The sequence below is a fragment of the Lacimicrobium alkaliphilum genome (assembly GCF_001466725.1).
GTDB classification, from domain to species: Bacteria; Pseudomonadota; Gammaproteobacteria; order Enterobacterales; family Alteromonadaceae; genus Lacimicrobium; species Lacimicrobium alkaliphilum_B.
Genome location: NZ_CP013650.1, coordinates 4,262,707 through 4,317,867 on the forward strand (window position 1 = coordinate 4,262,707; position 55,161 = coordinate 4,317,867).

Sequence of the window (55,161 nt, forward strand, 5' to 3'; positions counted from 1 at the left end):
GGCCAACTGATTGGATTTACCTTCAACAAAATTATCAAAGGTATAAGTCAGGTTAATATTGCTCTTGTGCTCAACCTTAACCGGCTGTTGAGTCACTGCACCAGCGTGACCGTTAAAAGGAAAATTCTGGCGGGTCTGTGGTGTTGTATCACGGTCCTTTTCTGCCGGAGATCCACCTACATTAGCCCGTCCCGCCATACCTACATCGAAATGCAGTGTTGGTATCTCTTCCGGCAAACAAAGTTCACCAAACAGTTCCGTAATTCTTTCTATATATTTATCTCTGACCCAATCCAACACAAACCGGTTGGGAGCAAAAAGCGTCAGGGTAGAATCCTGCTGTTGCGCCTGAAGCGGGCGGATCCACATGCTAAACTGCTGTGTTGGCAACTCCTGTTGTAACCGCTCGAGACACTCATCCCACAAAGCCATTAATAAAAAACCCCTCCAGAACACCGGGCGGTATTCTGCGATGCAAAAGTGTGTTTATTCCAGAATTTCTAATTTCGCTTGACGTGCAGCGCTGTGAATTATTGCCGATCTTTATCCACAACTTCAATCTTGATCTTTTATAGATTTATGCTCCGACATCAAAGCAAACCTAGTTCTTTGTTTTTATAGGCTTTTTATTTTAATTATTATTATGAATGGGCTCAGCCTACAGGCTTAGAAAGTGGATAAAAAGTGAGTTTAATTTGAACAACTTATACAGGGCGGCAGCGAATTCTGTGGATAAAACTTATCTCAGACATAGTTTTACTAACATCCCGTCTAAGCTGCGTACAGAGTACCTTCTGTTTATTCACCGCAAAGCTAAACAAAACATTGACAGATGCTGTCTGCATCTCTAGAATTCAGCGTCCTTTTTTGAGCACCATACAGGTGTTCGGGATGTTAACTAAGTTACAAACAGCGGCGGACTAGGTTATGAAAAGAACATTTCAACCAAGTAATTTAAAGCGTAAACGTTCACACGGTTTTCGTGCCCGCATGGCGACAAAAAATGGCCGTAAGGTTCTTGCCAGTCGTCGTGCTAAAGGCCGTGCACGTCTATCAGCCTGATTGCATTTATCGAAGTGGGTGAAAATCAATTTTCTCGGGAGTTAAGGCTACTTACTCCCACCCATTTCGAGAATGTTTTCCAGCAAGCCATACCGGCTGTCTCCCCCCAAATTACCTTACTAGCAAGAGCAAATCAGCTTTCACACCCCAGACTGGGTATCACTATATCCAAAAAACGGGTTAGAAAAGCCCATGATCGCAATCGTCTTAAGCGGGTCATCAGAGAAAGTTTCCGTCTGCATCAGCACAGGTTGCCAAAAGCTGATATTGTAGTAGTCGGCAAGACAGGACTGGCACAATTATCCAATCAACAACTTTTCACTCTGCTGGAACGCTTATGGAAAAAACTCAGTCTGCGCTGCAATCCATAAGTATTTGGATAATTCGTCAGTATCAAAAATGGATTTCCCCTATACTGGGGCCCAGATGCCGGTTCGATCCCTCATGCTCGCACTATGCGGTGGAAGCAATTAAAGTCCATGGCGTGATAATTGGTTGTTGGTTAAGCATCAAACGCATATTAAAATGCCACCCTTTACATCCGGGCGGGTCTGATCCCGTTCCGTCCCGAAGCAAAGAGAATAAGTAATCTGTTATGGAATCCCAACGTAGTTTTCTCCTCATCGGCCTGGCCCTGGTAAGCTTTTTACTCTGGCAACAATGGCAACTGGACTATGCTCCACAACCCGTTGAACCTGCCGGCCAAGGCACTCAGCAAAGTCCGTCGTCCACTGGTTCTGCCCAAAGCGCAGATGTACCCAGTGCAGACCCATCCGGCCCTTCACCACAAACAACCGCGAAAGGCCAGCTAGTTTCAGTTAAAACCGATACGCTGGACATCCGCATTGACACCCGGGGCGGTGATGTTATCTCGGCGAAACTGCCTCAGTTTCCGATTGAACAGGACGGAGACGAGAGTTTTATTTTGCTCAGTTCTGAGCCTGGCATCTACCATATCGCTCAAAGTGGCCTGATTGGTAAGGATGGCCCGGATGGTGCCGCATCAGGCCGCCCCATGTATCAGGCTGAAAGCACTGACTATGAGATGAACGGCGATACGCTGTCCGTGCCCTTAGTGTGGCAATCCGGGAAAGGCCTTAAGGTGACGAAAACCTTTCACTTTACCCGTGGCGAGCATCATATCCGGGTCGAATATAAAGTGGAGAATCAGGGTTCAGATACCGCGCAGCTACAGCAATACGCACAGCTAAAACAAACCACTATGGGTGAAGAAGGCAGCATGTTTATGCCGACTTACCGAGGCGCGGCCTACTCTACAGAAGAAGACAGGTATACCAAATACAGCTTCGATGACATTGCCGATAAAAATCTTCGTACCTCTACACCCGGAGGTTGGGTGGGGATGCTGCAACATTATTTTGTTGCGGCCTGGATCCCGCCGCAGGATCAGCAAAATACCTTGTACAGCCGTCTGTTACCCGGTGGTTATGCCAGCATTGGCTTTACCGGCACGCCGGTAAGTGTTGCACCAGGCGAAACAGCAGTGCTGTCGAGCACCCTGTATACCGGCGCCAAGGATCAGGAGTCACTGGCTGAGCTTGCCAATGGCCTGGATTTGACCGTGGATTACGGCTTCTTATGGTGGTTGTCACAACCGCTGTTTTCACTGCTTAAGTTTATCCATGGCCTGGTGGGTAACTGGGGCCTGGCAATCATCATCATCACCGTGATTGTTAAGGGTCTGATGTACCCTCTGACCAAGGCTCAGTATGAGTCCATGGCCAAACTGCGGGCATTACAACCGAAGATGAAAGCGCTGAAAGACAGATACGGCGACGACCGTCAGAAAATGTCCCAGGCGATGATGGAAATGTACAAAAAGGAAAAAGTAAACCCTATGGGTGGCTGCTTCCCGTTGTTGTTGCAAATGCCTATATTCCTGGCACTGTACTGGGTGTTGCTGGAAAGTGTTGAATTACGCCATGCGGACTTTTTCCTCTGGATTACTGATTTGTCGGTTAAAGATCCCTACTTTGTGCTGCCCATACTCACCGGCGCCAGCATGTATCTGATTCAGAAACTACAGCCGATGACTATTCAGGACCCCATGCAGCAGAAGATCATGCAATTTATGCCGGTGATGATGAGTATCTTCTTCCTCTGGTTCCCGGCCGGGCTGGTACTTTACTGGCTGATCAGTAACGTCATCACCCTGATACAGGCCAAACTAATTTACGCCTCCATGGAAAAACGGGGCCTGAAAACTAAATAATCAGAATGATTCAGTAAAAAGGCCCGTTAATGCGGGCCTTTTTTTTAGCTGTTGGTTAAAATTCCTGAATCCTGTCAGAACCTCACTACAAGGAACCATCATGCCCTCTTTCGATATTGTTTCAGAAATCGATCAGGTTGAAGTCAGAAATGCCGTCGACAACGCCAACCGTGAGCTGGACACCCGCTTCGATTTTCGTGGGGTAGAGGCCAGTTTCGAACTCAAAGACGGCCATGTCACCATGACCGCAGAATCAGACTTCCAGCTTCAGCAAATGCTGGATATTTTGCGCACAAAATGTGCCAAACGCGGTGTGGATAATGCTTCACTGGAAGAGAAAGATATTGAACATATAGGAAAAACCTATAAACAAGTGTTGGTGTTTCAACAGGGTATCGACCAGCCAATGGCGAAGAAAATCATTAAGCTGCTCAAAGAAAGCAAGGTAAAAGTCCAATCCGCGATTCAGGGTGAGCAGATACGGGTCAGCGGCAAGAAACGGGATGATCTGCAACAAGCCATTGCTCTGGTTAAAGAAGCCAATCTCGGTCAGCCCTTCCAGTTTAATAACTTTCGGGATTGATGGTTTTTATGGTGCAGCAACAAACCATTGTCGCTCAGGCTACCGCACCCGGCCGCGGTGGTGTGGGAATCGTCAGAGTATCCGGCAGTCGGGCGGCAGAGGTAGCAGAAAAGCTGCTGGGAACCCTGCCACCGGTACGCAAAGCCGAATATCTGCCTTTTTATGATCTTAAGGGAAATATCATCGATCAGGGTATCGCGTTGTTTTTCCGCGGACCAAATTCTTTTACCGGAGAAAATGTACTGGAGTTGCAGGGCCATGGTGGGCAAGTGGTCATGGATATGCTGATCAGCGCCATTGTAAATATTGATGACATTCGTCTTGCCCGGCCAGGCGAGTTCAGCGAACGGGCTTTTCTGAATGACAAACTGGATCTGGCACAGGCAGAAGCCATTGCCGATCTGATCGACGCCAGTTCAGAGCAGGCCGCCCGCTCTGCCCTTCGCTCATTACAGGGCGAATTCTCCAGTCAGATACATACACTGGTAGAACAGGTTATCCATCTGCGCATCTATGTGGAAGCCGCCATAGATTTCCCCGATGAGGAAGTCGACTTTCTCAGCGATGGTAAAGTACAGGGCGATCTGGAAGCCATCATAAACCAGTTGCAACAGGTACAGGATCAGGCCCGCCAGGGCAGTATTCTGCGCGAAGGCATGCAGGTGGTGATTGCCGGTCGCCCCAATGCCGGCAAATCCAGTCTGCTCAATGCGTTAGCCGGAAGAGACGCAGCCATTGTCACCGATATTGCTGGTACCACCCGCGATGTACTCAAAGAACATATTCATATCGACGGCATGCCGTTGCACATCATCGACACCGCTGGCCTGCGCGACAGCCCAGACAAAGTGGAACAAATAGGTATTCAGCGTGCATGGGATGAAATCAACCGTGCCGATATGGTGTTATTTATGCTCGACTCTCAGCAGAGTCTGGAGACAGACCCCCACAAGATCTGGCCGGAATTTGTTGATCGTCTGCCCGAACGCATCAGAATGACAGTGATCCGCAATAAAATTGATCTCTCCGGGGAAACAGCGGGGGTAGAAAAACTCGCCGATCATACCGTCATTCGCCTCTCTGCCAGCCACAAAACCGGCATCGAATTGCTCGCCGCGCATCTTAAAGATGCCATGGGCTTTAATGCTGCACCAGAGGGCCGGTTTATTGCCCGCAGGCGTCATCTGGATGCTCTTGAACAAGCCTTAGCTCATCTGCAGCAGGGTCACTCACAGTTACTCGACAATCAGGCCGGAGAGCTGCTGGCTGAAGAATTACGATTGTGTCAGCAACACTTAAATGAGATCACCGGTGAATTCAGCTCCGATGATTTATTGGGCAGAATTTTCTCCAGTTTTTGTATCGGTAAGTAAGACCGTTGCAGATTTATTTATCATTCCGCGACTGCAATTCCTGTTTAAGCAGGTCTACCACTGGCTGAAAGGTCTGCCGGTTGCTCTCCCCCAGCTTAAGCAGTTCCTCATGGGCGGCAAGAATCATTCTAGCCCTTTGCTGTTCATCGGCACTTTGGCCTGACACTTCAACAAAGGCATCGGGCGCATCCAGAGGTTTATCCAACAAGGTAAATACCTGATCCAGACACATACTCTGTAATAACGTGGTCATGTCTTTATCTGTGGAAATCAGGGTGGGTTTACGCTGATGATGCTCGAGCATATTACGGGCGATCATCGCGAGCAGACCCAGATTAGTGCTATCCAGATACTTTGCCTGACTGAGATCGACCACCACATCATCGCACACACAGTCCCTGGCATCGAACAGGGTGTTAATCAGCGCTTCAAGACCACCGCTCTGGCCATGTCTGACCTCACCAACAAACCTGAAAAAGCATACTCCCTGCAGGTTGGCATAAAGTATCTGGTCATCCTGCATAGTTCACCTCAACATTTAGCGACTGACTGACAACAATGTCAGATCATCGGGTAACTTACCTTGTTCCCGGACACCTATACGCCTTGCCAGCTCAGACAAATCTCCGGGCAAGGGATCGAGCAGTGCCCTCAAGTTCAGCAACTGCTCATCCAGTGACTGGCCATGAATGCTCTCCAATACACCATCGGAGAATACATACAAAGAAAAGTGTTCCGGTAATACACAAAGCTTTTCCTGATACTGAGTAAAATCAAACAGCCCCGCCGGTGTCCCTTTGCACTCCATGACCTCCAGTTTATTGTCCTGCAACAACAGAGGCCAAGGATAAATACCGGCGTTAGTATAGCGCAGCAGATCTTTATGGCTGTCCAGGACAGCATAGAACAACGCCACATGTTTACCCATATCTTCTTTAATCAGGGTCTGATTCAGTTCATCCAGCAGCGCCGCGGGATCAATAATAATGGTGCTCTCGTCCCGGCTGTACTGTTCAAGGGCGGCAGAGATAAAACGTTTGAGATAAACGGTTACGAAAGCCGATGACACCCCATGGCCAGATACATCCGCCATGTAAAAACCCACATACCTCTGGTCAATGGCAAAGTAATCGACAAAATCGCCACTCATAAAATCCGAAGGCAATAGCAGATGACTGAAGGTAAAACCTGATACCTGCAGATTATCCTTAGGCAGCAGTTTAAACTGAATGCGCCTGCCCGCCCGCTCACCTTCTTCCAGCTCACTCAGTGAGATCTGAAGTCTGGTATTGGCATTTTCTAACTCTCGGGTGCGCAGCCTGACTTTTTGTTCCAGTTGCTGATTCAGCTCTACTACCTGCTGAATAAAGCCATAGCTGCGCAGTGACGCGATCACAGCGGTTACCAGCTTTTGTGATGTCAGCTCGGTTTTCTCTTTGTAGTCATTAATATCGTAATCCTGTATGACCCGTTGTTCGGGTGCATGGCCTGCCTGCCCTGTTCTCAGAATCACTCTGACCGCGTTGTTGTTCAGTTCTCTGCGGATATAGTGAACCAGTTGCAGACCCGCGTCGTCTGACTCCATCACCACATCAAGCAGAATAAGACAGATATCGGCTTCCTGTTCCAGCAATACTCTGGCCTGTTCACCACTGTTTGCACTGAACAACCTGACTGGCCTGTTTTCGAATACCAGGTCCCTGAGCACCAGTCTGGTCATCACATGCACTTCCTCATCGTCATCTACAATGAGTATTTTCCAGGGCGAAGCCTGATCCTGCTCCCGAGTGTGTTCAGGCTCGCTATCTTCCTCAAAAAACAGTATGTCATCCCGTTCATCACTTTGTGTCATCAGCCCCTGGTATCCTCTTCAAAATCTATCGGGATTGAATTTTTACTATAGCGCCCAAATTCTGATGCTGACAGTATAGAGTCTTAACAGCAGGTTAAATCATCCGGACTACACCACCTGAGTTTAATCCACTGGTATAATAGCGAACGATTAATATAAAGGCAGACACGTGAATTCATTTGAAATTATTGTCGGTTCCATGCTCGGTGCCACTGAGTATGTCGCCGATGCGCTGGCGGAAGAGCTAACCAACTATGATCTTAACAGCAGAATTCACCTGACACCGGATCTGAGTGAGCTGGATCCTCAGGCTACCTGGCTTATCTGCACATCAACCCACGGAGCAGGAGATTTTCCTGATAATATTCACGCCTTTACAAGGCAATTACCACAGGCCAGCCTGAACCAAATCCGTTACCTGTTAGTTGGCCTGGGAGACAGCAGTTACGATACGTTCTGCGAGGCCGGCAAAACCATGCACCGATTGATGCAGGCTGCCGGCGCAAGCAGCATTGTTGAACCCTGTTATATCGACGTGCTGGAACACCCCATTCCCGAAGATGAAGCCGTTGCCTGGCTGAATAGCCATCTGCAGAGCCCCAAATTTATTCAATCACTGAACCTGACAGGAGCCGGAGCTTGAATCAGGCAGAACTGGACGCCCTCATATCCCCCATAAGTAATGAATCCAGGGTGCTTTATATGCTCGGACTACGGCCTGGTGCGGATAAAACCACTGGTGTCAGCGCGCCCCTGAACTACCGGAATCTGCTGGCCCTGCTAAACAGTAAAGCCACAACGTTCGCCCTTGGCAGACAAATAAATCAGTTACTCAAAGAGCTGGCTGATGCTGGTCTGATAATCTGTCAGCAGGAGTCCATATCCGATCGTAGTCTGAACGGAGAATCCTTGCTGCTGCCCTTGTTGGTACCCTCTTCACAGGGTTATCAGCAGTTACATCTGCAGTGGCAGGCCATGACCGCCGACTGGATGCCTGATGAGGCTTTGTTCAGTGAGCTGGCAACTCTGGTAGGATTACTCGACAAGAATTATCAACAGCAGGATGTCGGCGAGTTTGTGGCCTACTGGCTGAGTCGACCGGAAATTAATCTAACCTTATTTCAGTGGACCCAAAAGTTTGTTTTGCACCTGAAAAACCGACGTCAGGCTTATGGCCAGAAACAACAGGTAGGGCATCAGGTGGTCACCAGCACCGCCGGTATAACTGCCGACGATAATGCCAGGAAACTGGTGGAGAAATATCATGCAAAGCCTAAACGATAAAATCCGGCAATTGGCCAAAACCCTGGGCAAAGAAGCACCTGAAGGGCCGGTAAAGGACTATTCAACGCTGCGCCAGGAATACGAAAAACAGGCCAATAAAGAAATTCAGCAGATGCAGCTGGAAGCGAAAAAACAGCGCATTGAACAGATCCATGGGCGCTCTGACCTTAACCCTGCCTGGACTTTTGCCAACCTGATAGAAGACACAGCCGATGTTAAAGAAGCTGTGAGTATTGCCAAATCCTTTATTGCAGCCCATGGCGATCCTAGCTGGCGCCGCAGTGGTTCTCATATGATGCTGTTTTATGGCGATTACGGCCGGGGCAAATCTCATATCGCCGGTGCCATCGCCCATGAACTGATCGATAAGTACGAAATTTCAGTGCTTTATCGCCAGCTTTCCAGCTTATTGGAGATGCGTTATTTCTCCTATGACTTCAATGCAAAAGACGATGCTGGCCAGAGATTCCGTGAGATCACTCAGGAATTGATGACGGTGGATTTGCTGATCCTGGATGAAGTTTGTGTCAACGAGTCACAGTTGAAAAAGAGTGCACAGGGCTGGCTGGGTACCCTGTTACGTCAGCGCTACAGTCAGAATAAAAACTGTATTCTGATCACCAACCATGATCTCACCAGCCTCGGGCAGGCCGTAGGTCCATACTGCTTTGAATCTATCAAGGAATATGACACCTATAAGGTTCGTTTCAGCGGCCCAAGCCGGCGCAGAAACGTGGAAGATGATATACCGGCCACAACCAAAACCAGCGGCTATATCCCTAATCAGGTACGCTGATTCGTCTGAATCAGTGCTGTCCTGATCACTGTGCAGACATTTTTTTCTTCTTTCTTATCTGATACCCATCTCTGTTCGCATCATTCCCACCGAACAGGCGTCAGATCTTATCCACCGCAGATCCTGAGGATCTGCCCTCAGATCAGGGAGCACAGACGGATCATACACAGAGGTTACCCACACAAAATCACGGATAATTTTATTTTTGTGGATAAAACAAGGCTTATACTGTGGTAAACCTATGTTTACCACCTTAATAACTTTCACCCCGAAATCACCTGTGGATAAGAACCCGACTTGATCCCAGCTTATACCTCTTAGATCAGATCTTACACACAAGGTTAAAATCCATGTAAGTTATTGTTTTTAATTTAAATAAATCACTTATCCAAAGGATCTGGTGTGCTTAACAGTAATAATAATAATCTAATAGATCCATATAGATCTTAGATCTACTACAGAAGATCATTTCCTTGGCTGTTCGAATTTTAATCGTTTCGTTTCATCCATAAAGTCTATAGAATATGCGCCCCGATTCAGGCAGCTTGCAGAGGTAATGATGTTTTATACCGAAAAATTTGATGTCATCGTCATTGGTGGTGGTCACGCTGGCACTGAAGCTGCCCTCGCCAGTGCCAGAATGGGTGTAAAAACATTATTGCTGACCCACAATATCGATACTCTCGGGCAAATGTCCTGCAACCCGGCCATAGGTGGTATTGGTAAAGGTCATCTGGTAAAAGAAATTGATGCCCTGGGTGGTGCCATGGCGCTGGCAGCAGATCGTGCAGGGATCCAGTTCAGAACCCTTAATTCCAGCAAAGGCCCCGCGGTAAGAGCGACCCGCGCTCAGGCAGATCGTAGCCTGTATAAAAACGCTATCCGACATCACCTCGAACAACAGCCGAATCTGACCTTATTCCAGCAATCCTGTGATGATCTTATTATCGAACAGGATCGGGTAACCGGCGTTGTCACCCAGATGGGACTGAAGTTTCACGCAAAAACTGTGGTAATGACCGTTGGCACTTTCCTTGGCGGGGTTATTCATATCGGTCTGAATAATTATCAGGGTGGCAGAGCGGGCGATCCACCTGCAAATGCGCTGGCACAGAAATTACGGGCGATGCCTTTCAGAATATCCAGACTGAAAACAGGTACCCCAGCCAGACTGGATGCGCGCAGCCTGGATTTCAGCAAAATGCAGGAGCAACCCGGTGATACGCCGTTGCCGGTATTTTCTTATCTGGGCAGGGCCTCTGATCATCCGCGCCAGATCCCTTGCTACATCACGCATACCAATGAGAAAACTCACCAGGTGATCCGCGATAATCTGCATAAATCGCCCATGTATGCCGGTGTGATTGAGGGCATCGGGCCAAGATATTGCCCTTCCATCGAAGACAAGATCGTGCGCTTTGCGGATAAAAGCTCGCACCAGATTTTCGTCGAACCTGAAGGACTTAACAGCATTGAGATGTATCCCAATGGTATATCAACCAGCCTGCCTTTTGATGTGCAGTATGAACTTGTGCGGTCCATTCAGGGCTTTGAAAACGCGCATATTATTCGCCCTGGTTATGCCATAGAGTATGATTTTTTCGATCCCAGAGATCTTAAGCAATCACTGGAGACCAAATTCGTACAGGGGCTGTTTTTTGCCGGCCAGATCAATGGCACCACAGGTTATGAAGAGGCCGGTGCTCAGGGGCTGATCGCGGGTATGAATGCGGCTTTGCAGGTGCAGGATAAAGAGAGCTGGACGCCAAGACGGGATCAGGCCTATATGGGTGTGCTGATTGACGATCTGGCCACTATGGGCACCCAGGAGCCCTACCGCATGTTCACCAGCCGTGCCGAATACCGGCTGTTGCTGCGAGAAGACAATGCGGATCTGCGTCTGACCGAAAAAGGTCGTGAGTTAGGCCTGGTGGACGATCACCGCTGGCAGCAGTTTAACCTCAAACTCGACGCCATAGAGCTGGAGCGTAAGCGTCTGGCCAGTAACTGGGTTCACCCCTCTCACAGAGCCACTGGTGAGTTGAATCAGATACTTAAAAATCCGGTCAACCGTGAACATTCTCTGGAAGAATTAATTCGCCGGCCTGAAATGACCTACGCCAAACTGATGCAGATTGGTGATTTAGGTCCGGGGCTGGATGATGCTCAGGCCGCAGAACAGGTGGAGATTCAGATTAAATACGCAGGCTATATTGAACGTCAGAAAGAAGAAATAGAGCGGGCTCTGCGCAACGAAAATACCTTGTTACCGCTTGATTTTGATTACAGTCAGATTTCAGGTCTGTCTAATGAAGTCATCGCCAAACTCAATGACGCCAGACCTGAGAGCATTGGTAAAGCGTCACGGATTTCCGGTGTCACACCGGCTGCAATTTCGCTGTTGCTGGTGCATCTGAAAAAACAGGGTCTGCTGCATAAAAACAATCAGCGTAAAAACGAGAAAGTCAGCGCCTGATGTCTGCTTCAGCATTACAGGGACAATTGCAACGCGCATTGTCTGAAACAACATTGAATATCAGTGAATCGCAGCAACAACAGCTGATTGCCCTGACAGAATTGATACACAAGTGGAATAAAGCCTATAACCTCACTTCGGTAAGAGATCCCCGGGACATGCTGATACGGCATATTCTCGATTCTGTGGTGGTAGCCCCCCATATCCAGGGACAACATTTTATTGATGTGGGTACCGGGCCGGGGTTGCCCGGTTTACCGCTGGCCATAGTGATGCCTCAGCAGCAATTTGTGTTGCTGGACAGCCTGGGTAAGCGTATCCGTTTTATCAAACAGGCGGTGTTCGAACTGGGGCTTGAAAATGTTACTGCGGTGCAGGCCAGAGTAGAAGATTATCAGCCAGAGACAGCCTTTGATGGTGTTTTAAGCAGAGCCTTCGCCAGCATAAAAGATATGTTGCACTGGTGTCAGCATCTGGTAGATTCACAAGGAACTTTTTTGGCGCTCAAAGGGCAGGTTCCGGCACAGGAATTAGATTCTTTGCCGCAGGGCTTCACGGTCAGGGATATCATCAGGCTTGAAGTACCCGGCCTGCAGGCGGAGCGCCATCTGATAAAAATGATTAAAAATTAATACAGGTGTTCGGGTTTTGGGAAAGGTCATTGCCATAGCGAATCAGAAAGGCGGGGTGGGTAAAACCACCACGGCGGTCAATGTTGCCGCATCCATGGCAGCTACCAAACGTAAAGTGTTACTTATCGATCTGGATCCTCAGGGCAATGCCACCATGGGCAGCGGCGTCGACAAATACAATGTTGATGCCACCTGCTATGAGTTGCTGATCGAGGAAAAGCCAGCCGAAGACGTGATCATCACAGAAACCAGCGGTAAGTATCATCTTATTGCTGCTAACGGTGATGTAACGGCGGCAGAGATAAAGCTGATGGAACAGTTCGCCCGCGAAGTCAGGTTGCGTAACGCGCTGAAACCGGTGCGCGATTACTACGATTTTATTTTTATTGATTGTCCTCCTTCGCTCAACCAGCTGACGGTGAATGCAATGGCCGCTGCCGATTCGGTGCTGGTTCCGATGCAGTGTGAATATTATGCCCTGGAAGGCTTAACGGCATTGATGGATACCATCAGCAAGCTGGCCTCTGTGGTAAACCCCGAACTCAAGATCGAGGGAGTGCTGCGGACCATGTACGATCCCAGGAATCGCCTTGCTAACGATGTTTCCGAGCAGTTAAAAAGGCATTTCAAAGACCAGGTATATCGCACCGTGATCCCCAGAAATGTGCGCCTGGCTGAGGCGCCCAGTTTTGGTACGCCAGCGATGTATTACGAACGTTCGTCTACCGGAGCCAAGGCGTATCTTGCATTGGCTGGTGAGATTCTCAGACGCCGGGATCAGGAAGTGAAGTCTCAGCGGCGCGAAGTGCCAGTTGAATCCGGGCACGATGGCTGATTCGATATTTGCCATTGAGCTAATTTGTATTTGAGGAACCCATGTCCACTAAAAAACGCGGCTTAGGCAGAGGGCTGGATGCCTTACTGGCAACCAGCAGCCAGCAGAAAAATAATGATTCAGCTGACGAGCAAAACAACTCCCAGACCGGTGAGCTGCAAAAGTTGCCGATCGAATATCTGCATCCGGGTAAATACCAGCCCCGTAAAGACATGTCGCCTGAGGCGCTGGAAGATCTGGCCTCCTCTATCCGCTCGCAGGGCGTGATACAGCCTATAGTGGTGCGTAAGACCGGAGAGCATAAGTTTGAAATCATAGCCGGTGAGCGTCGCTGGCGGGCATCACAGATGGCACATCTGGATCAGGTGCCCTGCATCATCAAGAATGTGCCCGATGAAGCGGCTGTGGCTATTGCTCTGATTGAAAACATACAGCGCGAAGATCTCAATGCCATGGAGGAAGCTCAGGCATTACAAAGACTACTGACCGAATTCGATTTAACTCATCAGGAAGTGGCCGAAGCGGTGGGAAAATCCCGCGCCAGTGTGACTAATCTTCTGCGCCTGAATAATCTGGCTGACGATGTCAAACTCCTGCTCGAATATGGTGATATCGAAATGGGTCATGCCCGTGCATTGCTGGCACTGGAAGGAGAAAACCAGACCGAGGCCGCCAGAACAGTAGTGGCTAAAGGCATGACAGTGCGGGACGCGGAAAAACTGGTGCGTAAGTTACTCGAACCGGCTGTACCTAAGCCTGAGTCAAAACCTGATCCGGATATTAAGCGTCTTGAAAATCATCTGGCCGAACAACTCGGTGCATCGGTTTCCATCAGCTGCAATGCCAAAGGCAAAGGCAAGCTGACGATCAATTACAGCAGCCTGGATGAGCTCGACGGCATTATTAACAAATTTAAAACACAGGCCGGATAACAGGGCTAAAATGCTCGTCCGGTAGCCTTGTTTAGCGCTGCCGAATATGGTTGCAAAAGATAGGCAGATCAGTATACTTCGGCAGGTTTTTGACCCCTGTTTGACAGGCTGAAAGGTTTCATATTGACGAAGAATACTGTGGTCAGTGAGAGAAAATCTGCTTATCTGGCGATACTTTTTCAGGCCGGGGTCGCCGCTGTTGTCACTTTTGTGGTGTGGATGCTGTATGATCCGCTGGCGGCAAAATCAGCCCTTAAAGGCGGGCTGGTTGCAGTAATACCAAATTTTGTCTTTGCGTATCTGGCATTTCGTTATCTTGCCTCGGAGCACGCGGAGCGGGTAAAGGCCCTGATGTTAGGAGGCCATACCATAAAAATAATTTTAACTGTTGTGTTGTGTGCCCTGGTGTTGTCTCAGTCTTCACTCGCGCCGGGCTTTTTTATCGCAGGTTTTGTTATCACCCTGCTGACACAATGGACAGCACCTTTTTTCTTTAAACATTAAACAATTAGGATGAAACATGGCTGCAGGTGAAGAACTGACCCTATCCAGTCATATTCAGCACCACCTTACCAACGCAAAAGTCTGTACTACCGAAGCCGGTGTCAGCTTTAACAAAGCGTGTAGTGAGGCAGGGTTCTGGACATGGCATATCGACACCCTGGCCTGGTCTGTTGGACTGGGTATTCTGTTTTTATGGCTGTTCCGTTCTACAGCAAAAAAATCCACCACAGGCGTGCCTGGCAAGTTCCAGTGTTTTGTGGAAATGCTGGTGGAATTTGTTGCTGATAACGTTAAAGATACCTATCACGGTAAGAGCAGACTGATTGCCCCTCTGGCGCTGACCATATTTGTGTGGGTATTTCTGCTTAACCTGATGGATCTGGTGCCGGTGGATATCCTGCCCTGGATTGCACAGCAAGTCGGTGCTCAAGCCTTTGGTATGGATCCCCATGATGTGTACATGAAGATTGTACCTACCACGGATATCAATATGACCGCGGCCCTGGCGCTGGGCGTCTTTATCCTGATGATCGGCTATTCCATACGTATTAAAGGGGTGACAGGCTTTGTTAAAGAACTGACGCTGCATCCTTTCAGTACCAGCAATCTGCCGCTGCAGATCGTATTGATTCCTTTCAACCTGCTACTCGAACTGATCGCTTTGGTTGCCAAGCCGTTTTCACTGGCACTGCGTTTGTTCGGCAACCTGTATGCCGGTGAAATGATATTTATCCTGATTGGCGCAATTGGCTTGATGCAGTTGCCCCTTCACTTTGCCTGGGCGGTTTTCCATATCCTGGTCATCGTGTTGCAGGCCTTTGTATTTATGATGCTGACCATCGTGTACTTAAGCATGGCCAGTTCGGATAATCACTGATTTTTTAACTCGTTACTTTAACTTTTGATAATTGGAGAAAACAATGGAAATCGCAGTTGCAATTAAACTTATCGCTGTAGCTTTGTTGATCGGTTTCGGTGCCATCGGTACTGCACTGGGCTTTGGTAACATGGGTGGTAAATTCCTTGAAGCCTGTGCCCGTCAACCTGAGCTGGCGCCTTCCCTGCAGGTGAAAATGTTCATCCTTGCTGGTCTGATCGACGCCGTAGCTATGATCGGTGTGGGTATCGCCATGTACATGTTGTTCGCAATGTAAGAAAACGACTTTAGTCACTTTACGAACAACTGTTAATAAGGAGGAGGGGTTGTGAATCTTAACGCCACTCTAATTGGAGAACTCATCGCTTTTGCCGTCTTCGTGCTGTTTTGCATGAAGTTTGTGTGGCCGCCTCTGATGTCGGCCATTGAAGAGCGTCAGAAAAAAATTGCTGACGGTCTGGCTGCTTCTGAGCGTGCAGATAAAGATCTGCAGATCGCCCAGGAAAAAGCGAAAGAGCATTTGAAAGAAGCGAAGCACCAGGCTGCTGATATTATCGAACAGGCCAAGAAACGCGCTGCTGAAATCGTTGAAAGCGAAACCCAGCGCGCTAACCAGGAACGCGAGAAAATCGTTGCTGGTGGTCAGGCCGAAGTCGAAGCAGAACGTAATCGTGTTAAGGAAGAACTGCGTCAGCAAGTTGCTACCTTAGCCATCGTTGGTGCAGAGAGAATCTTGGCGCGTCAGATTGATGCGGCGGCACAAAGTGACATAGTTGAAAAACTGGTCGCTGAACTTTAAGGGGTATTGGGCCTATGTCTGAACTGGCAAATATTGCTCGCCCCTATGCCAAAGCAGCGTTTGAGTATGCGGTAGAGAACAAGGCCATTGCCCAGTGGCAAGATATGCTGGGCTTTGTTGCTGCTGTAGCACAGAACGACTCAATCAAGCAGGCACTGAAAAGTGCTATGGCAGCCAACCGGCTGTCACAGCTGTTTATTGAGGTATGTGGCGAACAACTCGACCCGCACGGTCAGAACCTGATTAAGGTAATGGCTGAAAACGGACGCTTGAACACGCTCCCTGATGTATTGGTGATGTTTAATCAGCTCAAGTCTGACTATGAAAAAGAAGTGGCTATTGATGTGACTTCTGCCACAGAACTGAGCGACAAACAAATCGCTGATCTCAGCGCGTCTCTTGAAAAACGTCTTGCACGAAAAGTACAGCTGAATTGTAAGGTGGACCCACAGTTAGTGGCAGGCATGGTAATCCAGGCCGGCGACAATGTGATTGATGGTTCCATCCGCAGCAAATTGACCCGTCTAGCCGACGCGTTGCAAGCATAATGGGGAAAAGAGCATGCAACTGAATTCCACAGAAATTGCAGAACTGATCAAAAAACGTATTGAGCAGTTCGATGTTGTAACTGAAGAAAGAAACGAAGGTACTATTGTTGGTGTAACCGACGGTATCATTCGCATCAATGGTTTAGCCGACGTGATGCAGGGTGAGATGATCGCCCTGCCCGGCAGCCGTTATGCTATCGCCCTGAACCTGGAAAGAGACTCTGTCGGTGCCGTAGTTATGGGCCCGTATGCAGATTTGCAGGAAGGGGTTAAGGTTAAATCCACGGGCCGTATTCTTGAAGTACCGGTAGGTGAGAAGCTGCTCGGTCGCGTGGTGAACACCCTGGGTGCGCCTATCGACGGTAAAGGCTCTATTGATGCCGATCGCTACGAGCCGGTTGAAAAAATCGCGCCTGGTGTTATCGAGCGTCAGTCAGTCGATCAGCCTGTGCAGACAGGTTATAAGTCTATTGATGCCATGATCCCGGTTGGTCGTGGTCAGCGTGAGCTGATCATCGGTGACCGTCAGACCGGTAAAACAGCCCTGGCTGTAGATACCATCATCAACCAGAAAGATTCCGGTATTAAGTGTGTATACGTTGCTGTAGGCCAGAAAGCGTCTACTATCGCCAACGTGGTGCGCAAGCTGGAAGAGCATGGTGCCCTGGATCACACTATCATCGTTGCGGCATCAGCCTCAGAATCTGCTGCATTGCAGTATCTGGCACCGTTCTCCGGTTGTACTATGGGTGAATATTTCCGTGACCGTGGTGAAGATGCACTGATTATTTACGATGACCTGTCTAAACAGGCCGTAGCCTATCGTCAGATTTCACTGTTGTTGCGCCGTCCACCAGGCCGTGAAGCCTACCCCGGTGATGTATTCTATCTCCACTCCCGTTTGCTCGAGCGTGCAGCCCGTGTTAACGCTGACTATGTAGAGAAATACACTAAGGGTGAAGTGAAAGGTAAAACAGGGTCTCTGACCGGTTTGCCAATCATTGAAACCCAGGCCGGTGACGTATCTGCATTCGTACCTACCAACGTGATCTCCATCACAGATGGTCAGATCTTCCTGGAAACCAACCTGTTTAACGCCGGTATTCGTCCTGCGGTAAACGCCGGTATCTCGGTATCCCGGGTTGGTGGTGCAGCACAAACCAAAATCGTCAAGAAGCTGGGTGGCGGTATTCGTCTGGCCCTGGCTCAGTATCGTGAACTGGCGGCCTTCTCGCAGTTTGCCTCTGACCTTGATGATGCCACCCGTGCTCAGCTGGAACACGGAGAGCGGGTTACAGAGTTGATGAAACAGAAGCAGTATTCGCCTATGTCAGTGGCGAAGATGGCTGTTTCACTCTTCTCCGTTGAAAAAGGTTACCTGAAAGATGTCGAGCTGAATAAAGTCCTGGACTTTGAATCGGCCCTGCAATCTTTTATGGAAAGTGAATACGCTGATTTGATGAAGACCATCAATGACACAGGTAACTACAACGACGAAATCGAAGCGTCTCTGAACGAAGCAGTGAAAAAGTTCAAGGAAACGCAAACTTGGTAATCACAGGATGCGCTTAGGCGCATCTGTCGTTGAGTAATCGGGAGAGTGTCATGTCCGGTGGTAAAGAGATAAAAGGCAAGATCGGGAGTATCAAAAATACTCAGAAGATCACCAGCGCAATGGAAATGGTTGCCGCGTCGAAAATGAAAAAGGCGCAGCAACGTATGGCTTCGAGCCGTCCTTATGCGCAGAACATGCGTAGCGTGATCGGTCGCTTAGCCAATGCCAACCTGGAATACCGCCATCCTTATCTGGAAGAAAGAGAGATAAAAGCCGTTGGCTATATCGTCATTTCAACAGACCGGGGCTTATGTGGCGGACTGAACACCAACGAATTCAAAGCGGTGGTTAAAGAAGCAAGAGAATGGCAGGGCAAGGATGTCAAAGTGCATTTTTCTGCGTTGGGATCAAAAGCCTGCAGCTTCTTTGACCGTTTTGGTGGAAAGGTAATGGCAGCTGAGTCTGGTCTGGGTGACAACCCCAGCGTCAGCGATGTTATTGGCCCGGTAAAGGTCATGCTGAACGCGTTTGATGAGGGTGAGATCGATCGTCTGTATCTGGTATTTAATAACTTCGTGAATACCATGACGCAGGAACCCAGAATCGATCAGTTACTTCCTTTGCCTAAGTCTGATGAAGATGAATATAAGCACAGCTGGGACTACCTGTACGAACCGGATCCAAAACCAATTTTGGATACTTTACTGGTTCGTTTCATAGAATCTCAGGTGTATCAGGGTGTGGTCGAAAATCTGGCCTCTGAGCAAGCCTCCCGAATGGTGGCAATGAAGGCAGCAACAGATAACGCCGGTAACCTGATCGATGATCTGCAACTGGTTTACAACAAAGCCAGACAAGCGGCAATTACACAGGAAATCAGTGAAATTGTCAGCGGCGCCGCAGCTGTGTAGGCAAAGGTTTAAAATTAAGAGGACAAATTATGAGTAAAGGTAAGGTCGTCCAGATTATAGGTGCCGTTGTGGATATCGAATTTCCACAGGATTCGGTACCTAAAGTCTATAACGCACTGAAAGTGACCTCCGGTGAACTGGAGGGGCTGACGCTGGAAGTTCAGCAGCAATTGGGTGGTGGTGTTGTACGTACCATTGCTATGGGTACCACAGACGGTCTGCGTCGTGGCCTGGAAGTTGAAGATGTCGGTCATGCGATTGAAGTCCCCGTGGGTAAAGCCACTCTGGGACGGATCATGGATGTATTGGGTAACCCAATCGACGAAGCTGGCCCCATTGGTGAAGAAGAAAAATGGTCTATTCACCGTGAAGCACCAAGCTACGAAGAACAGTCCACAGCCGTTGAGCTGCTTGAGACAGGTATCAAGGTAATTGACCTTATCTGTCCTTTCGCCAAGGGTGGTAAAGTGGGTTTGTTCGGTGGTGCCGGTGTAGGTAAAACCGTTAACATGATGGAGCTTATCCGTAATATTGCCATCGAGCACAGCGGTTACTCAGTGTTTGCCGGTGTGGGTGAGCGTACCCGTGAAGGTAACGACTTCTATCATGAGATGAACGACTCTAACGTTCTGGATAAAGTCTCACTGGTTTACGGTCAGATGAACGAGCCACCGGGCAACCGTCTGCGTGTGGCCCTGACCGGCCTGACTATGGCGGAGAAATTCCGTGATGAAGGCCGTGATGTATTGTTCTTCGTTGACAACATCTATCGTTATACCCTGGCCGGAACCGAAGTATCCGCATTGCTGGGTCGTATGCCTTCTGCGGTGGGTTACCAGCCTACTCTGGCTGAAGAAATGGGTGTGTTGCAGGAACGTATTACCTCAACCAAGACCGGTTCAATCACCTCGATTCAGGCCGTATACGTGCCTGCGGATGACCTGACTGACCCCAGCCCGGCAACCACCTTTGCTCACCTTGACGCAACGGTAGTATTGTCACGTGATATCGCTTCTCTGGGTATTTACCCGGCTGTTGACCCACTGGATTCGACTTCTCGTCAGTTGGATCCGCTGGTTATCGGACAGGAGCATTATGATGTGGCCCGTGGTGTGCAATCTGTATTGCAGCGCTATAAAGAACTGAAAGACATCATCGCCATACTGGGTATGGACGAATTGTCTGAAGAAGATAAGCGTGCGGTATCCCGTGCCCGTAAGATCCAGCGTTTCCTGTCTCAGCCTTTCTTTGTGGCTGAAGTCTTTACCGGTGCACCTGGTAAGTATGTGTCCCTGAAAGACACCATCAGCGGCTTTAAAGGGATTCTGGACGGTGAATACGATAGCCTGCCAGAGCAGGCGTTCTACATGGTCGGTTCGATCGAAGAAGCGGCCGAGAAAGCCAAGGGCATGTAAGGGTTTTCCGCCGTCTTTGACGGCGGAAATAAACTAACCGTTAGGAGGTGAAATGGCAGCTATGACTGTACATCTCGATGTGGTAAGTGCCGAGGAGAACCTGTTCTCCGGTCGGGTAGAAACCATCCAGGTTACCGGTAGCGAAGGTGAACTGGGTATTTACCCCGGCCATGCCCCGTTACTGACTACCCTGAAGCCAGGTATGGTAAGGCTGGTAAAACAGCATGGCCATGAAGAGTTTATCTACATCGCCGGTGGTGTACTCGAAGTACAGCCCGGTACTGTAACTGTGATGGCCGATGTGGCGGTAAGAGCGGATGACCTGGACGAACAGGCCGCACTGGAAGCCAAGAAACGTGCTGAAGAGCACATTGCTAATCCAAGCAGTGATCTTAACTATGCAGAAGCGGCGGCCGAACTGGCCGAGGCCATTGCCCAGTTAAGACTGATTAAGACTTTACGGCGCAAATAAGCAAAACTAGAGCTTTAAAAAAACCCCGCTACGATGCGGGGTTTTTTATGCCCGAAAATAATAACCGCTGGCGAGCGTCAAGCAGGTCAAGTAAGGCCTGTGTATCCGTACCGTCAATTAGCCTTAATGCTCCGGCAGTGGCTTCAAGTGTGGACAGGCTGTTTGCGCACCGGCTCTGGCGTTGATAGATACTTGGTATATCCTGCAGGTGAAAGCTGTTCAGTTCCTGTAGCCAGGGATTGGACCGCCAGATTTTATAGGCCTTACGCCAGGTGCCATCAATCAGCAATAAAGCAGAAAGAGAACATCTGTTCTCTAGCCTGGTCTCTGCCAGATCCTGGCTATTCTGATTAGGGTAAAGCACGGCAACATGTTCTTTGTTGTTGATGCACCAATCCCTGATCGGCTTAAAATCGCCTTCCTGCTCACCATTAATAACGTCAATGCTTGCTAATGATAATTGCAATAAGGGGACGGTGTTCTTTGCCTGCCTGGCTTCACTGGGATGGCGCAGAATTAAGACTCTGATATTGTTTGCTACAGGCTTTATGGCGTGGCACAGACACACTGATTGCGGATAACTACAGTTTTGGCAGTATTGTCTTTTAGACGGCATAAGGGGAGACAGGCAATTAACAGCAGCGACAAGTATAAAAGGATTTGGAAAACGGTGCAGCAGATCCCGCCGGGATTTGTAGCCAGCTATGGCCAGATCGCTGACTTGGCAGGTTTGCCAGGCCGTGCCCGTCTGGTGGGTAAGGCATTAGGTTTTGTGCCAAAGGAAATGCGGGTTCCCTGGTTCAGGGTGTTAAGGTCCAGTGGCCAATTGGCATTCGCACCCGGGAGCCAGTCTGCACAAACACAAAAGGGCCTGTTACAGGAGGAAGGAGTGGTGGTAATCAACAACAGGGTTCGCCTTAAAGACTTTCAGTGGCAGCCCGATTTAGCTGAGCTTTTATTTAAACTCGAATATTAAAGGCATACCCTCCGCTTTTTATCTGTATATTTTAGGGTTAAGCTGGGAACAGAGAACAACTCCGGAATATGCTGATGAAATATCTGGTCACCCTGGCTTTGACTACCCTGCTGTTTATACTGCCATTAACAGCCAACGCCACAGAACAGCAGTTGCTGCAAAGACTCGATGCGTTTCTCTATGGTGCCAGTATCAACGATGCAGAGATTCACAACGACTTCTGGCACAGCGACCTTATTTACACCAGTTCTGCCGGCACCCGCTTTGGTAAGGCTGAGCTGATGCAGGGAGTGCGTGAGACCGGCCCGGTCGAGGAGTCTGCGGTCAGCACCTGGTACGGTGCAGAAGACGTGAATATCAGGATCTTTGATAACGTCGCCCTACTGACCTTTAAACTGGTTGGTAAAACCGATGAGCTTACTGAGTATTATCTGAATAGCGGTACTTTTGTCCGTGAGAACGGTAAGTGGCAAGCCATAAACTGGCATGCCACCAAAGCTGCTGATTGAGACCGACCAATTAATTGACGGACCTTATCCTGCGCCAACCAGCCAGGGTCAGCAGTGCGATTATCGTTGAAATACTGTTTGTACCCCCTTCGCTATTTACTATCACCTGCGGTTCGGTATATTCGTAATCAACACTTTCAAGAGGCAGATAAAGCAGATCACTGTCAGTGTATCCGTCATACACCGCGACCAGATTGTTGCTGTCGGCATCGTAAACCTCAATCAGTATCTCGTAGTCCTCGCTGACGAATCCTTCCACCAGGGTAGTGTTGACCTCAAAGGCATCGTCACTATCCTCATCGTATATGGTGAACACTGAACTACTGTGATACTCGCGAAATTCATCATCAACGCCAAGATAGAGCACAGCATAGACAGCTGCACTAGTGTAATAAGTATCCACATCAAAATTGAGTGTGAAGTCTGAGTAGTAGCCGTCGTGGTCCTGATCCCCCTCCAGAGTAACCCAGGCATCATAAACCCAGAACTCTTCTGTACCATGATATTGGGGTCTGGATATCGCTGACTTTGTTTGTGGGCCAATGGAGGTCTGCATCTTGTCGGGTTTGGTGTTATCGACTTTTTGTTGTGATTGATACTCTGTGGATTCTGCGTGCCAGCTCTGAGCCTGGGTCATTATGCTGAGGGTCATCAGGGTAATAAAGAGAATGGTTTTCATGGTCTGTCTCCCGTTCGATTGGTATAAAGTGTGGGGGACAGGGAGTGAACGGAAACTGAACCCAGTCTGACCGGAACTTCAGCCAGAGAGACAAAACAGAATTTTTAACCAACAGATAGAATGTCGAAGTAAGCGCTCACTTTTTTAGTTAGTGTTTACTTTTTTTAATGTTTGCGTATACTCCTAACAACGGACTGGCTGAAATTAAACCCGTCTTGAGACCAAAGGGTGCGAAGACAGCATTAAGGTTATGTGCAGTGGGATGGCTTTTATCCTGCTCCAGATCACAAAGAGATCGGCGGCTGATACCCACTAATTTAGCGTAATCAAATTGTGTCATTTCGAGCAAATCTTTGCGCATTATTCTTAGCATCTGACCCAGTGTCAGTTCATCTTTGTAGTAGCTGTTGAGCAGTTCAGTGATGAGTTCGTAGTCTTCTTGATGGGCATAAATTTTCACAATATTTCTTTCCAGCATGACTCAGTAGATGACAAAACCAGACCTGAAATCGGGTTGATTGATCCGGATTCCGGTTCCCCATTCTAGCACTCAATGTGCAAATATTTACACCTAAATCAGTACTAATTCGTTGCCACATTTTGTTGATAACTTGTACCTGTGTCAGGGCCGTTGTCGGTGAGACTCTCCGCAAAATTGTTCAAAATAGTACTATAACTCATTGATTATAAAGGTTGGTGCATTTAATTTCTCATTATGCGTTAGCCACCATCGGGCGTGGCGTGCCAGCTGATAAGCTTTACAATGCGCGCTGACTTTTTCAGCATTAAGACGTATGCAACTGATTGAGTATCTGATTCATAAATCGATACAGCAACCCTCGGACAGTGGTCAACGCATTCTTAGTCGCAAGGCAGCAAGAGGCATCATTATCAGAGGTGACAATGATATTGCTTCTGTATACACAGCGGTATGATGATTTTAGTTTTGCCGGTGACGGTTTAGATGAGGGTGTAGATCCACAACGAGCGCTGGTGCGAGAATTGTCAGAAGAAACGGGTGCAAAAAGTGTGAATATTATTGCACCCTTTTGCAAGGTCACAGAATACCTTCCAACCTGGAAAAAGGTCTGGGATTTAATGTTTCAGACCACTTACTGGTATAAGTGTCATATTGCCGAAGTCTTAGACCAGACAAATCCGGAGCATTATAAGATAGCTAATGGTATGTCGGCCGAATGGGTTAATATCAAAGAAGTGATTCGTCATAATCAGAGTATTATAACTCGTCAGCCACCGACCATGGGCCTGACAATTGAGCGCGAAACGCTGGTACTGTAAAGAGTTGCTCTGGTGGGTGACATTGATCATTGCACTATTGCCTGAAACGGGATAAATAACAAATCATGAATGGCGAGCAGGATACCCAGACCAGTGGTTTGCATGAGCAGAGGCTGGATAAGGTTTTTACCCTGGTCAAAACTACCGGTACCACCAGGGTCCTGGACTTAGGCTGTGGCTCGGGTTCCTTTTTATGGCGTTTGATGCAGGACAGCCAGTTCACCGATGTTGTAGGGCTGGAGCAATCCGGAGAATCTTTGCGCCAGGCCAGAACCAAGCTTTCCCCTTATCTGAATACTTCCGTCACTGCTGAGAAGCCACTTTCCCCAAAACTGAAACTTATTTGTGGCTCATATACCGAGTCGAATCCTGAACTGGCTGGTTTTCCGGTAGCAGTGATGATTGAAACCATAGAGCACATTCCGCCCGGTCAGCTCTCAGTGGTGGAACATCAGGTATTCTTCGGGCTAAGCCCCGGGCAGTTGATTCTGACCACGCCTAACAGTGAATATAACTGCCTTTACGGCCTGCAACCCGGAGAGTATCGCGATCCGGACCACAAGTTTGAGTGGGACAGAGCGAAGTTCAGAAAGTGGGCCAGAGGAGTGGCCAGCAGAAACCAATATCAGGTCAGATTCCTGGGTATTGGTGAAACACACCCGGAACTTGGGCCACCCTCACAGCTTGCCTGGTTTGAGAAGGTAGTCTGATAAACTGGTCTCCAGCCCGGTTTTCTATCCAATTATTGGTTTTTATATCACTTTTGGCGCTTCGATCAGGCCTTTTGGTTTATCCGCCAGAAACAGCAGGAACATCAGACCTGTGATGATAAATAACGCCGCGCCAGAAAGCAGGAAACTGTCAAAGTAGATAGGCTGGTTAAATGAAAACTCACCGGCTGAAATTCTAGCCCAACCGCGAAAGTGTTGGGTGCCAGCAACCACCAGACCGAGGATGCCCAACGTTGTGCCCACATAGCGGGCGATCCAGTGCAATGGAGCGGGAAAGAACAGCAATATCCCCAGAATGCCTATGACAGTGCGTTGCGTGCGGCAAAAGGGACAGATGTATGTCCAGTCCATAAGTTCCACCGCCCATGCCGCAGTAGCAATGAAAATAGCTGTTGCCGCCACCCAGCGTACATTTTGTATATAGGTTTCAATATCTAACAATTTGTAGAGCATCCCGTGCTTTCCATTTTTATTTTTCATCAGATTAATCCAACGACAGATCTCGAAACAGTGTTTTTGTCTCGTTTTAAGCACACCTAACCGCAATCCTCATTGCCTTGTGCAAACAGTATTTCAGCCTTTTCAGTTGCGGACTTTGCCGGAAGATTTACCTAGCTACTTGATAGATGGATTAAGGCTGATACATAGGATACAGTTGCAGGATGTGAACCGGTTTATTCTGCCCTATGTCCGTTGACCTGCAGTCGATCAATTCCAAGCTGATTCATCTGATACTGGATACGGTGTTCGTGGTCGATGCAGACAATCAGATCCGGTTTGTCAGTGATGCCTGTGAATCATTACTGGGTTACTGCGCCGATGAACTGATCGGTACCCCCATCACAGACTATATGCATCCGGAGGACCTGGCGATCACACAGTCTTCCATTGCCCGGGTTATGAGTGGCCAGCCCCATCTGGACTTCCGTAACCGATATATCCGCAAAGATGGTGGCATCGTTTACATCCTGTGGTCTGCCCGCTGGTCGGAGGAAGATAAGGTAAGAATAGGTGTTGCGCGGGATGTGACCGCTCTTACACAGGCTGAAGAGGAGCTGCGATACCTCGCCCATCATGATCCGCTGACAAAGCTGACCAACAGATCGCTGTTTTATGATCGACTGGAGTCAGGGCTGAGTGCCGCCCATCGTCACAAGACGTTTCTTGCACTGCTTTTTCTGGATATAGATGATTTTAAGCGTATTAACGATATGCATGGGCACCAGGTGGGAGATGCTGTGCTATGCAAAGTGGCAGCGCGGTTGCTGACCTGCGTCCGGGAAACGGATACTGTGGCCAGGATGGGCGGCGATGAATTTATTGTTCTTCTGACAGACATCCAGTCAGAGGATGCCGTTTCGATGAAAGTGGAGGAGATACTCAATGTTATGGCTGAGCCGTTGAGTGCCGACTTCAACGGGCTCAATATGCCCTCTTCTAGTATCGGTGTAGCCATTTATCCTGCTGACGGGGAAGATGCCGTATCACTTCTGAGCAATGCAGACAGCGCTATGTACCGCTTAAAAAGGCGCCGCTCGGCCACAAACCAGACATTGGTCTGCGACAGCTAAAGCCGTAGCTAATCATTTATTCTGCCGGGAAGTAATAGACCCTCCGGATGAGGTTGTCAGCAAACTCGTAAACGGCCAGACTCTGTTGCGCATGACGCTCACCATTTTGCCGCCAGCTTGCTTCTTCTATGGTACTGACCCGGCTTCCGAGGACACTTGTCTCCAGTAGCTTACTCTGACAAGTTGAGCAGGATTCAAAATACCCACGCATAGCTTTTACAAGCGCGGCTTTTCCGCTGCTTTCGACGGCTATTGCGTCACCATTTATCGACAGCCACTGAACATCGTCGGTCACGTATTGTGACATCAACTTACTGTCGTGGTTATTGAAGGCCTCAACGAACTCTTTAATCCGTTCCGGGTACCCGGCGTCCGCCTGGCCAGGTGTCGATATCAGAACGCAAAGCAGCATCAGACCGCGGAATACGTGGCGCATAAAAACCCCTGGTTCATTGTTCGTTTACGGCTGCAACTATTTATCATTGCAAAGTATGTTCCCGGCAGGCCTCAATTTGCTTGGCAGGCAAGCGTTCCCCGACCACAGCCTCAAGCGCAGACTGCACTTCTGGGATCAACGCCTGAAACTCAGCCAGCATTGCGCTCTCGCTGATACTTTGGTTAAACACCAGTGTCACCTTCAGGCTTTGTGGAAAACGCTGATAATTCACCGTATGGGTCAGCCAGATAAAGCCAGAATAATCGGCCTTTGCCCCTTCACACACCTGAGTAAGCTGCCGAATAATTCTGCCTTCAATTTGCTTGTGCGATTTTCTCAAAAAAGCCTTTTGTCTCGTCTGTATCTCACCCACGCCAGAGGCGCGAATCAGGGGTTACTCAATATTCTGGATCTGCTCACGCATCTGCTCGATAAGCACCTTCAGCTCTACTGCGGACTGCGTGATATCGGCGTTGATGGATTTGGAGGCCAGCGTGTTCGACTCACGGTTAAATTCCTGCATCATAAAGTCCAGCCGTCTGCCTATAGCACCGCCCTTATTAAGGATCTTACGGGTTTCGCTGACATGGGAGTCGAGGCGATCCAGTTCTTCGGCCACATCCATACGCTGCGCCAGCATAATCATTTCCTGCTCCAGGCGACCGGGTTCCAGCTCTACTTTGGCTTCGGCAAAACGGTTGCTGATGCGCTCTTTTTGCCAGTCCATTACTGCGGGCATCTGTTTACGAACGCTGGCGGTCTGCTCTTCTATGGCGTCAATACGCTGTTCTATCATGGCTTTCAGGTTGTTGCCTTCTGCCGCCCTGGCATCGAGGAAATCCTGCAGGCACTGATCAAAGGCGCTGAGAATCTCAGCCTGAATCTTGTCCATGTCGGCTTCTTCAGAGGAGATTACGCCAGGCCATTTGAGCACATCAAAAGGGTTGATGCCGCTTGACTGTCCATGTGACTGAACCCAGTCGGCCGCGTCAATCAGTTGTTTGGCCAGCGCTTCATTGAGCGTCACTTTTCCTACCGCACCATCATCGGCCTGATACCGTAAAGTGCATTCCACCTTACCCCGTTGCAACGCCTTGCGGAACCGCTCCCTCAGCAGGGGCTCGAGACTGCGAAACTGTTCGGGCAGGCGAAAGTAGGTTTCCAGATAGCGCTGGTTAACCGAACGAATCTCCCATATGGCATTGCCCCATGAGGCTTTGTGTTCAATTCGGGCGAAGGCCGTCATGCTGTGAATCATTGGCAAATTCCTTGTTGGCTTTGGCCGCCAGTATAACCTATTGACAACAGAGTGACAGATACTGGCTAATCAGAACGCTTCCTGTTTTTGACATGCTGTTGCGAAACTGACACTTAAGGGTTACTTGGGTATAATGCCCGCCAATTCGACCTCAATATCAAGGATTCCAGTATGCGTCCAAGTGGCAGAACCGCTAGTCAGATTCGCCCAGTAACTATTACCCGCCAGTTCACCCAGCATGCGGAAGGATCCGTACTGATTGAATTTGGTAATACCAAAGTTATTTGTACCGCTACCGTGGAAGAAGGTGTGCCACGTTTTATGAAGGGTCAGGGAAAGGGCTGGGTAACAGCAGAATACAGCATGCTGCCCCGTTCGACTCACACCCGCAGCCAACGCGAGGCGGCACGCGGTAAACAAGGTGGCCGTACGCTGGAAATTCAGCGACTGATCGCCAGAGCATTGCGCGGAGCGGTGGATCTGAAGCTGCTTGGTGAGAACACGGTGATCATCGATTGTGATGTGATCCAGGCCGATGGCGGTACCCGCACTGCATCTATAACCGGTGGCTGTGTGGCACTGATGGATGCCCTGACCTGGATGCGTAGCAAAGGCCTGATTAAGGCTAACCCGATGAAATATATGATTGCTGCAATTTCTGTCGGCATCTACAAGGGCACGCCCATTGCTGATCTGGAGTATCTGGAAGACTCGGCTGCGGAAACCGACATGAACGTGGTAATGGCGGATTCGGGCCAGTTGATTGAAGTTCAGGGTACTGCCGAAGAGGCGCCCTTTAGCTTCGATGAATTACAGGAGATGATGGAGTTGTCGAAACACGCCCTGCGTGAGCTGTTTGATATTCAGCGCGCCGCCTTAAACTGAGGTTGTAACCATGCAGGACTATCAGCACGCTTTTATCGAATTTGCCCTTGAAAGAAAGGTACTTAGATTCGGTCAGTTTACCCTCAAATCAGGTCGCACCAGCCCCTACTTTTTTAATGCCGGGTTGTTTAATACCGGTATGGATCTGGCGCGTCTGGGGCAGTTTTACGCCGCGGCATTGCAAGACTCAGGTATCGATTACGATCTGCTGTTTGGCCCTGCCTACAAAGGTATTCCTATTGCTACCACCACTGCAGTGGCGCTGGCAGACAAATATGGTATCGACAAGCCCTATTGCTTTAACCGTAAAGAAGCCAAAACCCATGGTGAAGGTGGCAATCTGGTGGGCAGCCCTCTCAAGGGCAAAGTCATGCTGGTGGATGATGTGATCACTGCCGGTACTGCTATCAGGGAGTCGATGCAGATTATTCAGGAAAATGGCGCCAGTCTCGCCGGCGTGCTGATCGCCCTGGATCGTCAGGAGAAAGGTAAAGGCGAGCTTTCAGCCATTCAGGAAGTGGAGCAGGATTTCTCAACCAAAGTGATCTCCATTGTCAGCCTGTCAGATTTGATTCAGTACCTTGAACAACGGTCTGACATGCAAGATCATCTGGCGGCCATTTCTGCCTACCGTGATCAGTATGGCATCTGATTTCGACCAGGCCGATCATCAACTGGATACCCTGGGCCTGCGTTGCCCGGAACCAGTGATGATGGTGCGGTTGCAGATCCGTAATATGCAGGATGGTGAGACCTTGCTGGTGGTGGCGGATGATCCCGCCACTACCCGTGACATCCCCGGTTTCTGCCGTTTTATGGAGCACCGGCTGTTACATAGTGATACGAATTCAGTGCCTTATCGTTATCTTATTCAAAAAGGGCTCTAGGCTGAGTTTGCCACACAACCTAATATCAACCGCTTGAGTCTACAGGCACTGTTCTGATCCCGGCAATGCAGGTCTTCTGCGTGCAGCTGATGGCGGCTCAACAGCCTCAGCAGCGTATCCTGATGAATACTCAGATTCAGAAAGGCTTCCTGCTCTGCACCATGATCCGTCGTCTGCTGCCTGGCTGCAGTCCTGGAATTCATACCTTATCTCCTTAGTGTCTGGTGGCATTGACTGGTAATGCTGAGGGAGTAGCTGAACCTTTGTCCTGCCAGAAAGCCCGCATCCGCTCGCTGATCAAAGCAATACATTTAAACAGAGTTTTTAACCTGGTATTGTCTTCTGCCATCAATTCTTTATTCAGCCGCTGATAACATAAGTGCAGAATATGCAGAGATCTGTCATTGTTGTTCAGTTCATCCAGAGTACTGCTGAGTAAGATGGCCGCGGAGGTAAAACTGATAATAGGGTACAAGGTGTGTGGATTCCTGTTCAGAAGAATCTCTGCGGCCTCAAAGGCACCACCGGCATAAACCACTGCTTGAGACCAGGCCTGGTACTTACGATGGTGTTGGGTGGCGCCAAGACACTGGTAGAAGTGGGATCGTGCGAACTCCGGATGATTGTTCAGCCAGTATCGGTGGAAAGGACAAAGAAAACGGGTTTGCATATCAGGCTCCTTGAAATGCATTATTCACCGCTTCAAGTTTACCCAGATGATAATGATTATCAATAACAAATGTAAATTAAATTGGATTCCCCCGTTTTGGCCAATAAAAAGCCGACCCAGAGGTCGGCTTTGTTTTATCCGGCAAATTTTATCGATTCACCTTAATGTTACTGCATGGCTCTTAGCATCCAGGCTGTTTTTTCATGGATGCGCATGCGATCTGAAACCAGTGCTGCGGTGGACTCATCATCGGCTTTCTGTGCCAGCTTAAGCACCTCACGACAGGTTTTAACCACCTGTTCATGACTCTTGGTGAGGATCTCTACCATGGCTCCGGCTCCGGGAACATCTTCTACTTCTTCGATTGAGCTCAGCTTGGCAAATGCCTTGTAAGTACCAGGAGCGATAACACCCAGCGTACGTATACGTTCAGCAAGATCGTCTACCGCCTCTGCCAGTTCAATGTAATGTTCTTCGAACATCAGATGCAGTTCACGAAACTGCGGTCCGGTCACGTTCCAGTGAAAATTATGAGTTTGCAGGTACAGGGTGTAGGAATCCGCCAGCAGACGTTTCAGCCCCTCGGCAATATCCTGTCTGTCCTGTGTTGTGATACCAATATCTATCTTACTCATTTAAGTCTCCTTTTTTGCGGGACATCTGAATCCAGTATCTCAACCTTCTGCCTGTATGGCTAATAAATCATAGCAATAGACTTAATCGCTTTTTTAAATCGGCCAGCCGGAATTTGGGCTAAAACCTAATTAAGTCAGACTCACAACCTTCTCAGATTGGAGATAAATATCGACTCACCGGGCACCGACATACGGGGTAATGCCTGTTTTACAAAATCCAGCGCAAACCGGGAAGGAAAAGTCGTAGTAAACTTAACGATCTTATCTTCCTGCACAAAAAAGAAATAAGAGGCATAAAAAGGTTCCAGGCCATCCTTTTCTATTTTGGCATCCAGATAATAACCGCTGAATTCTTTATCCATCATGTTCCAGCTAAGCACAATATCTTCGGTCATATGCAGGGGGGGCAGATTCAGATCGGTGGCGAAGTCTGTAAGATTGTCCCGCAGCTTTTCTGTTTCTTCCTCCAATATGGCTTCGGTATTGCCTATATCACTGGTAGGAATGGGATAAACTGAGACTTCAATTTTATCGTTGCTGTAGGACGGATCCCGGTAGGTTAAGGTAGAGCCTTCCAGAGGATCGTTATAAATACGTCTCTCACTCAAAGAGAAATTGGAAACCTGCTGAGGTGCCTTGAGATCATCTTCATAATCTTCAGACTTCAGATTCTGGGCCAGAAAACCTGGGCTAAAGGCTTTTTGTTTCAGGGCATCCTGTAAAAACTGACTGACCAGCTCTCCGGCAAAGGCCGCATCATTGCGCTCACCCGAACGGGAGATTTTGTATTCATACTTCTTCAGAGGCAGACCACGCCAGGTAAGGGTAAAACGAGCCTGCATCTTGTTGCGGTTTTCCCGGTAACTAAGGCTGGTAATCAGCAGTTCGTAGTCTGCGCCAGCTTGTTCAGAAATAACCACAGGAAACAGAGCGGTCTGCTGCAGGCTTTGCTGGAATAATTTCACATCAAGTGCATTTACAGCGCAGTTCTGGTGAGCGGGTTTGCGCTCACAGACTTTTTGCATATCCGGTGCCGTTGACTGCAAAAAGACACCCAACGCTGGCAGTTCCTTTTCGTTGGCAATCGGCGGCATCTGTGTCTGCTCAGAGGTCGAGCTACAGGCTGCCGTCAGCAACGCCAGCAAAGGCACGAGATATTTTATAGGGGAAAATGATTTCATCCTTGAGCCTCGGGTGATAAATCGGTGATGAAGTTTAGACTAACCTGTTGAACAAATATACTACAGATAAGCGCCTCGCGTAATAATAAGCGTTATTCCATTAACGCTTATTTAGCGCTCAGAGGGTACAAAGGATCAATTCAGTTTAATAACCTGGCCGTCTTTCATAACAAAACTGATATGAGTCATCAGGTTAATATCCTCAAGGGGATCACCTTCCACTGCGACCAGATCGGCAAGCTTACCCTTTTCTACTGTACCCAGGTTGTCCTGGGCACCGAGCAGTCTGGCGGCATGATAGGTGGCTGCGCGGATCGCTTCGATAGCAGGCATGCCGGCTTCTGTCATGAGCCTGAACTCCTGGCCGTTATCCCCATGGGCAGACACACCGGAATCGGTGCCAAAAGCAATGTTCACCCCCGCCTTGTAAGCACGAGCAAAGGTTTCTTTAATCAGCGGACCAATAGCGGCAGCCTTGGGACGAACCAGATCCGGAAAGAATCCGTCAATTTTTGCTTTTTCAGCAACCCAGGCACCGGCTAAAACGGTTGGCACATAATAGGTTCCATGTTTTTTCATCAGTGCGAAGACCTCATCATCCATATAGGTACCGTGTTCAATGGAATCCACACCGGCCTTTATCGCACGAATCATGCCTTCCTTACCATGAGCATGCACTGCGACTTTCATCTCATAATCTTTGGCAGTATTTACGATGGCTTGCAGCTCATCGGTCATAAACTGCGGGTTTTGCCCGCTTTTGGCGACACTCAGTACACCGCCGGTGGCGGTGATTTTAATCAGATCCGCACCGTCTTTATATCGCTGTCTTACGGCCTTTCTGGCGTCGGCAACGCCATTGACTACGCCTTCCTGAGGACCGGGATCACCCATCAACACTTTGGCTCTGCCGTTCGTGGGGTCGGCATGGCCTCCTGTAGTGGCAATGGATTTGGCGGCAGTATAAATACGGGGGCCCTGCACCAGCCCTTTCTCGATAGCCTTTCTAAGCGCAACAGATTCATTGTAACTGTCGCCGAGATTGCGGATGGTGGTAAATCCGGCCTGCAGGGTTTTACCGGCAAAATGTACTGCCTTAAAGCTGTAATCCGCTTCATTGAGCGTAAAGCGCTCCATATAGGCGCCGGGGCCCTGTTGTGAGCTGATATGGGTATGCATATCAATAAGGCCCGGCATCAGTGTACTGTCTGAGAGGTCTATCAGTCGATCATCTTCTCCGGCTCTGGTAAAACCTTTTTGAATATCAGTAATGCGGTTTTCGTCGACAATGACGGTGACCTTTTCCATCACCTTATTGTCAGTGGCGGTGATCAGTTTGCCAGCGTGAATATAGGTAGCGGCCTGGATGCCGAGACTGGTCGACAGCAATGCTGCGCCAAGAATAAGAGGAGTGTTTTTCATATTGTTTTTCTCATTGTCTGTTTTGTGGTTCCCGCCTCACATTAGGCCAGTTGTTGTGCCAGATCAAAGTCCGTTGTCGCAGTAATAGGTAGAATCAGGGCATTTCAACAGTTCAGAGGGTGATGTACCGATGCCAGCAGTTAAGGGGCAGCTTTTAGACAAATATAATCTGAGTGGCCCCCGATATACCTCCTACCCAACGGCGTTACAGTTGGGAGAGTTTGAGCCGGCCCTGCTGGTACAAAAATGCCACGATTCTGAAGCCGGGGCCTTGTCTCTGTATCTGCACGTTCCTTTTTGTCATTCCCTTTGTTACTACTGTGGCTGCAATAAGATCATTACCCGCCAGACGCATAAGGCCGAGGCCTATCTGGGTTATCTGATGCGTGAAATCAGTGAACGCAGTCAGATGTTTACTGCCAAAGCCGTAACCCAAATACACTTTGGTGGTGGTACACCCACTTATCTCAGTGACGAGCAGTTCACAAGGCTGATGGCGCATATCAGACAGGCGTTCAGGGTTAAGGACGATGCCGAAATCAGCGTGGAAATTGATCCGCGGCAAATGGCGTTGCACAGAGTACCGCACCTTTACCAACTGGGATTTAACCGTCTTAGTATTGGTGTGCAGGATTTTAACCAACAGGTGCAACAAGCGGTCAATCGGGTACAGGATGAGTCGCATATTTATGCGTTGGTGAAACGAGCCAGGGAGGTGGGCTTTGCATCTGTGAGCCTGGATCTTATCTATGGATTACCTCACCAGACACCGCAGAGCTTTGCCGAAACAGTGGACAAAGTTCTTCAGATACGCCCAGACAGGCTCTCAGTGTTCAATTATGCCCATATGCCCGATAAGTTTGCCGCCCAGCGTCGCATCGATGAAAATGCGCTGCCGGACAGCGCTGCGCGCACGGCTATATTTGCTAAGGCCAGCGCCATGTTATGCGCGCAGGGTTATCTTTGTATTGGTATGGATCACTTTGCCCTGCAGGATGATGAACTGGCTAAAGCACAGCGGGATGGCTGTTTGCACCGGAATTTTCAGGGGTATACCACTCAGGGAGAGTGTGACTTGCTGGGCCTGGGTGTTTCTGCCATCAGCCAGATAAATGGTCTGATCGTACAAAACGAGAAAGATCTCAAGAGTTATTACCGGGCCATGGACAATGCCGGACAGGCGACGGCAAAGGGCTATGTACTCAGTGATGACGACAAGTTAAGAGCGGAAGTCATCAAGCAATTGATTTGTCATTTCCGGTTGTCGTTCGCGAGCATTGAGCAAACTTTTAATATTCGTTTCGACCAGTACTTTAATCCAGAACTCCAGCGTCTGAAACAGATGGTCACAGATGGCTTACTGGTCATGTCCGACAAAGGCATAAAAGTTACAGAGACTGGTCGTGGTCTGATTCGGGCTATCTGTATGCAGTTTGATCGTTACCTTCCGCTGTCGCGACAGCAGGCTTTCTCGCGGATTATATAGGCAGTGCACCCATCCTGGTCTGGTATTCCATCCACATTGCTCTTCATTCAGCAACTTCTATGACAGCGAACCTGGAATAGCTGTCAATAGTCGCACATCCGTTGTTAACTCAATGGCTTAGCGTAAATTTTTGCTATGCTATGGGGCTGAGTTGATAACTTACCGTAGCAGAAGGCCCCTATGCGTCGTAACCAGTCCGTGATTAACGAAGAAGTACAATTTTCAGACCAGGAAGAGTTGGTCTCTACCACTGATTTGCGTGGCATTGTTACCTATGCCAACGATGCCTTTTGCAGGGTCGCCGGGTATGACAGGGACGAACTGTTGGGCAAGAATCATAATCTGGTACGTCATCCGGATATGCCTAAGCAGGCCTTTAAGGATCTTTGGGATAAGCTTAATCAGGGCCAGGCCTGGCGGGGTATGGTTAAAAACCGTTGTAAGGATGGGCGGTACTATTGGGTTGATGCTTACGTGACTCCGGTTTACCAGAATAATGACAAGGTTGGCTATCAGTCGGTACGGGTCAAGCCGCAAAGGGATATGGTGCAACGGGCTGAGCAGGCCTATCAGGCTATTAACAGCGGCAAGTTTAAGGCCGGCGAATTTGCAGTAAATCAGAAATACCTGCTATCCGCTGTCGTAACCTTACTATCATCAGCATTGATCTTCTGGTTTGGCGGGCTGTGGAGTGGTTTGCTGAGTCTGGCGCTGGTGGCTGCGCTGAGCGGGATATTCTGGCCAGAGATTATCAAATTTCCGGTGCAGGCTGAGACACTCAGACTGAAATACGACAGTATCAGCCGGTTTGTCTACAGTGGTAAGGGCAGCCCCGGTGTGTTTGATTTCCATCTGGGCCTCGGCAAGGCGAGGTTGCGCACAGTGCTCGGTCGTATGCAGGACGCTTCAGGCAGCCTGGTGGGTGTGGCAACACAAACCAGCCACTCTGCCCATACTACTGCCGAGGGTATAGAACAGCAGAAATTCGAGGTGCAGCAGATTGCTACGGCTATTACGCAAATGGCGGCCACCAGTCAGGAAATCGCCAGAAATACCGTAGAGACCTCCGGCAAAGTCAGAAATGCCAACGATCTCTGTGCCGGAGCCAAAGACAGTGTACTCAAGAGCAAGGGTAAAGTGTCCAGTCTGGCGGAGGTTGTAGATCGGGCCGCCAGTTCTGCTAACCAGTTGGTTGAAGAAGCAGACAAGGTGGCTAATGTAATGGGCGAAATTGAAGCCATTGCCGATCAGACTAACCTGTTGGCACTCAATGCTGCCATTGAGGCGGCGCGGGCCGGTGAGAGTGGCCGCGGCTTCTCAGTGGTGGCTGATGAGGTGCGGGCCCTGTCTACCCGAACTCAGACCTCTACCGCAAATATTCATACCAGTTTGCAGAATATGCGCAATACTTTGCAGCAGTGGGTTGGCAGCATGGAGCAAAGCAGAGAGCAGGCCATGGAGTGTGTGAGTGATGCTACAGATTCTGCCGCCGCCATGGAAGAGATCTATCAGGTTATGGCTGAAATCTCAGATTATTCAGCACAGATTGCAACGGCGTCGGAGCAGCAGGAAAAAGTCTGTGAGGAAGTCAGCCGCAATATCGGCAATATCACCCAGGTTGCCGATGACAATACACAGGTGGCACAGGGAATGGAACAAAGCTCAGAGGAGCTGCGCGCCAATATCGATAAGATTGCAGCGATGATAAAAACTTTTGGTGATTAGGTCGTGTCGCTCTAGAGCAGGCCGAGGCTAAACTGATAATTACCACTTTGCAGCATCAGATGAGTTTCTCCTTGCTGTTGCTGCGGTTTTCCCTGGTCCACCAACTGGTAAAAAAGGTTTTGATGCAAGCGGCCATAGAGGTTTCTTCTGACCAGAGCATAGGGCAACAGATCACCACTCACCCTGTCCTTTTGCAGGAGCACGGGATGCTCTTCACTGACAATAAAGCTATCACCAGTATTTGAAGTGAATACTAACTTACCCTCCTGGCTCTTCCAGTTGGTGATAATAAAAGGTACATCTTCTACTCTGATGGCGACTTTCTCCACCGGCGTGACGAGGAAATAGTCATCCTGCTCTTTTTTCAGTACCCCGGCAAACAGCCGGACCAGCGGCTGCCGGCCTATGGGCGATCCCATATAGTGCCAGCTGCCGTCGTGCTTAATGGTGAGATCTATCTCTCCGCAATAGGGCGGGTCCCATTTCTCCACCGGCGGCAACTTATCCTGTTGTGCCGCCAGTTGAGTCTGTAGTTGTTCGAGTTTCATCGCTCGTTAAGCACGTCCCGAAACTCTCTGAGTTTGGCTTTGATCAGGCGCATATTTTCAGGCCCGGTACGCAGCAGTTGCTTCTGTGGCGCAGAGAGTGACTCTAAACGTTCATCCTTATACTTATACATCACGCTTTCCGTTGTTACCTCTACGGGCATCGGTACTTCGGGAGTATCCAGCAGATGATCAATGGCATCGGTCAGAACATTGTCAAAATCTTCAGAGCTGTCGCCGATCTCGGCAAAAATTTCTCTGATGGCAGGTTTATAGTCCTCATAGATGGCGATCATCTGTTCTGTGTCCATCTTCTCCATGGCTTCCACATAGGGTGTATAACGCTTGTAGCTGGCGGCATCGATCCATTCCTTGCCGGCTTGACGATAGACCCTGAATTCCTGTACCGGCGGTTTCAATACCTGGTGATTGGGGGCCAGCTTCTGGTCGGCAAGGTTGGCACTGAAAACCACAAAGCGGCGCAACAGATCTTCATCCACAATCAGTCTGGCCATGGCCTCATAGACGCCGGTTTCGGCAATGGCTGTTTTGATCGCAGCATCGCTGATATCCAGTGGCTCAGGCTCCGGCTCTGGCTCAGGTTGCGGTTCTGGCATGGGGTCAGGCTCCTGAGGCATCGGCTCAGGCTCAGGTTCGGGTTCCGGCTCTGGTTCAAAAGCGGGCTCGGGCTGTTGCTCCTGCACGGGAGTCACTGGCTCTGGTTCTGGTGTTTCATCCTCCGGCCAGAGAAACAGCGCAACCAGCAGAATGATTACCAGCCCTGCGATAGCGAAATGGGGAAGCAGGGATTTCTTTTCTTGAGTCTCATGTTCTGTCATAACAACTCGCCTTTTCAGCTGGATGTATATACCTAAGGGATCTCAAAGCGTCAGTTTTTTTGAGCTTACCTGTGTATAGAGTCTATCAGTTAAGACTGATAATGCACCTTGTGTGTTGGATAATCCAGTGACTGATAGTAGTAATTTGTATCAACGACCGCTGTCATATTGAACCGGTTACCAGATTGAAAAGTATAAAAAAACCGTAACGCAAAGGGGGTAATATGAACTTTCAGCTGGAGTCTTTACTCAGGAATAAACCGGTCATTGAATATGTCGGGGTGTTATCCTTTGAAATGAGTGTCTATCTGGTGCAAATTTCGGTCGATGGTCAGCGGGGGCTGGTCTATGCTAATGACAGCAAACCGAAGAAATTTTCCAGTCTGGGTCAGATTCGGGATCTGTTCACAGATTTTAAGGTCGGTCAGGCTGAGTTGGTTCATCAGTCCGCTTATGGCGAGATGATTGGCTCTGATGAAGAGTCTGACAACACCATGAGGTTGCCGATTCGATTGGGGGCAGATTGTTCACTGTAAAGTCGGAAGTTTACAGTTTTTTATGGCTGAGCGATTAGCTTATAACCAAACGGCCTTGTTTATCACTTTTATAAGAGTATCCTAATATAAGGATTTGACTTCTGGAGGATAAATGTCTGAATTTAGCTGGCAGCGGGCCGTAATTAAAGTAGGTAGTGCACTGATATCACCAGATGGACATCAGTGCAGTGCCAAGTACTTGCTGGCCATCGCCAGGTTCATCACCGAAAGCCGCGAGCAGGGTAAACAGGTTATTATTGTGTCTTCAGGCAGTGTGGCTGCCGGTCGCAGTGTTATTGCCCATAAGACCCACCCCTCTATTGCAGAGAAGCAGGCCATGGCCGCGGTGGGGCAAATGCAGATGATGGAGAACTGGTCTCGCTTTTTTGACTTTCCCTGTGCTCAGGTACTGCTGACCTATGATGATTTCCATGACAGATCCCGTTATGTGAATATCAAAAATACAGTTAGAGAACTGCTGAACAATAATGTCTTGCCTATCGTTAACGAAAACGACACCACATCTGTAGATGTACTTAAAGTTGGCGACAATGACAACCTGGCGGCTTATGCCGCTATGGTGGCTGAAGCGGACACGCTGATTATCTGTTCAGACATTGACGGCCTGTACGATGCTGATCCAAGGATTAATCCACAGGCCAAGTTGATCCCGGTGGTCAACAATATCGACGGCTCTATCTATGAGCTGGCTGGTGGCCCTGGCAGTAAAGTCGGCACCGGCGGTATGCGCACTAAAATTGAAGCCGCTGACAAGTGCGCCGAAAGCGGCATCCAGACCCTGATTGTCAATGGCAGTAAGGGTGAAGTGTTTGACGCCCTGCTGGATAGCCGCATCCCTGGTACCCGTTTTGTACCGGCCAAAACGCCGGATACGGCGAAAGAGCAATGGCTCAAACATACGCTAATTGCGACCGGTCGTATCGAAGTGGATCAGGGCGCGAAAAAGGCGCTTATACAGACCGGGGCATCCCTGTTACCCGTTGGTATTACCGGAGTGGAAGGTGACTTTACTGCGGGTGATGCGGTGGAAATCTGTCACAACAATGTTCCCTTTGCCAAAGGTGTGGCGCTATACAGTGCTGCAGATTTGAACGCCATCAAAGGGCTATACAGTGAAGATTTCGAAAATGTCATTGGTTATTCCTCTGGCGAAGCGGCCGTTCACCGGGATGATTTGGCGCTACTCTGAGCCTGTTCATCTTCCTGTACTAAATTTATTTTATCAGCCTGCCGGTATTTCCGGGCGGGCTGTTTTCCGACAAAGGAGAAAATATGACTTTTTCGATTAAGCAGATGGCACAAAAAGCAAGAATCGCTTCACGCCAGTTAGCCAAGCTCACATCGGTGAAAAAGAATGCGGTATTGCACAGCATTGCCGATAACCTCGAGTCCATGACTGACAGCATCCTGGCAGCGAATAAAAAAGATGTCGAAGCGGGCCGTCAGGCAGACCTGGCTGAATCCATGCTCGACAGGCTGACGCTGAGTAAGCAAGCCATAGCTAATATCGCCGATGCCGTGCGTCAGATTGCCGCTCAGGATGATCCTGTGGGCAGTATCCGTGATATCCGTCGTCAGCCCAGTGGTATTGAAGTAGGTAAAATGCGCATCCCTCTGGGCGTGATAGCGATGATTTATGAATCCCGTCCGAATGTGACTATTGATGCGGCGGCCCTGTGTTTTAAAGCCGGTAATGCGGTAGTACTGCGTGGCGGTAAAGAAGCACTGCATTCCAACCTCGCCCTGGCTGAATGCATTAAGGCTGCGTTGCAGGCTCACAACGTCGATCCCAACGTCGTGGTGGTGGTGCCGGATCCCGATCGTGCAATCATGAATGAGCTGATGACACTCAATGAAGAGATTGACCTGATTATTCCCCGTGGCGGTGAAGGCCTGATTCGATTCGTGTCTGAAAACAGCCGTATACCGGTGATTCAGCATTATAAAGGCGTGTGCCATCTTTATGTGGATAATGCTGCAGACGAAGCCAAGGCGTTGGGTCTGTTGCAAAACGGTAAGACCCAGCGTACCGGGGTGTGTAATGCTCTTGAGACGTTACTGGTGCATAAAGACATCGCCCCGAGCTTTCTGCCGATGGCTGCAGCTATGCTGGCCGAACACAAGGTCACAGTGCATGCCTGTGCGCAGAGCATAGACTATTTCGAAGGCGCTGAGCCGGCCACCGATGAAGACTGGGATACAGAGTATCTGGCTCTGGAGATTGCCGTGCGGGTGGTAGACAGCTTCGACGCTGCCGTTGAGCATTTAGAGCAATACAGTTCAGGCCATACTGAAGTGATTGCGACCCAGGATTATTCCCGTGCCCAGCAGTTTATCCGCAGCGTTAACTCTGCAGTGGTGATGGCGAATGCCTCATCACGTTTCTCAGATGGCGGTGAACTGGGTCTGGGTGCTGAGATTGGTATCTCCACCAGTAAGCTCCATGCATACGGTCCTATGGGGGCCGAATCCCTTACCACTGAGAAATTTATTGTGCTGGGCGACGGCCATATTCGACAGTAAACCGCTATTTATTATTTGTAAGGGCTCCGATTCGCAGGGGCCCTTTTTGTTTATTCTTTCAGTTTTTTGAATTCCTGCTCCAGTTGCCAGGTCGGATCCGTTACCAGCTTCTCCAGTACCGCAATGCGTTCCTCCAGGCGTTGAATTTGTTGGTCTTTGTCCCGGCCTTCAGAGGCTGTGTCAGACCTGAAGGGATCCTGTGTCTCGCCGTTACACCAGGCGATTAGTCGCCACTGATATTTGTTGTCCAGCCAGTAAAAGCCTGTAATAAGCGCCGGGATCAGGAAAACTACCGCTATCGTTGCCATGTTTTATTCTCTCTTTGCAAAGGTTATTGCTATCAGTCGTAACCCCAGCAAATTCATTACACTTTTTTGCCTGTATGGTCTGCTTTGATATCGGCACAAAAGTCTCTAGAATCCGTTACATAATCCAGAACCGAGATGATCCATGCCTGTAATCAAAGAATTGTTTGAAAAAAACCGCCAGTGGGCCGAGCGTACTGTCGAGTCTGAGCCGGATTTTTTTAAGAAACTGTCCGAGCAGCAAACTCCGGAATATCTGTGGATAGGTTGCGCCGATAGCAGAGTGCCGGCAAATCAGTTGCTGGACTTGTTGCCGGGCGATATTTTTGTGCATCGCAATGTGGCTAATCTGGTGATCCATACGGATCTGAATTGTCTGTCGGTACTCCAATACGCGGTGGAAGTGCTCAAGGTGAAGCATGTGATTGTCTGCGGCCATTATGGTTGTGGCGGTGTTGAGGCGGCGCTGGCAAACAGGCAACTGGGGCTGATCGACAACTGGCTGGCCCACATTCAGGATATTGCTACCTATCATTGGCAGGACCTCGAGCCTCTGTCCCAGGAAGAGCGGGTACAGAAACTTTGTGAACTGAATGTGCTGGAGCAGGCGCGCAATATAAAACGGACTTCTATCGTCCGTGATGCCCTGGCAAAAGGCCAGGACCTGCGCATTCACAGCTGGATATACAGCCTGCGCAATGGACGGCTGACTGATGTGGAAGCCAAGTACCGCGATGCTGAGCAGCAGCAACGCTGATGTCTGCAAAAGTCTCCCGCCTGACCATATACCCGATTAAATCTACCCGGGGACTGGATATTTCACGCTCAGCGGTGAGCAGTGAAGGCATGGCCTTTGACCGGCGCTTTATGCTGGCTGATGAGAAGGGTCGTATGCTGACCGGAAGGGCGCTGCCAAAACTGGTGCAGGTAAAAGCCACGCCGCTAAACCATGGGCTGTTGGTAACCCACCCGGATATGCCGTCCCTTGAGCTGTATTATGAGGCGTTTTCCGGTGAGGGTATTGAGACTCATGTCTGGAAGGATAAATTCCAGGCTCTGGCGAGCCATCCTCAGGCCAATCGCTGGTTTACCACCCTGCTGGGGCGAAGCAGTCAGTTACTCTATGCTGGCACTGAGTCACCCCGGTTCAGCCAAAGCGCCGGCACCAAAGTGGGCTTCGCCGATGCCTTCCCTTTACTGATTATTTCACAGGCTTCATTAGAAGCCCTCAATGCCCGTTGTGAGGACATTCACAGTATGGCCCAGTTCCGCCCCAACCTGGTAGTAAGTCACTGTGAGGCATTCGCAGAAGACTCCTGGGCGCGGATCCGTATCGGCGAGGTGGAATTGCGTATGGACGGCCCCTGTAGCCGCTGTATTTTTACTACCCGCGATCCCAAAAGCGGCGAGTTTATCGGCCGCCAGGAGCCATTGAATACTCTGTCTCTGTTTCGTAAAGATCAGGTTGGCAAAATTAACTTCGGCATGAATACCACAGTGGTTAAAGGTGGTGTGCTGGAGCTGGGTGCTGAAATCGAAGTGCTGGAGAAACGAACCGCAGAAACTTATGCAGATCGGGGTTAGCGCTAACCTGAGCCCCGTAGGTCGGGCTTCAGCCCGACAACTCACGGTATAATTGCCTTTCAAACCCCATAGTGTGCAAAGCCGGGTGATCTCGCAACGGCGCAGAGACGCAGAGGTTTCAGGGTGTTCTTTTGTTGCCGTCTTCGTGCTCTTCGCGTCCTTCGTGATTGAAGGCTTTCAGACCAAGAAGCGCCCGAAAAGAGCTGCTGTTAGGGGTTAATACGTTGGCGCCAGTAACCAGGTTTTCTTGAATGATGAGCAACTGCAATAACAATTACCTCTTCGGCACTCTCGGCAACCACGATGTCATATGGAAACCGTTTGAGTATCAGTCGTTTCACGCCCTTGTCGCCAGATTTACCCGGCATTGGAGAAAGGGAGAGAATATCTTCTTCTATCAGGTCTACAGCTATTTCTACAGCACCAGCAAATTCTGCTCCAAGCCCATCACGCTCCCTGTTATACCAGTTGGCCGCTGCTATCGCTTCATCGGCGGCCTCCTGGAGTATCCTTACTTTTCTCATTACTGATCCTTGTATCGCGACCTCATTTGCTGCCTGAACTCCTCGCGGTCGAGCAGTTTAGCCTGACCTGAATCAATCAGAGAAATCCGGTGTAAAATTTCGCGGTCCCATGCCTCCTTAACACCGCTTTCTCCAGGCTCATCCAGGCTCGCTATAAGGTCATGCGCCAGCTCTGCACGTTCTGCTTCGGTGAGTTCAAGTACTTCGGTGCGTATCCTTGCTAATACTTCAGTAGCCATAACGGCTCCAATATTCAATGATATAAACATTCTAGCTTCAGAAAGAGCCCCTAACAAGGTGGCCGTTCGGACTCAAACTGTGCTGCGCTTCGTTTGCGTCGCACAGCTTTCGGGTTATGTTCACTGTAATATCAGCCTTTCAAACCCCATAATGTGCAAAGCTGGGTGATCTCGCAGAGGCGCAGAGGTTTCAGGCTGTTCTTCTGTTACCGTCTTCGTGCTCTTCGTGGTTAAAGGCTTTCAGACCACGAAGGACGCGAAGAGCATGAAGAAAGCGGCTGTTAGCCGGATACATAGAAGCCAGGAGATTAAGAACGGTATTTTTGGTGTCATTGTCGGAATAAATTCTGAAAAAAAGCCCGGCCAAACTGGCCGGGCAACAACAGGTGCCAGGGCACCTAACGACAGAAAATGGGAGAAATTTTCTGCGACTTGCTTAACTCTTTTCCACTATGGCTTTCATGTCTTTCATGTAACCACGCAGTGTATCTCCGATTTGCTCGACAGGGTGCTGGCGAATGGCAGCGTTTACCTGCACCAGGGTCTTGTTGTCGACACTGTGGGAATCCAGATTCAGGCCTTTACCAATCAGATCCGTGCCCACTTTTGGCATAAACTGCTCTGCCAGTAGCGGCATGGCCGCGTTAGCAAAAAGATAGTTACCGTATTCTGCAGTATCTGAAATCACCACATTCATTTCGTACAAACGCTTACGGGCAATGGTGTTGGCAATCAGCGGTGTCTCGTGCAGTGATTCGTAATAAGCCGATTCCGGTAACATTCCCGACTCCACCATCACATCAAAGGCCAGTTCAACACCGGCTTTGATCATGGCTACCAGCAAAATACCCTTGTCAAAAAATTCCTGCTCATCAATCTTGCCATCGTATTCAGGTGCCTGCTCAAAGGCGCTTTGGCGGGTTTGTTCACGCCATTTCAGCAAGTTGGCATCGCCATCCGCCCAGTCCTGCATCATGGTGCGGGAGAACTCGCCGCTGAGTATGTCGTCCTGATGCTTTTCAAACAGCGGCCGCAACATCGACTTAAGCTCCTCAGACAGAGCATGAGCCTTAAGCTTGGCGGGATTCGACAGCCTGTCCATCATATTGGTGACACCGCCGATCTTCAGTGCCTCAGTAACAGCCTGTAAACCATACTGTATCAGTGCGCTGGCATAGGCTTTGTCGATTCCATCGGCGACCATTTTATCAAAGGCCAGCAGGGCTGCAGTTTGCTGCATACCACAGAGAATGGTTTGCTCGCCCATCAGGTCGGATTTAACTTCCGCCACAAAAGATGACTCCAGTACCCCGGCTCTGTCGCCACCTGTGGCCGAAGCCAGGGCTTTGGCGATTTCCAGGCCCTGTCCCTGAGGATCATTTTCGGGGTGCACTGCAATCAGTGTGGGCACACCAAAACCGCGTTTATATTCTTCACGCACCTCGGTGCCGGGGCATTTAGGCGCACACATCACCACGGTGATATCGTCGCGAATCTGCTGGCCTTCTTCAACGATATTAAAGCCGTGAGAGTAAGACAGTGTTGCGCCCTTTTTCATCAGCGGCATGACGGCTTCTATCACATTGGCATGCTGTTTATCCGGTGTCAGGTTGTAAACCAGATCTGCCTCGGGGATCAGCTGCTGATAGGTACCCACGGTAAAATCGTTACTGCTGGCACGTTCATAAGACTCACGCTTCTCATCGATAGCGCTTTGGCGCAGGGCATAGGACACATTCAGTCCGGAATCGCGCATATTCAGACCCTGGTTCAGGCCCTGTGCGCCGCAACCGATGATGACAATCTTTTTGCCTTTAAGGAGATCACAACCGGACTGAAATTCTTCCCGGTTCATAAAACGACAGCGACCAAGCTGGTCCAGCTGCTCTCTGAGTTTCAGAGAATTAAAATAATTAGCCATTTGTTGCTCCAAATATCCAGGCTCAGCGCCAGGATGGAAAACCTTCTTCTTACAAGCCAGTGACGTACTTGTATGTTGGCGCTGATGATAGACTAGCCAGTCTGTTGAATAAAATGATATATATGCAATACAGTGTTGCATTAAATGAAATAAACTATGGATATCCGTTCTCTTCAGTTGTTTCAGCACCTGGCCGCCAGTCTGCATTTCGGTAAGACTGCCGAGGCCATGTTTGTTTCCCCGTCCACCCTCAGTCGCGCCATCCAGAGACTCGAACAGGAATGTGGCACCAGCCTGTTTGTGCGTGATAATCGTAATGTGCGGCTTACCGCAGCCGGGATTAAGTTACTGGATTTCAGCAGCCGTACGCTGCAGGACTGGCAGGAAGTGAAAACGGAGATTCAGCGCCAGAGTCAGGCCGTGCAGGGGGAGCTCTCCCTGTTTTGCTCTGTAACCGCCAGCTACAGCCATTTGCCAGCCTTGTTAGAGCGGTTTCGCCATCGCTATCCGCAGGTGGAGATTAAGCTGACTACCGGCGACCCGGCAATGTCCGTGGAGAATGTGCGGGCTAAAAAAATGGATCTTGCTATCGCCGTGGAATCACCTGAATTTGCTGATGAGCTGAGCTTTCAGCATCTGGATACTCTGCCGCTTGTGCTGATCTGTCCCTCATATCTGCGCCTTACCCAGTTACAGCAGATTGACTGGCGACAGGTGGCCATGGTGTTACCGGAGTCAGGACCTTCGCGGCGCATTGTTTACCATTGGCTGGCCGAGCGCGGGATCCGGCCCAATGTGTATGCGTCGGTGGCCGGTAACGAGGCCATCGTCAGCATGGTTGCCCTGGGTTGCGGTGTGGGAATTGTGCCGCGTCCGGTGGTTGAACAGTCGGTACTGGCTAACCAGATTACGATCATTTCGTTACCGGATATCGAGTCATTCAAACTCGGAATCTGCTGCCTGAAAGAACGGGCGACAGAACCCCTTATTCAGGCACTGATGGCGCAGATATAACATTGGCAGGCACACTCGCCACCTGAGTCGCGTTTAGGTACTATGAGCTTCCCTGAAACGGACTGACCCTGACAATGCTGTGGATCCCTTTCACCCTGATGGCCGCTTTGATGCAGGCCTGGCGCAATGCTTTTCAGAAAAAACTCAGCAACGAGGTGGCCGCCAGTGGCGTGACACTGGCCCGTTTTGTGCTGGCAGGCCCTATGGCGGCCCTGTATTTGTCGGGGCTGCATCAATTTCAGCCTGCCTCTGGGCCGGTTTTTACTGTGCCGTTGCTGGGATTTATCCTCGGTGCCGCATTGATGCAGATCCTGGCGACCGCGCTGATGGTTATTTTATTCAAGCGACGCAACTACGCTATCGGTGTCGGACTGGCCAAGAGTGAAGCGGTGCTGGCTGCGGCTCTTGGTGTGGTTTTCTTTTCCGCATCACTGAGTTTGCTCGGCTGGCTGGGTGTACTGTTGGGTGCAATCGCCATACTGCTGCTCAGCGGTATCAATCGGATCCGGAGCTGGTCATGGGATAGCCTGCTACTGGGAATTGGCAGTGGGCTGGCCTTTGCGCTGACATCCCTGTGGGTTCGACAGGCCAGTCTGGAACTGGGATTGCCCTTCCCCCATGGTGCCGCCTGGGTGCTGTTGCTGGTTTTGTTGTTACAGACATTGTTGTTAACCGTCTGGCTGTTGATTACAGACAGGTCTACTCTGCTGGCGCTGTGGCAACGGCCGGGCCTGACTCTGGTTATCAGCCTGTTCAGTTGTCTGGGCTCAATAGGCTGGTTTACCGCTATGAGCCTGGAAACGGTGGCACTGGTTAAAACCCTGGGTCAGGTAGAAATCTTTTTCAGCCTGCTGATTTCCCGCTATTTGTTTCGAGAATCGCTGGCAAGGGCTGATAAATGGGGATTGTTATTGATTGTGGTGGCGGCGATATGTGTGGTGTGGGCTTAGGTGTTATATCATCCATCTCTGGATATAAAAAAACCGGCTTCTGCCGGTTTTTTTATATGAGGGAAAGTGCAGGGCTAACGCTCCCTGACGACCCGCAGGCCGATATAGTTGGCTCTGAACTCAGGGTCGAGTTCCATACGGGTAGAGACTCTGGCCAGCCGCGGGGCGAAATTCCAGGCTCCGCCACGAACAACGGCGCCATTGCTCGAAGAACTGATGGTCCATTCCCAGACGTTCCCTACCGTATCAAACAGGCCGAATTTATTGCGATCAAAGGATGAAACCGGAGCGGCAGCAATATTTGACCACTGGCTGCCACACCAGCCGCAGTTTGCATTACCGGTACCGACACTGTCACCCCACCAGTAATCTGACTCTGTACCGCCTCTGGCAGCATATTCCCACTCGATCTCGGTGGGCAGGCGGTATTTCTTGCCACTGGCTTCGGTCAGCCAGTTTACATAAGCCTGCGCGTCGCGCTGGCTGATACAGACCACAGGATGTTTATCGCTGTTGGCATAGCCAGGTGTGCGCCAGTTCAGTTGCTCCTGCCATGTTGGGGCGCCCTGATCGTAGTAGGCACAGCCTTTGTCTTTTTCCGCGTCGGTGACATAACTGGTCTCTTCCACAAAACGGCGGAAGTCGGCCACAGTAATTTCGGTTTCACCGATACCGAAGGAATTATCCAGGGTCTGAGTCTCTACCGGGCGCTCATTTTCCAGGCCGGTACCGGAGATATCACCCATGCGAAACGAGCCCGCAGGTACCACAATCAATTGCGGTCCGGGCTCATCACCGTGCAGAATGTCCTGCACTTTTTCACCCTTGTTAAAGGCAAATTGCGCGCGCTGCATTTCGACTCTGAGGGTGGTGCTTTCTTTTAAATTGATGGTATCTGTGAAGGTTTCGTAGCCACGCTTGACCACTTCGATATCATGGGGACCGGCTGGCAGCATAATTTGCAGACGGGTTGAGCCGTAGCTTACGCCATCGATAAAGACTTCATCGTCATAGACATTAGAGCGGATGGTTAGCTCGTACATCACCGACTCATCCGTGTTCACCTGGCTGTTATCCTGTGGCACGGTGATCACTTTGGCGACTTCAGGAGGCGTGCGCTCCGCCACACAGTAACGGCTGTCCAGGCCCAGTAACTGGCAGGCCTGAGTGCGTCTGAGGCTGCCTTTCACATCCACATTCATCTGTACGGCATAATTACCGGCGCCGCTGAAGCCATCGCGGGCGACTTCGCTGCGCAGGATCTGCACAAATACGTCGGAATAGGGGCGATGTTGTCTGGCGGCGGCCGCTTCGGTCAGGCCTTCATAGAGCTGATCAAGGAAACGTTTTGAGGCTTTCTGTTTGGCCAGTGACTTACCGCGCTCAGTACACTTTGCAAAGGTTTCATCGCGGTCACAGGTAATTTCGTGATTGACGGTGACGTTGTCCTGGCGGTTGAATTCTCTGACCAGGCGATCGACCCGCGCATTGTTAAGTTGTTCTTTAAGGCTTTCAATCTTATTCAGCAGGCTGTGTTTGGACAGCCGCAGTTGCTCTACGTCCAGTAGTTTTGACTGCCATTCATTGTAGCTGCTGGTAATGGCATCCTTATTTTCTTTGTGAGCACGCACTGCGGATAAATAAGACTCGCGGGCGTCATTGATATCTATGCTCGGATCTTCGATAGTGCGTTCATACTGCACATTCATTTCATTCAGGCGTAACTGGCGCGTATGTTCCAGTTCTTTACCCTTTTCTCGTAACGAGGCCAACTCCCGCTCCAGCTGTGCGGCCTTGGAGATCTCGTCTTCCAGGGTCCGGTGGTAGCTGTCGTATTCGCTTTGGTTGGTTTGAATTTGCTGTTGTATTTCCTCTACGGAAAAATTTTCCGCTGCGATCAGGCCCGCCGAATGTATCAGGGCTATCGCTAGAGCAAGGTGTGCTATTCGCTTCATTATTCCATTCCAAACGGGTCGCCAGCCGGCAAACTGCTATTATTTTTTTGGGCGTAATATTACTTCAAACGGCGACGATTAATTATTTGTCTAATTGTCGCAGTAAGGCCCTATGCTATTGAGTTGTCAAGTAAAGCGCAAGTATCATAGATGCTTATTGGCGATTAAATGGCATAAGTAAATAAAACCTCTTGCCCCTGTTATTGGCTCAGCAGTTGATTCAACAGGCGGTCAAAGGAACGGTATTGCAGCGCCTCGGCAATATGGGATCGGTCGATCTGCAGCTGCCCGTCTAAATCGGCGATAGTACGTGAAACCTTTAATATGCGGTGAAAAGTGCGGATGGAAAGGCCGAGCCGTTCGCTGGTACTGACCAGAAACTGGCGGTCAGTGCCAGCCAGCACGCAGTCCCTTTCCAGTTCATGATTATCCAGCAGAGCATTGGCCTTACCGGCCCGCTGCATTTGCCGGTCTCTGGCTTTTTGCACTCTGATTCTGACAATTTCGCTGCTGTCCCCTTTATCTTTCAGTTGTTCGGCAAACTGACCCGATGGCAGTTTGGGCACATCCACCTGCAGGTCGATGCGATCCAGAAAAGGGCCGGAAATGCGATTCAGATAACGTAATATCTGCTCCGGGTTACTGCGCTTGTCTTCGCTGCTGCCTGTGGGGCTGGGGTTCATGGCTGCTACCAGCTGAAAGCGGGCCGGGAAATTGGCCTGGCGGGCAGCTCTTGAGATTGAGACCTGGCCGGATTCCAGGGGTTCGCGTAATACATCCAGCACTTTACGTTCAAATTCCGGTAATTCATCCAGAAACAACACCCCGTTATGGGCCAGGGATATCTCCCCGGGCCTGGGGATACTGCCACCCCCTACCAGAGCCACTGCAGAGCTGGTGTGATGAGGATGACGAAAAGGCCGTTGCAGCCAGGCTGCGGGGTCAACCGGCTTGCCGGCGATGGAATATACCGCAGCGGTTTGCAGGGCTTCTTCTTCTGTCATTGGCGGCAGAATTGCCGTGAGGCGATTGGCAAGCATGGTCTTGCCGGTTCCCGGGGGGCCGGTAAAGAGCAGATTGTGCCCCCCGGCTGCGGCGATCTCCAGCGCCCTTTTGGCCGCAGACTGACCGACAATATCGCGCAGATCCAACGGCACAGAAGATTCTGTTGTTAAGGTTGCGGCTGAAGGCTCTGCCAGTGGCAACACCTGCTGACCAATTAGATGATGATACACTTCGAGTAACTGAGAAGCGGGATAAAGTCGGGCCTGGCGGATGAGTGCCGCTTCTGTGGTATTTTGCTGCGGTAGGATCAGACTACGATTTTGTTTATAGGTCGCATAAGCCAGCGGCAGGGCACCCTGAATAGCCCGCAGTTCGCCAGTTAGTGCCAGCTCACCGGTAAGTTCATGGCAATCCAGCGCTGACTGCGGAATCTGGCCTCCGGCGGCAATAATGCCAATGGCGATAGCCAGATCGAAGCGGCCACCGTCCTTGGGCAAATCCGCCGGAGCCAGATTCACCGTTATACGCCGGGCCGGAAACTCAAAGCCGGAGTTAATCAGGGCGCTGCGTACACGATCCCTGGACTCGCGCACTGAGGCTTCCGGTAAACCAACGATATTAAAGGCCGGCAATCCGTTTGCCAGGTGTACTTCAACCCGGATAGGTGGCGCTTCGACACCAACACAGGCTCGGGTGTGGGCGATGGCGATAGACATAACTGCTTCCTTTCAAATCCTCTCCCTTAGTTATAGCAACCTTTAGGGCATGTTGATCTTTGCTGGATATTTTTGCAGCAAAGATCAACATGCCCCAGGTTTTTAATGGCTGCCTTTAAACACAGGCAACTGCCAATGCCAGTATATGGCGGCGAGCCGCAGTGCCAGGGTACCCAATAACCCCGAGAGCATGGCCATGCTGGCGCTGGTATCTACCAAGGTGCAAAGCACATACAGCATGCCGCCAAAAATACAGGTGGTGGCATAGAGCTCGCCCTTGAGCACCAGGGGGATTTCGCGGCAGATCACATCCCGGATCAAACCACCAAAGACCGCTGTCATGGTGCCCATAACGATGGCGATAAAGGGGCCGGTGCCATAATTTAAGGCCTTTTGTAGCCCCATCACATTAAAAAACGCCAGCCCCAGTGCGTCGGCTACCAGCAGGATCTGATAAGGGAATTTATGGGTGATGCGCAGCCAGACAATAGTGATAAAGGCGGCCAGAAGAATGGCGTACAGAAAATCCGGTTGCTGTACCCAGAACACCGGCAAATCCAGAATCATATCTCTTAAGGTGCCGCCGCCAATAGCGGTGACCGATGCCAGTACCACCACGCCAAAGCCATCCATATACTTTTTATAGGCCATGAGTGTGCCGGAGATGGCGAATACCGCCACGCCAAAAAGATCGATCCAGTGCAGCCATTGCGCCATCGTTGTTATCCGGTACCCGCTCTGTTGATGCCTGATACTCTAATAGCAATAGTAAAAATAACAACAGCTTTTCCATTGTGCTGACAGGGTCGTTTGCCGATACAAAATAGTGGAATTATCCTAAAGCGGGCATCCTAATAACGGCTTATTAGGATAGCTGTAACTAAAGTTATAAAACTAATGCTTGATCTGCCCTTTTACACCGTGGTATTTCTAATAGGCAGTGACGTAACTTGATTAAATTAGGGCAAAAGCCTTTTTATGAACCAATTCGCAAACCTTCTTCTTACAGTGGTACTGGTCGTGGTGATTATTCCATCTCCGCGGGGGAAGCGTTTGGCCTGAATTAAGTCCAGATTCAAAAAAACCCCGCACGAAAGTCCGGGGTTTTTTTTTGCCTGAATATCAGGCAAACCGGCAACTAAACTAACAGAGACAAGAACATGACAGGCGCACAGGCAATCTTAAAATCCTTAATCCGGCATGGGGCTGACCGGGTGTTCGGCTACCCGGGCGGCGCTATTATGCCTCTTTATGATGCTTTGCTGGACTCGCCCGTACGCCATTATCTCTGTCGTCATGAACAGGGGGCGGCTTTTGCCGCCATAGGTTATGCCCGGGCTACCAACAAGGTGGGCGTGTGTATCGCTACTTCAGGTCCCGGTGCCACCAACCTGCTTACCAGCCTGGCCGATGCCAAGCTAGACTCGGTGCCTCTGGTAGTGATCACCGGCCAGGTGGCCCGCACGGCTATGGGTTCCGATGCGTTTCAGGAAGTGGATGTGCTGGGTTTAAGCCTGAGCATCTGTAAGCACAGTATGCAGGTCATGGAGCCTGCAGACTTGCAGCCGATGCTCAGCCGCGCTTTTGCCATCGCCAAAGACGGACGCCCGGGGCCAGTGTTGGTGGATATCCCAAAGGATATACAAATGGGTTTTGTGCCTGAAGATTGCCCGCAACAGAGCGAGGAGCATCCGTTACCACAGGCCGATACCGCCGCTATTCAACGGGCCAGCCAGTTGCTGGAGCAGAGTCAGCGCCCTGTTATTTATATCGGCGGTGGTGTGGGGATGGCGGATGCAGTGCCGCAGTTACGGGATTTTATTGGTCGTACTGACTTACCCCAGGTGAGTACCTTAAAGGGGCTGGGCAGTGCGGATCATCAGCACCCCCTTTATCTGGGTATGCTGGGGATGCATGGGCTGGCAGCAGCAAACCTTACGGTGCAACAATCGGATCTGTTGTTAATCATCGGCGCCCGGCTCGATGACAGGGTTACCGGCAAGCTGGACGAGTTTGCGCCACAGGCGAAGATCATCCATCTGGATATTGACCCGGCAGAGATCCACAAACGCCGTCACGCCGATGTCAGTGTGCTCGGTGATCTGAAGCAGATTCTGCCTGCTCTTGAATGCCAGAGCCGAAAATCAGACTGGCTTGAGCAGGTGCAAAAGCTTAAACGGCAAAAAGCAGCCCGTTATGCAAAGCATCAGTCTGGAAAGGATGTTGATGCGCCGGCACTGCTGCGCAGCTTAAGTGATCTCAGCGCAGAGGATGCCATTGTCAGTTGTGATGTGGGTCAGCACCAGATGTGGGTGGCCCAGCATATGCGGTTTTCTCACCCGACCCGCCACTTAAGCAGCGGCGGTCTGGGCACCATGGGTTTTGGCTTGCCGGCCGCCATTGGTGCGCAGGTTGCCGAGCCGGATAAACAGGTGATTGCAGTCTGTGGTGATGGTTCCTTTATGATGAATGTGCAGGAGCTGGGTACCCTGCGCCGCTACCAGATGCCGGTAAAAATACTGATTCTGGACAACCAGCGTCTGGGCATGGTTAAGCAGTGGCAGGAATTGTTTCATCAGGAGCGTTACAGCGAGACCGACCTGTCTGACAACCCACCGTTCAGCAAACTGGCTGAAGCCTTCGGTATTGCCAGTAGCGAGATCACAGATGCCGGTGAAGTGCCCCAGGCGCTTAAAACCATGCTTGAACACCCCGGGCCCTATCTGTTGCATGTGCGCCTGGACCATAAGGCCAATGTCTGGCCAATCGTACCGCCGAATACCGCCAATCATAAAATGTGGGAGCAAGCCCGATGACCTACGACCTGGAATTACTCTTATCTGATCAGCCTGCTGCGTTAGAGCGGGTGTTACAAACTGCTCGCTACCGTGGCTTTAAAGTCCGCCAGTTGCAGATGCACCAGCGTGGTTCAGGTTTACAGTTGTCGATGCAGGTATCCGGCCCACAACCCATTAACATACTGACGACCCAGCTA

65 protein-coding genes (2 of these 65 cut by a window edge) are annotated in these 55,161 nt (G+C 50.0%); 41 read left to right on the forward strand and 24 right to left on the reverse strand.

The window, feature by feature from the left end:
• On the reverse strand, positions 1-432 hold the start of the coding sequence (gene dnaA / locus AT746_RS19030; RefSeq protein WP_062483628.1) for a chromosomal replication initiator protein DnaA. Its footprint begins 954 nt before the window's first position; the window shows 432 of its 1,386 coding nt (coding positions 1-432); the start codon lies at positions 430-432; its stop codon lies off the left edge, out of view.
• Positions 433-927: 495 nt separating this feature from the next.
• Here dnaA and rpmH point away from each other — a divergent pair, with 495 nt between their 5' ends.
• The 6 genes from rpmH to mnmE all read left to right on the forward strand — a co-directional run bounded on the left by rpmH (position 928) and on the right by mnmE (position 5,251).
• Positions 928-1,062 carry a 50S ribosomal protein L34 gene (gene rpmH, locus AT746_RS19720; RefSeq protein WP_082633349.1) on the forward strand — a complete coding sequence of 45 codons (135 nt, stop codon included), beginning with the start codon at positions 928-930 and terminating at the stop codon, positions 1,060-1,062.
• Positions 1,063-1,076: 14 nt separating this feature from the next.
• The gene (gene rnpA, locus AT746_RS19725; protein WP_082633350.1) at positions 1,077-1,433 is read left to right on the forward strand and encodes a ribonuclease P protein component; all 357 of its coding nucleotides are present in this window, start codon (positions 1,077-1,079) and stop codon (positions 1,431-1,433) included.
• Positions 1,400-1,651, forward strand: coding sequence for a membrane protein insertion efficiency factor YidD (gene yidD, locus AT746_RS19730; protein WP_082633351.1), 252 nt, complete (start codon positions 1,400-1,402; stop codon positions 1,649-1,651). The genes rnpA and yidD overlap by 34 nt, the downstream gene beginning before the upstream one ends.
• 6 nt (positions 1,652-1,657) lie before the next feature.
• On the forward strand, positions 1,658-3,295 hold the full coding sequence (yidC, locus tag AT746_RS19035) for a membrane protein insertase YidC (protein ID WP_062483630.1): 1,638 nt from the start codon (positions 1,658-1,660) through the stop codon (positions 3,293-3,295).
• Between the two features lie 100 nt (positions 3,296-3,395).
• Positions 3,396-3,878: a YajQ family cyclic di-GMP-binding protein gene (locus AT746_RS19040; protein ID WP_062483632.1), complete on the forward strand. Its 483-nt coding sequence runs from the start codon at positions 3,396-3,398 to the stop codon at positions 3,876-3,878.
• Between the two features lie 8 nt (positions 3,879-3,886).
• The gene (mnmE, locus tag AT746_RS19045; protein ID WP_062484416.1) at positions 3,887-5,251 is read left to right on the forward strand and encodes a tRNA uridine-5-carboxymethylaminomethyl(34) synthesis GTPase MnmE; all 1,365 of its coding nucleotides are present in this window, start codon (positions 3,887-3,889) and stop codon (positions 5,249-5,251) included.
• 13 nt (positions 5,252-5,264) lie between these two features.
• Here mnmE and AT746_RS19050 read toward each other — a convergent pair whose 3' ends face one another.
• Both AT746_RS19050 and AT746_RS19055 read right to left on the reverse strand, forming a co-directional pair.
• A complete protein-coding gene (locus AT746_RS19050; RefSeq protein WP_062483634.1) occupies positions 5,265-5,774 on the reverse strand; it encodes an STAS domain-containing protein in 510 nt (169 codons plus the stop codon).
• 15 nt (positions 5,775-5,789) lie between these two features.
• Positions 5,790-7,103 carry a PP2C family protein-serine/threonine phosphatase gene (locus AT746_RS19055; protein WP_082633352.1) on the reverse strand — a complete coding sequence of 438 codons (1,314 nt, stop codon included), beginning with the start codon at positions 7,101-7,103 and terminating at the stop codon, positions 5,790-5,792.
• Between the two features lie 169 nt (positions 7,104-7,272).
• On the opposite strand from AT746_RS19055, the gene mioC reads away from it, so the two are divergent.
• From mioC to AT746_RS19140, 16 genes are all read left to right on the forward strand, one after another.
• A complete protein-coding gene (gene mioC / locus AT746_RS19060) occupies positions 7,273-7,746 on the forward strand; it encodes an FMN-binding protein MioC (protein WP_082633353.1) in 474 nt (157 codons plus the stop codon).
• The gene (locus tag AT746_RS19065; protein ID WP_062483636.1) at positions 7,743-8,387 is read left to right on the forward strand and encodes a DnaT-like ssDNA-binding domain-containing protein; all 645 of its coding nucleotides are present in this window, start codon (positions 7,743-7,745) and stop codon (positions 8,385-8,387) included. The genes mioC and AT746_RS19065 overlap by 4 nt, the downstream gene beginning before the upstream one ends.
• Positions 8,368-9,183, forward strand: a complete 816-nt coding sequence (locus tag AT746_RS19070; protein WP_062483637.1) for an ATP-binding protein — start codon at positions 8,368-8,370, stop codon at positions 9,181-9,183. The genes AT746_RS19065 and AT746_RS19070 overlap by 20 nt, the downstream gene beginning before the upstream one ends.
• A gap of 559 nt (positions 9,184-9,742) precedes the next feature.
• Positions 9,743-11,659, forward strand: coding sequence for a tRNA uridine-5-carboxymethylaminomethyl(34) synthesis enzyme MnmG (mnmG, locus tag AT746_RS19080; RefSeq protein ID WP_062484419.1), 1,917 nt, complete (start codon positions 9,743-9,745; stop codon positions 11,657-11,659).
• The gene (gene rsmG / locus AT746_RS19085) at positions 11,659-12,291 is read left to right on the forward strand and encodes a 16S rRNA (guanine(527)-N(7))-methyltransferase RsmG (RefSeq protein ID WP_062483641.1); all 633 of its coding nucleotides are present in this window, start codon (positions 11,659-11,661) and stop codon (positions 12,289-12,291) included. The genes mnmG and rsmG overlap by 1 nt, the downstream gene beginning before the upstream one ends.
• A gap of 16 nt (positions 12,292-12,307) precedes the next feature.
• Positions 12,308-13,126, forward strand: a complete 819-nt coding sequence (locus AT746_RS19090) for a ParA family protein (protein WP_062483642.1) — start codon at positions 12,308-12,310, stop codon at positions 13,124-13,126.
• 41 nt (positions 13,127-13,167) lie between these two features.
• Positions 13,168-14,058, forward strand: a complete 891-nt coding sequence (locus AT746_RS19095) for a ParB/RepB/Spo0J family partition protein (RefSeq protein ID WP_062483644.1) — start codon at positions 13,168-13,170, stop codon at positions 14,056-14,058.
• A 123-nt stretch (positions 14,059-14,181) separates the two neighbouring features.
• The gene (locus AT746_RS19100) at positions 14,182-14,562 is read left to right on the forward strand and encodes an ATP synthase subunit I (RefSeq protein WP_062483646.1); all 381 of its coding nucleotides are present in this window, start codon (positions 14,182-14,184) and stop codon (positions 14,560-14,562) included.
• A gap of 16 nt (positions 14,563-14,578) precedes the next feature.
• Positions 14,579-15,439: a F0F1 ATP synthase subunit A gene (gene atpB / locus AT746_RS19105; RefSeq protein ID WP_062483649.1), complete on the forward strand. Its 861-nt coding sequence runs from the start codon at positions 14,579-14,581 to the stop codon at positions 15,437-15,439.
• Positions 15,440-15,482: 43 nt separating this feature from the next.
• Positions 15,483-15,716, forward strand: coding sequence for a F0F1 ATP synthase subunit C (gene atpE / locus AT746_RS19110; protein WP_062483651.1), 234 nt, complete (start codon positions 15,483-15,485; stop codon positions 15,714-15,716).
• A gap of 51 nt (positions 15,717-15,767) precedes the next feature.
• The gene (atpF, locus tag AT746_RS19115; protein WP_062483652.1) at positions 15,768-16,238 is read left to right on the forward strand and encodes a F0F1 ATP synthase subunit B; all 471 of its coding nucleotides are present in this window, start codon (positions 15,768-15,770) and stop codon (positions 16,236-16,238) included.
• A gap of 14 nt (positions 16,239-16,252) precedes the next feature.
• Positions 16,253-16,786 carry a F0F1 ATP synthase subunit delta gene (atpH, locus tag AT746_RS19120; protein WP_062483654.1) on the forward strand — a complete coding sequence of 178 codons (534 nt, stop codon included), beginning with the start codon at positions 16,253-16,255 and terminating at the stop codon, positions 16,784-16,786.
• A 13-nt stretch (positions 16,787-16,799) separates the two neighbouring features.
• Complete coding sequence (gene atpA, locus AT746_RS19125) at positions 16,800-18,341, forward strand: F0F1 ATP synthase subunit alpha (protein ID WP_062483655.1); 1,542 nt, start codon at positions 16,800-16,802, stop codon at positions 18,339-18,341.
• Between the two features lie 50 nt (positions 18,342-18,391).
• A complete protein-coding gene (gene atpG / locus AT746_RS19130) occupies positions 18,392-19,252 on the forward strand; it encodes a F0F1 ATP synthase subunit gamma (RefSeq protein ID WP_062483657.1) in 861 nt (286 codons plus the stop codon).
• Between the two features lie 29 nt (positions 19,253-19,281).
• Positions 19,282-20,667, forward strand: coding sequence for a F0F1 ATP synthase subunit beta (gene atpD, locus AT746_RS19135; RefSeq protein WP_062483659.1), 1,386 nt, complete (start codon positions 19,282-19,284; stop codon positions 20,665-20,667).
• A gap of 52 nt (positions 20,668-20,719) precedes the next feature.
• A complete protein-coding gene (locus tag AT746_RS19140; protein WP_062483661.1) occupies positions 20,720-21,139 on the forward strand; it encodes a F0F1 ATP synthase subunit epsilon in 420 nt (139 codons plus the stop codon).
• A gap of 28 nt (positions 21,140-21,167) precedes the next feature.
• On the opposite strand, the gene AT746_RS19145 is transcribed toward AT746_RS19140, so the two are convergent.
• The gene (locus AT746_RS19145; protein ID WP_082633354.1) at positions 21,168-21,755 is read right to left on the reverse strand and encodes a tRNA-uridine aminocarboxypropyltransferase; all 588 of its coding nucleotides are present in this window, start codon (positions 21,753-21,755) and stop codon (positions 21,168-21,170) included.
• Positions 21,756-21,770: 15 nt separating this feature from the next.
• On the opposite strand from AT746_RS19145, the gene AT746_RS19150 reads away from it, so the two are divergent.
• Both AT746_RS19150 and AT746_RS19155 read left to right on the forward strand, forming a co-directional pair.
• Positions 21,771-22,115, forward strand: a complete 345-nt coding sequence (locus tag AT746_RS19150) for an MGMT family protein (protein ID WP_062484423.1) — start codon at positions 21,771-21,773, stop codon at positions 22,113-22,115.
• 74 nt (positions 22,116-22,189) lie between these two features.
• Positions 22,190-22,624 (forward strand): nuclear transport factor 2 family protein, encoded by a 435-nt coding sequence (locus tag AT746_RS19155; RefSeq protein WP_062483664.1) that lies wholly within the window; start codon positions 22,190-22,192, stop codon positions 22,622-22,624.
• A gap of 10 nt (positions 22,625-22,634) precedes the next feature.
• Here AT746_RS19155 and AT746_RS19160 read toward each other — a convergent pair whose 3' ends face one another.
• Positions 22,635-23,303 (reverse strand): choice-of-anchor H family protein, encoded by a 669-nt coding sequence (locus AT746_RS19160; protein WP_062483666.1) that lies wholly within the window; start codon positions 23,301-23,303, stop codon positions 22,635-22,637.
• 148 nt (positions 23,304-23,451) lie between these two features.
• On the reverse strand, positions 23,452-23,763 hold the full coding sequence (locus tag AT746_RS19165; protein WP_197414298.1) for a helix-turn-helix domain-containing protein: 312 nt from the start codon (positions 23,761-23,763) through the stop codon (positions 23,452-23,454).
• Between the two features lie 443 nt (positions 23,764-24,206).
• Here AT746_RS19165 and AT746_RS19170 point away from each other — a divergent pair, with 443 nt between their 5' ends.
• Positions 24,207-24,602: an NUDIX domain-containing protein gene (locus tag AT746_RS19170; protein WP_231730981.1), complete on the forward strand. Its 396-nt coding sequence runs from the start codon at positions 24,207-24,209 to the stop codon at positions 24,600-24,602.
• A gap of 65 nt (positions 24,603-24,667) precedes the next feature.
• Positions 24,668-25,312 carry a methyltransferase domain-containing protein gene (locus tag AT746_RS19175; protein WP_062483670.1) on the forward strand — a complete coding sequence of 215 codons (645 nt, stop codon included), beginning with the start codon at positions 24,668-24,670 and terminating at the stop codon, positions 25,310-25,312.
• A 42-nt stretch (positions 25,313-25,354) separates the two neighbouring features.
• Here the strand turns inward: AT746_RS19175 and AT746_RS19180 are convergent, their stop codons facing one another.
• Positions 25,355-25,813 (reverse strand): hypothetical protein, encoded by a 459-nt coding sequence (locus tag AT746_RS19180; protein ID WP_231730982.1) that lies wholly within the window; start codon positions 25,811-25,813, stop codon positions 25,355-25,357.
• 206 nt (positions 25,814-26,019) lie between these two features.
• Here AT746_RS19180 and AT746_RS19185 point away from each other — a divergent pair, with 206 nt between their 5' ends.
• Complete coding sequence (locus AT746_RS19185) at positions 26,020-26,904, forward strand: sensor domain-containing diguanylate cyclase (RefSeq protein ID WP_062483674.1); 885 nt, start codon at positions 26,020-26,022, stop codon at positions 26,902-26,904.
• Positions 26,905-26,920: 16 nt separating this feature from the next.
• Here AT746_RS19185 and AT746_RS19190 read toward each other — a convergent pair whose 3' ends face one another.
• From AT746_RS19190 to AT746_RS19200, 3 genes are read right to left on the reverse strand one after another with little or no spacing between them, the layout of a single operon-like run.
• Entirely contained in the window at positions 26,921-27,340 is a 420-nt protein-coding gene (locus AT746_RS19190; protein WP_062483676.1) for a nuclear transport factor 2 family protein, read from the reverse strand.
• Positions 27,341-27,383: 43 nt separating this feature from the next.
• Entirely contained in the window at positions 27,384-27,680 is a 297-nt protein-coding gene (locus AT746_RS19195) for a hypothetical protein (RefSeq protein WP_062483678.1), read from the reverse strand.
• A 54-nt stretch (positions 27,681-27,734) separates the two neighbouring features.
• Positions 27,735-28,598, reverse strand: a complete 864-nt coding sequence (locus AT746_RS19200) for a YicC/YloC family endoribonuclease (RefSeq protein ID WP_062483680.1) — start codon at positions 28,596-28,598, stop codon at positions 27,735-27,737.
• Positions 28,599-28,769: 171 nt separating this feature from the next.
• Between AT746_RS19200 and rph the strand changes: the two genes are divergently transcribed.
• Genes rph through tusA form a run of 3 tightly spaced genes read left to right on the forward strand, consistent with a single transcriptional unit; the run spans position 28,770 to position 30,370 of the window.
• Complete coding sequence (rph, locus tag AT746_RS19205; protein ID WP_062483682.1) at positions 28,770-29,483, forward strand: ribonuclease PH; 714 nt, start codon at positions 28,770-28,772, stop codon at positions 29,481-29,483.
• Between the two features lie 10 nt (positions 29,484-29,493).
• A complete protein-coding gene (gene pyrE, locus AT746_RS19210; protein WP_062483684.1) occupies positions 29,494-30,135 on the forward strand; it encodes an orotate phosphoribosyltransferase in 642 nt (213 codons plus the stop codon).
• On the forward strand, positions 30,125-30,370 hold the full coding sequence (gene tusA / locus AT746_RS19215) for a sulfurtransferase TusA (protein WP_062483685.1): 246 nt from the start codon (positions 30,125-30,127) through the stop codon (positions 30,368-30,370). Before pyrE ends, tusA begins: the two co-directional genes overlap by 11 nt.
• Here tusA and AT746_RS19220 read toward each other — a convergent pair.
• The 5 genes from AT746_RS19220 to AT746_RS19240 form a co-directional block, all read right to left on the reverse strand.
• Positions 30,367-30,573, reverse strand: coding sequence for a hypothetical protein (locus tag AT746_RS19220; RefSeq protein WP_062483686.1), 207 nt, complete (start codon positions 30,571-30,573; stop codon positions 30,367-30,369). The genes tusA and AT746_RS19220 overlap by 4 nt on opposite strands.
• Positions 30,574-30,584: 11 nt before the next feature.
• Positions 30,585-31,040 carry a hypothetical protein gene (locus AT746_RS19225; protein WP_062483688.1) on the reverse strand — a complete coding sequence of 152 codons (456 nt, stop codon included), beginning with the start codon at positions 31,038-31,040 and terminating at the stop codon, positions 30,585-30,587.
• 167 nt (positions 31,041-31,207) lie between these two features.
• On the reverse strand, positions 31,208-31,675 hold the full coding sequence (locus tag AT746_RS19230) for a Dps family protein (protein ID WP_062483689.1): 468 nt from the start codon (positions 31,673-31,675) through the stop codon (positions 31,208-31,210).
• Between the two features lie 140 nt (positions 31,676-31,815).
• On the reverse strand, positions 31,816-32,856 hold the full coding sequence (locus AT746_RS19235; RefSeq protein WP_062483691.1) for a hypothetical protein: 1,041 nt from the start codon (positions 32,854-32,856) through the stop codon (positions 31,816-31,818).
• A gap of 135 nt (positions 32,857-32,991) precedes the next feature.
• Positions 32,992-34,278, reverse strand: coding sequence for a metal-dependent hydrolase family protein (locus AT746_RS19240; protein ID WP_062483693.1), 1,287 nt, complete (start codon positions 34,276-34,278; stop codon positions 32,992-32,994).
• Between the two features lie 130 nt (positions 34,279-34,408).
• Here AT746_RS19240 and hemN point away from each other — a divergent pair, with 130 nt between their 5' ends.
• Complete coding sequence (gene hemN, locus AT746_RS19245; RefSeq protein WP_062483695.1) at positions 34,409-35,764, forward strand: oxygen-independent coproporphyrinogen III oxidase; 1,356 nt, start codon at positions 34,409-34,411, stop codon at positions 35,762-35,764.
• Between the two features lie 180 nt (positions 35,765-35,944).
• The gene (locus tag AT746_RS19250; RefSeq protein WP_062483697.1) at positions 35,945-37,489 is read left to right on the forward strand and encodes a methyl-accepting chemotaxis protein; all 1,545 of its coding nucleotides are present in this window, start codon (positions 35,945-35,947) and stop codon (positions 37,487-37,489) included.
• 11 nt (positions 37,490-37,500) lie between these two features.
• Here the strand turns inward: AT746_RS19250 and AT746_RS19255 are convergent, their stop codons facing one another.
• Both AT746_RS19255 and AT746_RS19260 read right to left on the reverse strand, forming a co-directional pair.
• Entirely contained in the window at positions 37,501-38,037 is a 537-nt protein-coding gene (locus AT746_RS19255; RefSeq protein ID WP_062483699.1) for a DUF1285 domain-containing protein, read from the reverse strand.
• Entirely contained in the window at positions 38,034-38,873 is an 840-nt protein-coding gene (locus tag AT746_RS19260; RefSeq protein ID WP_062483701.1) for a DUF3014 domain-containing protein, read from the reverse strand. Before AT746_RS19260 ends, AT746_RS19255 begins: the two co-directional genes overlap by 4 nt.
• 224 nt (positions 38,874-39,097) lie before the next feature.
• Between AT746_RS19260 and AT746_RS19265 the strand changes: the two genes are divergently transcribed.
• The 3 genes from AT746_RS19265 to AT746_RS19275 all read left to right on the forward strand — a co-directional run bounded on the left by AT746_RS19265 (position 39,098) and on the right by AT746_RS19275 (position 41,953).
• Entirely contained in the window at positions 39,098-39,409 is a 312-nt protein-coding gene (locus AT746_RS19265; protein ID WP_062483703.1) for a DUF6482 family protein, read from the forward strand.
• Positions 39,410-39,521: 112 nt separating this feature from the next.
• Entirely contained in the window at positions 39,522-40,619 is a 1,098-nt protein-coding gene (proB, locus tag AT746_RS19270) for a glutamate 5-kinase (RefSeq protein ID WP_062483705.1), read from the forward strand.
• A gap of 83 nt (positions 40,620-40,702) precedes the next feature.
• The gene (locus tag AT746_RS19275; protein WP_062483707.1) at positions 40,703-41,953 is read left to right on the forward strand and encodes a glutamate-5-semialdehyde dehydrogenase; all 1,251 of its coding nucleotides are present in this window, start codon (positions 40,703-40,705) and stop codon (positions 41,951-41,953) included.
• 50 nt (positions 41,954-42,003) lie between these two features.
• On the opposite strand, the gene AT746_RS19280 is transcribed toward AT746_RS19275, so the two are convergent.
• Positions 42,004-42,261 (reverse strand): hypothetical protein, encoded by a 258-nt coding sequence (locus AT746_RS19280; protein WP_062483709.1) that lies wholly within the window; start codon positions 42,259-42,261, stop codon positions 42,004-42,006.
• Positions 42,262-42,403: 142 nt separating this feature from the next.
• Here AT746_RS19280 and can point away from each other — a divergent pair, with 142 nt between their 5' ends.
• Positions 42,404-43,015: a carbonate dehydratase gene (gene can, locus AT746_RS19285; protein ID WP_062483711.1), complete on the forward strand. Its 612-nt coding sequence runs from the start codon at positions 42,404-42,406 to the stop codon at positions 43,013-43,015.
• Positions 43,015-43,842, forward strand: coding sequence for an MOSC domain-containing protein (locus AT746_RS19290; RefSeq protein ID WP_062483713.1), 828 nt, complete (start codon positions 43,015-43,017; stop codon positions 43,840-43,842). The genes can and AT746_RS19290 overlap by 1 nt, the downstream gene beginning before the upstream one ends.
• A 209-nt stretch (positions 43,843-44,051) precedes the next feature.
• Here the strand turns inward: AT746_RS19290 and AT746_RS19295 are convergent, their stop codons facing one another.
• The 3 genes from AT746_RS19295 to ilvC form a co-directional block, all read right to left on the reverse strand.
• Positions 44,052-44,366, reverse strand: coding sequence for a hypothetical protein (locus AT746_RS19295; protein WP_062483715.1), 315 nt, complete (start codon positions 44,364-44,366; stop codon positions 44,052-44,054).
• Entirely contained in the window at positions 44,366-44,605 is a 240-nt protein-coding gene (locus tag AT746_RS19300) for an addiction module protein (RefSeq protein ID WP_062484425.1), read from the reverse strand. Before AT746_RS19300 ends, AT746_RS19295 begins: the two co-directional genes overlap by 1 nt.
• 436 nt (positions 44,606-45,041) lie before the next feature.
• On the reverse strand, positions 45,042-46,526 hold the full coding sequence (gene ilvC, locus AT746_RS19305) for a ketol-acid reductoisomerase (RefSeq protein ID WP_062483717.1): 1,485 nt from the start codon (positions 46,524-46,526) through the stop codon (positions 45,042-45,044).
• Between the two features lie 156 nt (positions 46,527-46,682).
• Between ilvC and ilvY the strand changes: the two genes are divergently transcribed.
• Complete coding sequence (ilvY, locus tag AT746_RS19310; RefSeq protein ID WP_062483719.1) at positions 46,683-47,540, forward strand: HTH-type transcriptional activator IlvY; 858 nt, start codon at positions 46,683-46,685, stop codon at positions 47,538-47,540.
• 74 nt (positions 47,541-47,614) lie between these two features.
• Positions 47,615-48,490 (forward strand): multidrug transporter, encoded by an 876-nt coding sequence (locus tag AT746_RS19315; protein WP_062483721.1) that lies wholly within the window; start codon positions 47,615-47,617, stop codon positions 48,488-48,490.
• 74 nt (positions 48,491-48,564) lie between these two features.
• Here AT746_RS19315 and AT746_RS19320 read toward each other — a convergent pair whose 3' ends face one another.
• The 3 genes from AT746_RS19320 to AT746_RS19330 form a co-directional block, all read right to left on the reverse strand.
• Entirely contained in the window at positions 48,565-50,445 is a 1,881-nt protein-coding gene (locus tag AT746_RS19320) for a formylglycine-generating enzyme family protein (protein WP_062483723.1), read from the reverse strand.
• A gap of 200 nt (positions 50,446-50,645) precedes the next feature.
• The gene (locus tag AT746_RS19325; protein ID WP_062483725.1) at positions 50,646-52,166 is read right to left on the reverse strand and encodes a YifB family Mg chelatase-like AAA ATPase; all 1,521 of its coding nucleotides are present in this window, start codon (positions 52,164-52,166) and stop codon (positions 50,646-50,648) included.
• 102 nt (positions 52,167-52,268) lie between these two features.
• Complete coding sequence (locus AT746_RS19330) at positions 52,269-52,883, reverse strand: trimeric intracellular cation channel family protein (RefSeq protein ID WP_062483727.1); 615 nt, start codon at positions 52,881-52,883, stop codon at positions 52,269-52,271.
• A 443-nt stretch (positions 52,884-53,326) separates the two neighbouring features.
• On the opposite strand from AT746_RS19330, the gene ilvG reads away from it, so the two are divergent.
• Complete coding sequence (gene ilvG, locus AT746_RS19335) at positions 53,327-54,982, forward strand: acetolactate synthase 2 catalytic subunit (protein ID WP_062483729.1); 1,656 nt, start codon at positions 53,327-53,329, stop codon at positions 54,980-54,982.
• Positions 54,979-55,161, forward strand: partial view of an acetolactate synthase 2 small subunit gene (ilvM, locus tag AT746_RS19340; protein ID WP_062483731.1) — the 5' portion only. 60 nt of this gene lie beyond the right edge of the window; only the first 183 of its 243 coding nucleotides appear in the window; the start codon lies at positions 54,979-54,981; its stop codon lies off the right edge, out of view. The genes ilvG and ilvM overlap by 4 nt, the downstream gene beginning before the upstream one ends.

Bases quoted from the DNA above. Each gene is read 5' to 3' on its own strand.
- AT746_RS19260 (WP_062483701.1), bottom strand. From the start codon at position 38,873: ATGACAGAACATGAGACTCAAGAAAAGAAATCCCTGCTTCCCCATTTC.
- AT746_RS19240 (WP_062483693.1), bottom strand. From the start codon at position 34,278: ATGAAAAACACTCCTCTTATTCTTGGCGCAGCATTGCTGTCGACCAGT.
- atpH (WP_062483654.1), top strand. From the start codon at position 16,253: ATGTCTGAACTGGCAAATATTGCTCGCCCCTATGCCAAAGCAGCGTTT.
- mnmG (WP_062484419.1), top strand. From the start codon at position 9,743: ATGTTTTATACCGAAAAATTTGATGTCATCGTCATTGGTGGTGGTCAC.
- ilvG (WP_062483729.1), top strand. From the start codon at position 53,327: ATGACAGGCGCACAGGCAATCTTAAAATCCTTAATCCGGCATGGGGCT.
- yidD (WP_082633351.1), top strand. From the start codon at position 1,400: ATGGAAAAAACTCAGTCTGCGCTGCAATCCATAAGTATTTGGATAATT.
- AT746_RS19235 (WP_062483691.1), bottom strand. From the start codon at position 32,856: ATGAAATCATTTTCCCCTATAAAATATCTCGTGCCTTTGCTGGCGTTG.
- yidC (WP_062483630.1), top strand. From the start codon at position 1,658: ATGGAATCCCAACGTAGTTTTCTCCTCATCGGCCTGGCCCTGGTAAGC.
- AT746_RS19295 (WP_062483715.1), bottom strand. From the start codon at position 44,366: ATGAGAAAAGTAAGGATACTCCAGGAGGCCGCCGATGAAGCGATAGCA.
- AT746_RS19220 (WP_062483686.1), bottom strand. From the start codon at position 30,573: ATGAATTCCAGGACTGCAGCCAGGCAGCAGACGACGGATCATGGTGCA.
- can (WP_062483711.1), top strand. From the start codon at position 42,404: ATGCCTGTAATCAAAGAATTGTTTGAAAAAAACCGCCAGTGGGCCGAG.
- AT746_RS19230 (WP_062483689.1), bottom strand. From the start codon at position 31,675: ATGAGTAAGATAGATATTGGTATCACAACACAGGACAGACAGGATATT.
- AT746_RS19175 (WP_062483670.1), top strand. From the start codon at position 24,668: ATGAATGGCGAGCAGGATACCCAGACCAGTGGTTTGCATGAGCAGAGG.
- tusA (WP_062483685.1), top strand. From the start codon at position 30,125: ATGGCATCTGATTTCGACCAGGCCGATCATCAACTGGATACCCTGGGC.
- hemN (WP_062483695.1), top strand. From the start codon at position 34,409: ATGCCAGCAGTTAAGGGGCAGCTTTTAGACAAATATAATCTGAGTGGC.
- AT746_RS19055 (WP_082633352.1), bottom strand. From the start codon at position 7,103: ATGACACAAAGTGATGAACGGGATGACATACTGTTTTTTGAGGAAGAT.
- AT746_RS19185 (WP_062483674.1), top strand. From the start codon at position 26,020: ATGTCCGTTGACCTGCAGTCGATCAATTCCAAGCTGATTCATCTGATA.
- AT746_RS19145 (WP_082633354.1), bottom strand. From the start codon at position 21,755: ATGCCGTCTAAAAGACAATACTGCCAAAACTGTAGTTATCCGCAATCA.
- AT746_RS19275 (WP_062483707.1), top strand. From the start codon at position 40,703: ATGACTTTTTCGATTAAGCAGATGGCACAAAAAGCAAGAATCGCTTCA.
- pyrE (WP_062483684.1), top strand. From the start codon at position 29,494: ATGCAGGACTATCAGCACGCTTTTATCGAATTTGCCCTTGAAAGAAAG.
- rpmH (WP_082633349.1), top strand. From the start codon at position 928: ATGAAAAGAACATTTCAACCAAGTAATTTAAAGCGTAAACGTTCACAC.
- AT746_RS19155 (WP_062483664.1), top strand. From the start codon at position 22,190: ATGAAATATCTGGTCACCCTGGCTTTGACTACCCTGCTGTTTATACTG.
- AT746_RS19250 (WP_062483697.1), top strand. From the start codon at position 35,945: ATGCGTCGTAACCAGTCCGTGATTAACGAAGAAGTACAATTTTCAGAC.
- AT746_RS19070 (WP_062483637.1), top strand. From the start codon at position 8,368: ATGCAAAGCCTAAACGATAAAATCCGGCAATTGGCCAAAACCCTGGGC.
- AT746_RS19200 (WP_062483680.1), bottom strand. From the start codon at position 28,598: ATGATTCACAGCATGACGGCCTTCGCCCGAATTGAACACAAAGCCTCA.
- AT746_RS19315 (WP_062483721.1), top strand. From the start codon at position 47,615: ATGCTGTGGATCCCTTTCACCCTGATGGCCGCTTTGATGCAGGCCTGG.
- AT746_RS19180 (WP_231730982.1), bottom strand. From the start codon at position 25,813: ATGAAAAATAAAAATGGAAAGCACGGGATGCTCTACAAATTGTTAGAT.
- AT746_RS19160 (WP_062483666.1), bottom strand. From the start codon at position 23,303: ATGAAAACCATTCTCTTTATTACCCTGATGACCCTCAGCATAATGACC.
- atpD (WP_062483659.1), top strand. From the start codon at position 19,282: ATGAGTAAAGGTAAGGTCGTCCAGATTATAGGTGCCGTTGTGGATATC.
- ilvC (WP_062483717.1), bottom strand. From the start codon at position 46,526: ATGGCTAATTATTTTAATTCTCTGAAACTCAGAGAGCAGCTGGACCAG.
- AT746_RS19040 (WP_062483632.1), top strand. From the start codon at position 3,396: ATGCCCTCTTTCGATATTGTTTCAGAAATCGATCAGGTTGAAGTCAGA.
- AT746_RS19170 (WP_231730981.1), top strand. From the start codon at position 24,207: ATGATATTGCTTCTGTATACACAGCGGTATGATGATTTTAGTTTTGCC.
- rsmG (WP_062483641.1), top strand. From the start codon at position 11,659: ATGTCTGCTTCAGCATTACAGGGACAATTGCAACGCGCATTGTCTGAA.
- atpE (WP_062483651.1), top strand. From the start codon at position 15,483: ATGGAAATCGCAGTTGCAATTAAACTTATCGCTGTAGCTTTGTTGATC.
- AT746_RS19190 (WP_062483676.1), bottom strand. From the start codon at position 27,340: ATGCGCCACGTATTCCGCGGTCTGATGCTGCTTTGCGTTCTGATATCG.
- AT746_RS19265 (WP_062483703.1), top strand. From the start codon at position 39,098: ATGAACTTTCAGCTGGAGTCTTTACTCAGGAATAAACCGGTCATTGAA.
- AT746_RS19325 (WP_062483725.1), bottom strand. From the start codon at position 52,166: ATGTCTATCGCCATCGCCCACACCCGAGCCTGTGTTGGTGTCGAAGCG.
- AT746_RS19280 (WP_062483709.1), bottom strand. From the start codon at position 42,261: ATGGCAACGATAGCGGTAGTTTTCCTGATCCCGGCGCTTATTACAGGC.
- AT746_RS19140 (WP_062483661.1), top strand. From the start codon at position 20,720: ATGGCAGCTATGACTGTACATCTCGATGTGGTAAGTGCCGAGGAGAAC.
- AT746_RS19050 (WP_062483634.1), bottom strand. From the start codon at position 5,774: ATGCAGGATGACCAGATACTTTATGCCAACCTGCAGGGAGTATGCTTT.
- atpB (WP_062483649.1), top strand. From the start codon at position 14,579: ATGGCTGCAGGTGAAGAACTGACCCTATCCAGTCATATTCAGCACCAC.
- AT746_RS19225 (WP_062483688.1), bottom strand. From the start codon at position 31,040: ATGCAAACCCGTTTTCTTTGTCCTTTCCACCGATACTGGCTGAACAAT.
- AT746_RS19095 (WP_062483644.1), top strand. From the start codon at position 13,168: ATGTCCACTAAAAAACGCGGCTTAGGCAGAGGGCTGGATGCCTTACTG.
- AT746_RS19320 (WP_062483723.1), bottom strand. From the start codon at position 50,445: ATGAAGCGAATAGCACACCTTGCTCTAGCGATAGCCCTGATACATTCG.
- mnmE (WP_062484416.1), top strand. From the start codon at position 3,887: ATGGTGCAGCAACAAACCATTGTCGCTCAGGCTACCGCACCCGGCCGC.
- atpG (WP_062483657.1), top strand. From the start codon at position 18,392: ATGTCCGGTGGTAAAGAGATAAAAGGCAAGATCGGGAGTATCAAAAAT.
- AT746_RS19330 (WP_062483727.1), bottom strand. From the start codon at position 52,883: ATGGCGCAATGGCTGCACTGGATCGATCTTTTTGGCGTGGCGGTATTC.
- rph (WP_062483682.1), top strand. From the start codon at position 28,770: ATGCGTCCAAGTGGCAGAACCGCTAGTCAGATTCGCCCAGTAACTATT.
- AT746_RS19290 (WP_062483713.1), top strand. From the start codon at position 43,015: ATGTCTGCAAAAGTCTCCCGCCTGACCATATACCCGATTAAATCTACC.
- ilvY (WP_062483719.1), top strand. From the start codon at position 46,683: ATGGATATCCGTTCTCTTCAGTTGTTTCAGCACCTGGCCGCCAGTCTG.
- AT746_RS19300 (WP_062484425.1), bottom strand. From the start codon at position 44,605: ATGGCTACTGAAGTATTAGCAAGGATACGCACCGAAGTACTTGAACTC.
- proB (WP_062483705.1), top strand. From the start codon at position 39,522: ATGTCTGAATTTAGCTGGCAGCGGGCCGTAATTAAAGTAGGTAGTGCA.
- AT746_RS19255 (WP_062483699.1), bottom strand. From the start codon at position 38,037: ATGAAACTCGAACAACTACAGACTCAACTGGCGGCACAACAGGATAAG.
- atpA (WP_062483655.1), top strand. From the start codon at position 16,800: ATGCAACTGAATTCCACAGAAATTGCAGAACTGATCAAAAAACGTATT.